52 protein-coding genes, 1 other RNA gene, 2 pseudogenes and 1 riboswitch (2 of these 56 running past the window's edge) are annotated in these 57,671 nt (G+C 44.7%); of the genes and pseudogenes, 29 read left to right on the top strand and 26 right to left on the bottom strand.

Annotation, left to right across the window (positions count from 1 at the left end; genetic code table 11):
- The 4 genes from L5M51_RS04215 to L5M51_RS04200 form a co-directional block, all read left to right on the top strand.
- On the top strand, window positions 1–277 hold the 3' portion of the coding sequence (locus L5M51_RS04215; RefSeq protein WP_131525199.1) for an ABC transporter permease. Its footprint begins 1,355 nt before the window's first position; only the last 277 of its 1,632 coding nucleotides appear in the window; the start codon falls outside the window, past its left edge; it ends in the stop codon at window positions 275–277.
- Complete coding sequence (locus tag L5M51_RS04210) at window positions 277–1,356, top strand: ABC transporter ATP-binding protein (RefSeq protein WP_173496716.1); 1,080 nt, start codon at window positions 277–279, stop codon at window positions 1,354–1,356. Before L5M51_RS04215 ends, L5M51_RS04210 begins: the two co-directional genes overlap by 1 nt.
- Window positions 1,357–1,501: 145 nt before the next feature.
- A complete protein-coding gene (ggt, locus tag L5M51_RS04205; protein WP_263139684.1) occupies window positions 1,502–3,214 on the top strand; it encodes a gamma-glutamyltransferase in 1,713 nt (570 codons plus the stop codon).
- 248 nt (window positions 3,215–3,462) lie between these two features.
- The gene (locus L5M51_RS04200) at window positions 3,463–4,398 is read left to right on the top strand and encodes a Dyp-type peroxidase (RefSeq protein WP_113939098.1); all 936 of its coding nucleotides are present in this window, start codon (window positions 3,463–3,465) and stop codon (window positions 4,396–4,398) included.
- A 73-nt stretch (window positions 4,399–4,471) separates the two neighbouring features.
- Here L5M51_RS04200 and L5M51_RS04195 read toward each other — a convergent pair whose 3' ends face one another.
- A complete protein-coding gene (locus tag L5M51_RS04195) occupies window positions 4,472–5,374 on the bottom strand; it encodes a LysR family transcriptional regulator (protein WP_263171748.1) in 903 nt (300 codons plus the stop codon).
- Between the two features lie 106 nt (window positions 5,375–5,480).
- Between L5M51_RS04195 and L5M51_RS04190 the strand changes: the two genes are divergently transcribed.
- Window positions 5,481–6,113, top strand: coding sequence for an NAD(P)-dependent oxidoreductase (locus tag L5M51_RS04190; protein ID WP_212599682.1), 633 nt, complete (start codon window positions 5,481–5,483; stop codon window positions 6,111–6,113).
- A gap of 133 nt (window positions 6,114–6,246) precedes the next feature.
- Here L5M51_RS04190 and argR read toward each other — a convergent pair whose 3' ends face one another.
- Window positions 6,247–6,717 carry a transcriptional regulator ArgR gene (gene argR, locus L5M51_RS04185; protein ID WP_006080175.1) on the bottom strand — a complete coding sequence of 157 codons (471 nt, stop codon included), beginning with the start codon at window positions 6,715–6,717 and terminating at the stop codon, window positions 6,247–6,249.
- A 294-nt stretch (window positions 6,718–7,011) separates the two neighbouring features.
- Between argR and mdh the strand changes: the two genes are divergently transcribed.
- Window positions 7,012–7,947 carry a malate dehydrogenase gene (mdh, locus tag L5M51_RS04180; RefSeq protein ID WP_105250210.1) on the top strand — a complete coding sequence of 312 codons (936 nt, stop codon included), beginning with the start codon at window positions 7,012–7,014 and terminating at the stop codon, window positions 7,945–7,947.
- A 102-nt stretch (window positions 7,948–8,049) separates the two neighbouring features.
- On the opposite strand, the gene L5M51_RS04175 is transcribed toward mdh, so the two are convergent.
- Window positions 8,050–8,448, bottom strand: a complete 399-nt coding sequence (locus L5M51_RS04175) for a thiol-disulfide oxidoreductase DCC family protein (protein ID WP_263171744.1) — start codon at window positions 8,446–8,448, stop codon at window positions 8,050–8,052.
- A 266-nt stretch (window positions 8,449–8,714) separates the two neighbouring features.
- On the opposite strand from L5M51_RS04175, the gene folM reads away from it, so the two are divergent.
- Window positions 8,715–9,461, top strand: a complete 747-nt coding sequence (gene folM / locus L5M51_RS04170; protein ID WP_131525206.1) for a dihydromonapterin reductase — start codon at window positions 8,715–8,717, stop codon at window positions 9,459–9,461.
- A 224-nt stretch (window positions 9,462–9,685) separates the two neighbouring features.
- On the opposite strand, the gene L5M51_RS04165 is transcribed toward folM, so the two are convergent.
- The 3 genes from L5M51_RS04165 to L5M51_RS04155 all read right to left on the bottom strand — a co-directional run bounded on the left by L5M51_RS04165 (window position 9,686) and on the right by L5M51_RS04155 (window position 10,994).
- The gene (locus tag L5M51_RS04165) at window positions 9,686–10,384 is read right to left on the bottom strand and encodes a 5-formyltetrahydrofolate cyclo-ligase (protein ID WP_131525207.1); all 699 of its coding nucleotides are present in this window, start codon (window positions 10,382–10,384) and stop codon (window positions 9,686–9,688) included.
- Window positions 10,385–10,393: 9 nt separating this feature from the next.
- Window positions 10,394–10,574, bottom strand: a non-coding RNA gene (gene ssrS / locus L5M51_RS04160) — 6S RNA.
- Window positions 10,575–10,691: 117 nt separating this feature from the next.
- The gene (locus L5M51_RS04155; RefSeq protein WP_105250206.1) at window positions 10,692–10,994 is read right to left on the bottom strand and encodes a cell division protein ZapA; all 303 of its coding nucleotides are present in this window, start codon (window positions 10,992–10,994) and stop codon (window positions 10,692–10,694) included.
- Window positions 10,995–11,229: 235 nt separating this feature from the next.
- On the opposite strand from L5M51_RS04155, the gene L5M51_RS04150 reads away from it, so the two are divergent.
- From L5M51_RS04150 to gcvP, 6 genes are all read left to right on the top strand, one after another.
- The gene (locus L5M51_RS04150) at window positions 11,230–11,805 is read left to right on the top strand and encodes a UPF0149 family protein (RefSeq protein WP_105252998.1); all 576 of its coding nucleotides are present in this window, start codon (window positions 11,230–11,232) and stop codon (window positions 11,803–11,805) included.
- Window positions 11,806–11,984: 179 nt separating this feature from the next.
- Window positions 11,985–13,226, top strand: a complete 1,242-nt coding sequence (ubiH, locus tag L5M51_RS04145; protein WP_263171741.1) for a 2-octaprenyl-6-methoxyphenyl hydroxylase — start codon at window positions 11,985–11,987, stop codon at window positions 13,224–13,226.
- A gap of 42 nt (window positions 13,227–13,268) precedes the next feature.
- Window positions 13,269–14,492: an FAD-dependent monooxygenase gene (locus L5M51_RS04140; RefSeq protein WP_263171739.1), complete on the top strand. Its 1,224-nt coding sequence runs from the start codon at window positions 13,269–13,271 to the stop codon at window positions 14,490–14,492.
- Between the two features lie 253 nt (window positions 14,493–14,745).
- The gene (gcvT, locus tag L5M51_RS04135) at window positions 14,746–15,840 is read left to right on the top strand and encodes a glycine cleavage system aminomethyltransferase GcvT (RefSeq protein WP_173247415.1); all 1,095 of its coding nucleotides are present in this window, start codon (window positions 14,746–14,748) and stop codon (window positions 15,838–15,840) included.
- Between the two features lie 26 nt (window positions 15,841–15,866).
- Complete coding sequence (gene gcvH, locus L5M51_RS04130; protein WP_011845766.1) at window positions 15,867–16,256, top strand: glycine cleavage system protein GcvH; 390 nt, start codon at window positions 15,867–15,869, stop codon at window positions 16,254–16,256.
- Window positions 16,257–16,378: 122 nt separating this feature from the next.
- Complete coding sequence (gene gcvP / locus L5M51_RS04125) at window positions 16,379–19,267, top strand: aminomethyl-transferring glycine dehydrogenase (protein ID WP_263171737.1); 2,889 nt, start codon at window positions 16,379–16,381, stop codon at window positions 19,265–19,267.
- Window positions 19,268–19,659: 392 nt separating this feature from the next.
- Here the strand turns inward: gcvP and L5M51_RS04120 are convergent, their stop codons facing one another.
- From L5M51_RS04120 to L5M51_RS04100, 5 genes are all read right to left on the bottom strand, one after another.
- A complete protein-coding gene (locus tag L5M51_RS04120; protein WP_173496727.1) occupies window positions 19,660–20,817 on the bottom strand; it encodes a hypothetical protein in 1,158 nt (385 codons plus the stop codon).
- Window positions 20,814–21,266: a hypothetical protein gene (locus L5M51_RS04115; protein WP_173496728.1), complete on the bottom strand. Its 453-nt coding sequence runs from the start codon at window positions 21,264–21,266 to the stop codon at window positions 20,814–20,816. The genes L5M51_RS04120 and L5M51_RS04115 overlap by 4 nt, the downstream gene beginning before the upstream one ends.
- A 1-nt stretch (window position 21,267) precedes the next feature.
- Window positions 21,268–23,880, bottom strand: a complete 2,613-nt coding sequence (locus tag L5M51_RS04110; protein WP_263171735.1) for a hypothetical protein — start codon at window positions 23,878–23,880, stop codon at window positions 21,268–21,270.
- A gap of 140 nt (window positions 23,881–24,020) precedes the next feature.
- A complete protein-coding gene (locus tag L5M51_RS04105; RefSeq protein ID WP_263171733.1) occupies window positions 24,021–24,182 on the bottom strand; it encodes a hypothetical protein in 162 nt (53 codons plus the stop codon).
- 129 nt (window positions 24,183–24,311) lie between these two features.
- The gene (locus tag L5M51_RS04100) at window positions 24,312–25,226 is read right to left on the bottom strand and encodes a nuclease-related domain-containing protein (protein WP_263171730.1); all 915 of its coding nucleotides are present in this window, start codon (window positions 25,224–25,226) and stop codon (window positions 24,312–24,314) included.
- Between the two features lie 649 nt (window positions 25,227–25,875).
- Here L5M51_RS04100 and L5M51_RS04095 point away from each other — a divergent pair.
- Complete coding sequence (locus L5M51_RS04095; protein WP_263171727.1) at window positions 25,876–27,195, top strand: SGNH/GDSL hydrolase family protein; 1,320 nt, start codon at window positions 25,876–25,878, stop codon at window positions 27,193–27,195.
- A gap of 485 nt (window positions 27,196–27,680) precedes the next feature.
- Here L5M51_RS04095 and L5M51_RS04090 read toward each other — a convergent pair whose 3' ends face one another.
- Together L5M51_RS04090 and L5M51_RS04085 are read right to left on the bottom strand one after the other, a co-directional pair.
- Window positions 27,681–28,241, bottom strand: coding sequence for a DUF2726 domain-containing protein (locus L5M51_RS04090; RefSeq protein ID WP_263171723.1), 561 nt, complete (start codon window positions 28,239–28,241; stop codon window positions 27,681–27,683).
- A 161-nt stretch (window positions 28,242–28,402) separates the two neighbouring features.
- A pseudogene (locus tag L5M51_RS04085) lies at window positions 28,403–28,483 on the bottom strand (DUF3297 family protein); the annotation flags it as partial.
- An 86-nt stretch (window positions 28,484–28,569) separates the two neighbouring features.
- Here L5M51_RS04085 and L5M51_RS04080 point away from each other — a divergent pair.
- Window positions 28,570–29,385 (top strand): substrate-binding periplasmic protein, encoded by an 816-nt coding sequence (locus tag L5M51_RS04080; protein WP_263171720.1) that lies wholly within the window; start codon window positions 28,570–28,572, stop codon window positions 29,383–29,385.
- A 154-nt stretch (window positions 29,386–29,539) separates the two neighbouring features.
- Here L5M51_RS04080 and L5M51_RS04075 read toward each other — a convergent pair whose 3' ends face one another.
- From L5M51_RS04075 to L5M51_RS04065, 3 genes are all read right to left on the bottom strand, one after another.
- Window positions 29,540–30,070: an SMI1/KNR4 family protein gene (locus L5M51_RS04075; protein ID WP_263161447.1), complete on the bottom strand. Its 531-nt coding sequence runs from the start codon at window positions 30,068–30,070 to the stop codon at window positions 29,540–29,542.
- A gap of 385 nt (window positions 30,071–30,455) precedes the next feature.
- Window positions 30,456–30,701, bottom strand: coding sequence for a DUF3297 family protein (locus L5M51_RS04070; RefSeq protein WP_006080205.1), 246 nt, complete (start codon window positions 30,699–30,701; stop codon window positions 30,456–30,458).
- 137 nt (window positions 30,702–30,838) lie between these two features.
- On the bottom strand, window positions 30,839–31,462 hold the full coding sequence (locus tag L5M51_RS04065) for a short chain dehydrogenase (RefSeq protein WP_212599698.1): 624 nt from the start codon (window positions 31,460–31,462) through the stop codon (window positions 30,839–30,841).
- A gap of 99 nt (window positions 31,463–31,561) precedes the next feature.
- Here L5M51_RS04065 and L5M51_RS04060 point away from each other — a divergent pair, with 99 nt between their 5' ends.
- From L5M51_RS04060 to tnpA, 3 genes and pseudogenes are all read left to right on the top strand, one after another.
- A complete protein-coding gene (locus L5M51_RS04060) occupies window positions 31,562–32,449 on the top strand; it encodes a LysR family transcriptional regulator (RefSeq protein ID WP_263171718.1) in 888 nt (295 codons plus the stop codon).
- A 166-nt stretch (window positions 32,450–32,615) separates the two neighbouring features.
- On the top strand, window positions 32,616–33,032 hold the full coding sequence (locus tag L5M51_RS04055) for a ribosome recycling factor family protein (protein ID WP_263171717.1): 417 nt from the start codon (window positions 32,616–32,618) through the stop codon (window positions 33,030–33,032).
- 152 nt (window positions 33,033–33,184) lie between these two features.
- Window positions 33,185–33,614 (top strand): annotated as a pseudogene (gene tnpA / locus L5M51_RS04050) (IS200/IS605 family transposase).
- 60 nt (window positions 33,615–33,674) lie between these two features.
- Here the strand turns inward: tnpA and L5M51_RS04045 are convergent.
- Window positions 33,675–33,854 (bottom strand): DUF6435 family protein, encoded by a 180-nt coding sequence (locus tag L5M51_RS04045; RefSeq protein WP_028759324.1) that lies wholly within the window; start codon window positions 33,852–33,854, stop codon window positions 33,675–33,677.
- A 206-nt stretch (window positions 33,855–34,060) separates the two neighbouring features.
- The gene (locus tag L5M51_RS04040; protein WP_263171714.1) at window positions 34,061–35,725 is read right to left on the bottom strand and encodes a methyl-accepting chemotaxis protein; all 1,665 of its coding nucleotides are present in this window, start codon (window positions 35,723–35,725) and stop codon (window positions 34,061–34,063) included.
- Window positions 35,726–36,010: 285 nt separating this feature from the next.
- Here L5M51_RS04040 and L5M51_RS04035 point away from each other — a divergent pair, with 285 nt between their 5' ends.
- Together L5M51_RS04035 and L5M51_RS04030 are read left to right on the top strand one after the other, a co-directional pair.
- Window positions 36,011–36,241: a hypothetical protein gene (locus L5M51_RS04035; RefSeq protein WP_263171898.1), complete on the top strand. Its 231-nt coding sequence runs from the start codon at window positions 36,011–36,013 to the stop codon at window positions 36,239–36,241.
- Between the two features lie 258 nt (window positions 36,242–36,499).
- A complete protein-coding gene (locus tag L5M51_RS04030; protein ID WP_219250409.1) occupies window positions 36,500–38,689 on the top strand; it encodes an OsmC domain/YcaO domain-containing protein in 2,190 nt (729 codons plus the stop codon).
- A gap of 160 nt (window positions 38,690–38,849) precedes the next feature.
- On the opposite strand, the gene L5M51_RS04025 is transcribed toward L5M51_RS04030, so the two are convergent.
- Window positions 38,850–39,758, bottom strand: coding sequence for a GGDEF domain-containing protein (locus tag L5M51_RS04025; RefSeq protein WP_219250408.1), 909 nt, complete (start codon window positions 39,756–39,758; stop codon window positions 38,850–38,852).
- A 398-nt stretch (window positions 39,759–40,156) separates the two neighbouring features.
- On the opposite strand from L5M51_RS04025, the gene L5M51_RS04020 reads away from it, so the two are divergent.
- Together L5M51_RS04020 and lgt are read left to right on the top strand one after the other, a co-directional pair.
- The gene (locus L5M51_RS04020; RefSeq protein WP_113939074.1) at window positions 40,157–40,627 is read left to right on the top strand and encodes a cupin domain-containing protein; all 471 of its coding nucleotides are present in this window, start codon (window positions 40,157–40,159) and stop codon (window positions 40,625–40,627) included.
- Between the two features lie 216 nt (window positions 40,628–40,843).
- Complete coding sequence (lgt, locus tag L5M51_RS04015; protein WP_131523760.1) at window positions 40,844–41,623, top strand: prolipoprotein diacylglyceryl transferase; 780 nt, start codon at window positions 40,844–40,846, stop codon at window positions 41,621–41,623.
- 83 nt (window positions 41,624–41,706) lie between these two features.
- Here the strand turns inward: lgt and L5M51_RS04010 are convergent, their stop codons facing one another.
- The gene (locus tag L5M51_RS04010) at window positions 41,707–42,624 is read right to left on the bottom strand and encodes an alpha/beta hydrolase (protein WP_219250407.1); all 918 of its coding nucleotides are present in this window, start codon (window positions 42,622–42,624) and stop codon (window positions 41,707–41,709) included.
- 412 nt (window positions 42,625–43,036) lie between these two features.
- On the opposite strand from L5M51_RS04010, the gene L5M51_RS04005 reads away from it, so the two are divergent.
- On the top strand, window positions 43,037–44,398 hold the full coding sequence (locus L5M51_RS04005) for an MATE family efflux transporter (RefSeq protein ID WP_263171710.1): 1,362 nt from the start codon (window positions 43,037–43,039) through the stop codon (window positions 44,396–44,398).
- Window positions 44,399–44,425: 27 nt separating this feature from the next.
- Here L5M51_RS04005 and L5M51_RS04000 read toward each other — a convergent pair whose 3' ends face one another.
- Together L5M51_RS04000 and L5M51_RS03995 are read right to left on the bottom strand one after the other, a co-directional pair.
- Window positions 44,426–45,031, bottom strand: coding sequence for a DUF4274 domain-containing protein (locus L5M51_RS04000; RefSeq protein ID WP_131523757.1), 606 nt, complete (start codon window positions 45,029–45,031; stop codon window positions 44,426–44,428).
- 99 nt (window positions 45,032–45,130) lie between these two features.
- Complete coding sequence (locus tag L5M51_RS03995) at window positions 45,131–45,556, bottom strand: HPP family protein (RefSeq protein ID WP_263171707.1); 426 nt, start codon at window positions 45,554–45,556, stop codon at window positions 45,131–45,133.
- Between the two features lie 256 nt (window positions 45,557–45,812).
- Between L5M51_RS03995 and L5M51_RS03990 the strand changes: the two genes are divergently transcribed.
- Both L5M51_RS03990 and L5M51_RS03985 read left to right on the top strand, forming a co-directional pair.
- On the top strand, window positions 45,813–47,579 hold the full coding sequence (locus tag L5M51_RS03990) for an alkaline phosphatase D family protein (protein WP_263171705.1): 1,767 nt from the start codon (window positions 45,813–45,815) through the stop codon (window positions 47,577–47,579).
- A 284-nt stretch (window positions 47,580–47,863) separates the two neighbouring features.
- Window positions 47,864–48,430: a phosphoribosyltransferase gene (locus L5M51_RS03985; RefSeq protein WP_028759331.1), complete on the top strand. Its 567-nt coding sequence runs from the start codon at window positions 47,864–47,866 to the stop codon at window positions 48,428–48,430.
- An 86-nt stretch (window positions 48,431–48,516) separates the two neighbouring features.
- Here L5M51_RS03985 and L5M51_RS03980 read toward each other — a convergent pair whose 3' ends face one another.
- Window positions 48,517–49,794 (bottom strand): glycerophosphodiester phosphodiesterase family protein, encoded by a 1,278-nt coding sequence (locus L5M51_RS03980; RefSeq protein ID WP_263171703.1) that lies wholly within the window; start codon window positions 49,792–49,794, stop codon window positions 48,517–48,519.
- Window positions 49,795–50,164: 370 nt separating this feature from the next.
- On the opposite strand from L5M51_RS03980, the gene L5M51_RS03975 reads away from it, so the two are divergent.
- Together L5M51_RS03975 and L5M51_RS03970 are read left to right on the top strand one after the other, a co-directional pair.
- Window positions 50,165–50,467 (top strand): DUF3622 domain-containing protein, encoded by a 303-nt coding sequence (locus L5M51_RS03975; RefSeq protein WP_105250177.1) that lies wholly within the window; start codon window positions 50,165–50,167, stop codon window positions 50,465–50,467.
- 380 nt (window positions 50,468–50,847) lie between these two features.
- A complete protein-coding gene (locus L5M51_RS03970; protein ID WP_263171701.1) occupies window positions 50,848–52,032 on the top strand; it encodes a DUF3103 domain-containing protein in 1,185 nt (394 codons plus the stop codon).
- A gap of 98 nt (window positions 52,033–52,130) precedes the next feature.
- Here L5M51_RS03970 and azu read toward each other — a convergent pair whose 3' ends face one another.
- From azu to rihA, 3 genes are all read right to left on the bottom strand, one after another.
- Window positions 52,131–52,607: an azurin gene (gene azu / locus L5M51_RS03965; RefSeq protein WP_028759449.1), complete on the bottom strand. Its 477-nt coding sequence runs from the start codon at window positions 52,605–52,607 to the stop codon at window positions 52,131–52,133.
- Window positions 52,608–52,900: 293 nt separating this feature from the next.
- Window positions 52,901–53,812, bottom strand: a complete 912-nt coding sequence (gene rbsK / locus L5M51_RS03960; protein ID WP_263161474.1) for a ribokinase — start codon at window positions 53,810–53,812, stop codon at window positions 52,901–52,903.
- A gap of 19 nt (window positions 53,813–53,831) precedes the next feature.
- Complete coding sequence (gene rihA, locus L5M51_RS03955; protein WP_212599711.1) at window positions 53,832–54,788, bottom strand: pyrimidine-specific ribonucleoside hydrolase RihA; 957 nt, start codon at window positions 54,786–54,788, stop codon at window positions 53,832–53,834.
- A gap of 234 nt (window positions 54,789–55,022) precedes the next feature.
- On the opposite strand from rihA, the gene L5M51_RS03950 reads away from it, so the two are divergent.
- The gene (locus L5M51_RS03950) at window positions 55,023–56,465 is read left to right on the top strand and encodes a hypothetical protein (protein ID WP_263171699.1); all 1,443 of its coding nucleotides are present in this window, start codon (window positions 55,023–55,025) and stop codon (window positions 56,463–56,465) included.
- Between the two features lie 134 nt (window positions 56,466–56,599).
- Window positions 56,600–56,834: riboswitch (cobalamin riboswitch) on the top strand.
- A gap of 108 nt (window positions 56,835–56,942) precedes the next feature.
- Window positions 56,943–57,671, top strand: the 5' end (the start) of a protein-coding gene (locus tag L5M51_RS03945; RefSeq protein WP_263171697.1) for a TonB-dependent receptor. The gene runs 1,233 nt beyond the window's last position; 729 of the gene's 1,962 nt are visible here — the first part of the coding sequence; the start codon lies at window positions 56,943–56,945; the stop codon falls past the right edge of the window.

Genomic DNA, 57,671 nt, shown 5'->3' with positions numbered 1-57,671 from the left:
GGGGCAAACTCCTAGGCAACTTTTGCGGCGGGTGCATTTGCCTTTACTTGCTAAGGGATTATTTGCGGGCGCTTTATTGGTATTTATCGAAAGCATGAAGGAACTGCCCGCTGCGTTATTGCTGCGGCCTATCGGCTTTGAGAATCTTGCAACTTATGTATTCCAGTTTGCGTCCGATGAAAAACTCGAGCACGGCGCATTAGCTGCTATTGTGATTGTACTGGTGGGTTTAGTGCCGCTTATTTATTTAAACCGTTCATTGGAGCATCACAGCTGATGACAAGTACGCTCAAGCTTAAGCAAATTCATAGCGATTATCAGGGCCAGCAAGTACTTAAAGGTTTGAGTTTAACGCTCGCCCAAGGGGAAATCCTGGCGTTGTTAGGCCCAAGCGGTTGTGGCAAGACGACCTTATTACGTGCGGTTGCTGGATTACAGGCCATAAGCCAAGGTGAAATCCAGATTAATGGCCGCATAGTGAGTGGCAACAGCCAGTTTGTACCTAGCGAGCAGCGCGGCATCGGCATGATTTTTCAAGACTATGCGCTTTTCCCTCATTTGACTGTGGCGGAAAATATCCTCTTTGGGGTGGCTAGATTGTCGGGCGCAGAACGTCAGGCACGTTTGGATGAAATGCTAGCCTTGGTCAAACTTGAAGGGTTGGCACAGCGTTATCCCCATGAATTATCTGGCGGTCAGCAGCAGCGAGTTTCGATTGCGCGGGCACTTGCCTATGAGCCGCAGTTATTGCTGCTCGATGAGCCTTTTTCCAATATTGATGCCCAAGTGCGCTACGAGATGATGGCGGAAATTCGCAGCATCTTAAAACAGCGTAATGTCAGCGCGGTGTTTGTTACTCATAGCAAGGATGAAGCCTTTGTATTTGCAGATACTTTAGCCATCTTTAATCAAGGCATCATAGTGCAGCATGGTAGTGCCGAAGCTTTATATGCTGCCCCAAACAGCCGCTATGTGGCGGACTTTTTAGGTAGCGGTAATTACTTACCTGCAGCAGTGTTTGATGGGCACAGTGTTGTCACTCCCATAGGTCATTTAACCAGCCTCACGCCATTAAATTTGCCGAGCGAGTTCAGCGGAACAGTATTCTTGCGACCACAGCAATTGACGCTCAGCGCCGATGAACAGGGCGTAGGTACTATCACTGAGCGACGTTTCTTAGGCGCCTTTTGTCATTATTGGGTCAAAATTGAGGCCGCTTCCCATGCTTATTATGTGGAGGTGCGTAGCCAAATGATGCAGCTAAGTATCGGTCAAAAGGTTGGGGTAACGACTGAGCCGCATTCGCTTGTGCTGTTTGAATCTTCAGCATATTCAAACTGTGGGGACCCAATCTAAGCGATGAGTATTTATTCAATGCTGATATAGCATAGCCAACTAAAGTACGACATTTTTGCTTACGTTAAACTTGGGTCTATGCGGTATTGGTTGGTGATATTTTCGACCATCCTTGCTACTTTTATCCTCCGGTTTTGGAGGAATTATGATAAAAACAATAAATTCAATTTGCACCCTCGTTATTGTAGCAACGGCAATATCGTCTTCAGGAGTGATGGCCATGGATAGGATCACAGGTAAAGCCTTCGCAACGCGATCAGAAGTGTATGCAACCCAAGGGATGGCGGCGACCAGTCAGCCTTTAGCCACGCAAGTCGCTATTGATATACTCAAACAGGGCGGCAGTGCGGTCGATGCAGCGATTGCCGCTAACGCCATGTTAGGGTTAGTCGAGCCAACGGGCTCGGGTGTCGGTGGGGACTTATTTGCTATCGTCTGGAGCGCAAAAGATAAACGCCTCTATGGTCTTAATGCATCGGGGCGCAGTCCCAAATCCTTAAGTTTAGAAAAGCTTAAATCCCTCGGATTAGACTATTTACCGCCGCTTGGACCTTTGCCTGTTTCTGTACCAGGCACTGTTGACGGTTGGTACGAGCTGCATAATAAGTTTGGTAAATTAGCTATGGCCGATAACCTTGCGCCTGCAATTCATTACGCCCGTGATGGTTTCCCTGTGTCAGAGTTGATTGCCTATTACCTTGATGCTAGTGGTAAAAAACTGGCTAAATTTCCCGGTTTTAAAGAAACCTATATGCCTAATGGTAAGATGCCTGCCGTAGGGGAAATCTTTAAAAATCCCGCGCTTGCTAACACCTATGAGAAAATTGCCAAGGGCGGCCGCGATGCTTTCTATAAAGGTGATATTGCCAAAAGTATTGATAAGTACATGAAATCCCAAGGTGGTTATTTAAGTTATGATGACTTAGCGAGCCATACTAGCGACTGGATAGATCCCGTTTCGGTGAACTACCGTGGTTACGATGTGTGGGAACTGCCACCTAATGGTCAAGGCATTGCGGCGCTACAAATCTTAAAAACGATGGAGCCCTTTAATGTGGCTGCCATGGGCTTTAATAGTCCTGAATATGTCCATTTATTTGTCGAAGCAAAGAAACTCGCCTTTGCTGACAGAGCTAAGTTTTATGCCGACATGGCCTTTAATAAAGTGCCCGTTACCGAGCTTATCTCACAGAAATATAACTATGATCGCGCTAAGTTGATTGACCCTACAAAAGCCGCCAAGAGTGTCGATGCGGGTAATCCAGCGTTGCAACATGGCGATACTGTGTACCTGACTACCGCCGACAAAGATGGCAACATGGTGTCACTCATTCAGAGTAATTACCGTGGTATGGGGTCAGGGATGACACCGCCGGATCTCGGCTTTGTGCTGCAAGACCGTGGGCAAATGTTTGATTTAACGGAAGGGCGTTTTAATACCTACGCACCGGGTAAGCGTCCATTCCATACCATTATTCCGGCTTTTGTGACCAAAGACGGTAAACCTTGGCTGAGCTTTGGGGTGATGGGCGGCGCGACTCAACCACAAATGCACGCGCAGATTGTAATGAATCTGATTGATTTTAAAATGAACTTGCAAGAAGCGGGCGATGCCCCCAGAATTTTGCATATGGGGTCAACCGAGCCCACAGGCGAAGTGATGAAGGATGGCGGCTACGTCAGTCTGGAATCAGGTTTTCCGGTAGAAACCCGTCGTGAGTTGATTAAGAAAGGCCATGTGCTGCGTGATGGACTTGGGGAGTTTGGTGGCTATCAAGCCATTGGATTTAATGCCGAAACCGGCGTATATCGTGCGGCCTCTGAGAGTCGCAAGGATGGTCACGCCGCAGGCTATTAACACTAAGATAAATGCTAAGGTAAGCTCAATACTGAGTGAACCTGACGTCATTGATTCGATTTAACTGATTGGCGAGACTTTAATGGTCTCGTCAATTTTTATGTTTAAGGGTCTGGGGTGGGATAATGCTCCGCTATTGGCATTATCATAAACAGATCAGAGCAAACTGTGCGTTAGTTAATGTCATTTTTAGGTAAAGTTGCGGATAATATTGCCGAAAATGAATTTAGAAAAAGGGTGATAACCAAATGGATATTCAAAATATGCCGCGTGAACAGTTGGGTGTGTGTGCAGAGGGGAACTTACACAGTGTCTATTTGATGTTTAATGCCAATGACAATGTCGAGTCGCAATTACGTCCCTGTCTTGCCAACGTTGCGCAGTATATTTATGAGCTGACAGATCAATATTCCGACAGTGCATTCAATGGTTTTGTTGGTATTGGTGCTAATTATTGGGATAGCCTCTATCCTACTGCTCGCCCTGAACTGCTTAAACCTTTCCCTGCGATGCAAGTGGGCAGTCGTGAAGCACCTGCAATTGAATATGATTTATTCGTGCATATTCGCAGTGATCGTTACGATATTCTGCATTTAGTGGCTAATGAAATCAGCCAAATGTTTGAAGATTTAGTGGAGTTAGTTGAAGAAGAGCGTGGCTTTAGATTTATGGATAGCCGTGATTTGACTGGTTTTGTCGATGGTACCGAAAACCCTAAGGGGCGTCACCGCCAGGAAGTGGCACTTGTGGGTGATGAGGATCCTGAGTTTAAGGGTGGCAGCTATATTCATGTGCAAAAGTATGCCCATAACTTGAGTAAGTGGCATAGATTACCAGTTAAAAAACAAGAGGATATTATCGGCCGTACTAAGCAAGATAATATCGAGTATGAATCTGAAGATAAGCCACTGACCAGCCATATCAAACGCGTTAATCTTAAAGATGCCGATGGTAAGTCAATGGAGATCCTGCGTCAGAGTATGCCCTATGGTTCGCTGAAGGAGCAGGGATTAATGTTTATCTCTAACTGCCGCACGCCAGAACATTTTGAAAAGATGCTGCATAGCATGATGTTTGGTGATGGCGAAGGCAATCATGATCACTTGATGCATTTTACTAAGGCGATGACAGGTTCATCTTTCTTTGCCCCCGCACTGGATTTTATGCTGCAGTTCGACGAATAAGCTTTCTATAATCAAGCCGAATTAGTATCAATCGAGACGCACTTAAGCTAACGCCTAAGTGCGTTTTTTTATGCTAATGCGCGGGAACCCATTTTTTGATATCGAGCTGCCATTGCAGGGCGGTGAAATCGATAAAAGCGCGCACTAGATTTTGCTGATAACTGCGGGACAAATATACCGCCCACAGGGTTTGGCCTGGTGTCGTAAATTCGGGTAGGACTTCTTTGAGTTGACCACTGGCAAGGTATTGGTTAGCCAAGTCACAGGGTAACCGCACTATGCCATGTCCACGTAGCGCCGCACTGACCAACACTCCCATATCGTTAGCCCTAAGATTCCCTGTAACTTTGACGTGCTCGGCTTGAAGTTCTTTTAGAAAAGGCCAGTTTTGTTGCGCTGAGTGTATGAGGCAGTTGTGGGCCAGCAGATCAATGGGTTCGAGGAGTGGCGTTGCGCTATCAAGATAGCTCGGCGCCGCGCAAAGTACTGCATCTATGGTCATCAAACGCCGAGCTATGAGATTCTCATCGGGTTGCTCGGTATAACGTAGCGCCACGTCGACTCTCTCATCTACCAATTGCGCAAAACTGTCCGACATCACCAGTTGAATGTTGACCTTAGGATGAATTTTAATAAAGCGATCGACGACATCAAACAGACTGTGCTGCCCAAGGCCAATAGGTGTAGCGATACGAATACTGCCTACCAGTTCACTGTTATGGCTGTGGGTACGGCTCTCCATGGCCGCAACTTCACTTAAGATCCGCTGGCAAAATTGTAGCGCTTCCTCACCCTGCAAAGTCAAGCTGGCGCTGCGCGTGGTGCGGTGTAATAAGCGTAAACTCAACCACTGCTCCACTTCTTGAATATGACGGGAAACCTGCAGGCGGCTGAGGTCTAAATGTTCGGCAGCTTTGGTAAAGCTGCCGCAGTTTGCGACTTCGACGAAACTGCGTATAGCGGCAATTTTATCCACATTAGTATCCTATATTGAAACAATCATGCTCAATTATTGATGTTTATTAGGTGAAAAACTGCAAGTAAACTGGATCCAATGTAAATCATCTGAGTGAGACAATGAAATGAAAATCGCAATTTTAGGTGCAACGGGTTGGATCGGTGGTGCAATTTTAAAAGAAGCACAGAGTCGTGGACATCAAGTGACAGCGTTAGTGCGTGATCCAAGTAAGTTATCCGTGGCTGACGTGGCAGTACGTGCCGTGGATTTAGAGCAGCCATTGGTTGCCGATACCTTTGCTGGCGTAGATGTCGTGATTGCCGCCGTTGGTGGCCGTGCCCAACAAAATCATGGTCTAGTGGCGAGTACGGTTCAGCATTTACTGGATGTGCTGCCTAACGCTAACGTGTCACGTTTATTGTGGGTCGGTGGTGCTGGGAGTTTAGAAGTGGCGCCGGGTGTGACGCTGGTCTCTAGTCCAGATTTCCCTGCAGCATATAAAGATGAGGCGTTAGCTCAGGGTGAAGCCTTGAAGGTATTCCGTGCGGCGCAAACGGCAATCAATTGGACCTTTGTGAGCCCAGCGGCTGAGATTTATCCCGGTGAGAGTGAAGGCCCGTACCGTCTTGGTGGCGACAGCTTCTTTACCGATGCTAATGGTCAAAGCCGTATCTCTGTAACTGATTACGCAAAAGCCATGGTAGATGAAGCCGAAAAGGGCGCTCACCCAAACCAGCGCATCAGTGTGGCTTACTGATATCGTTATAGTTGAGTTAGATATTGTGCTGGAATGTGTAACGTAATCGGGACAATGGCCAAATACCCAGCGCTATATTGCACTTCAAAATGTACAGATAAAATAGAACAGGTCAGCTCACTGACCTGTTTTTTTATTCTGCGTAATTGAATAAAGATTTGATGGTTTCTAAGGTATCGGCGATATCTTGGATGCTCGATGGGCAAATAAAGATAGTGTCATCACCGGCAATCGTACCCAAAATGCCTTCTGGTTTACCAATAGAATCCAATAAACGGGCAATCAGCTGCGCGGCACCTGGGCTAGTTCGCACGACGATCATAGCTTGATTGTGATCGACGTCGAGTACCAAATTCTTCAGTGGGCTACCCGCGGTGGGTACGCCTAATTCGGCTGGTAAGCAATACACCATCTCTTGCTTAGCGTTGCGAGTCCGCACTGCGCCGAACTTGCTGAGCATGCGTGACACTTTTGATTGGTTAATATTACCAAAGCCTTCAGCTTGCAAGGCGGTGACGATTTCACTCTGAGAGCCAAAGCGCTCTTCTTTTAAAATCGACTTAAAAATTCTAACAAGGTCATCCTGATTCTTGGTCGTTTGCATAATATTATTATTCGTTATTCAAAAAAACAGGCCCATTTTGAATATTTTTAGAAAAATTGTCAACAAATAACCAGATTGGTTGAATAAAAATTCACTAAGTCCCAGTGGTTAAGTGTTTGCTGGGGGCGTAAAAATCCCAATTTGAGTAATTGTTCTACATTGCTTCTACGTTATTCCGGAATTCTTTTGTCCCACGACTAAGGGATAATTGAAATTGTTGTGACATTCCAGTAATGTGACGCCAACGCAAATTAGATCCATGTCACACATATCCGAGAAATAACGGAGATAACTATGAAAGTTGCTGTACTTGGTGCTGCTGGTGGTATCGGCCAGGCTCTTGCCCTACTGTTAAAAACTCAATTGCCTGCGGGTTCACAATTGTCTCTATATGATATCGCACCGGTAACTCCGGGTGTTGCGGTTGACTTGAGCCACATTCCAACTGCTGTTGAAATCAAAGGTTTTGCTGGTGAAGATCCAACGCCTGCCCTAGTGGGTGCTGACGTTGTTCTAATTTCTGCTGGTGTTGCACGTAAGCCTGGTATGGATCGTTCAGATCTGTTCAATATCAATGCGGGTATCGTTCGCAACCTGATCGAAAAAGTAGCGGCAACTTGCCCTACTGCTTTGGTTGGCATTATCACTAACCCAGTCAACACGACTGTGGCTATCGCTGCAGAAGTGATGAAAAAAGCGGGTGTTTATGATAAGAACCGTCTGTTCGGTATCACGACTCTAGACGTGATCCGTTCTGAAACTTTCATCGCCGAATTAAAAGGCCTGAACGTTGCTGACGTTAAAGTGAATGTGATCGGCGGCCACAGCGGCGTGACCATTCTGCCATTACTGTCTCAAGTTGAAGGCGCGACTTTCACTGACGAAGAAGTGGCAAGTTTGACTACTCGCATCCAAAACGCGGGTACCGAAGTGGTTGAAGCTAAAGCCGGTGGCGGTAGCGCGACTCTGTCTATGGGTCAAGCGGCTTGCCGTTTCGGTCTGTCTCTGGTTCGTGGTCTGCAAGGCGAAGCTAACATCGTTGAATGCGCCTATGTTGATGGCGGCAGCGAGCACGCTGAGTTCTTCGCACAACCTGTGCTGTTAGGCAAAAACGGTATTGAAAAAGTACTGCCTTACGGTGAAGTGAGTGCATTCGAAGCTAACGCTCGTGATTCTATGTTAGATACGTTGAAAGGCGATATCAAGCTAGGCGTTGATTTCGTTAAATAATATTTCGGATAATCTTTTTAGATTATGACGAATTAAAAACGGAGCCATGAGCTCCGTTTTTTTATGCCTGGGTTTTACATTTTACCAAGCGAATTCAGTCGATCAGCGGCGCTTAGTGGGAATTTGGCAGTTATCATCGCAGCGGGCTTTGCCCGTCAGTAAATAGGAGATGCGATATCTGTTTTTTGCGAATCTGAGATAGCACCAATCGGCCACAGTTTTAATCACGGGCAGGCGTAATAGTTGGATCCAAGCGCGCGTCCCTGTCAGTGCCCACGCTTTGCAAGTGACATCTAACCCGAGTAACACTTCGCCCGTTGCGGTTTCGCCATGGAGAATCGTATTGGCGTAGTCTTTATTGATATGGCTGAAGCGCTCACTAAAGTCTGGCGGATTTAAATCTTCAAGTGCAATTAAGTTCTTCGGATCGCGCGCTTTCAGTTGGCGCATTTCGGCGCTACATAATGGACAATTCCCATCGTAAAAAATCCGCAGTTCCATCGGTATTACCTCTGATGACTTGATCACAATACTTGGTCTAAGCTCTTGGCTTGAGTACTTAAGCTTGGTTTTCTTCTACCCTATACGCAGAAGAAAGGGTTTTAGATCTAAGCGATTGTAGAACGGATCAGCATCTCATTTGGCTTTTTGTTAGGTTAAATTCAAATGAGTGCAGTAACATCTTGGTTATTCATCAGTTTAACTTAATTGCTGATTTTTAAGCGAACAAGGTAAAACCTGACCAATAACGACTCAAAAGGATAGGTATGACATCTCCCATCATAATCACAGGCGTGGGTAAACGCATAGGTTACGCCTTAGCTAAACATTTTCTCGCCCAAGGTCAGCGTGTGATTGGTACTTATCGCAGCCATTACGCTAGCATCGATGAGCTTAACGCTTTAGGTGCGACTCTGTATCCCTGTGATTTTTATGACGATGCCCAAGTGCAATCCTTAATTGCTGAGTTAGCTAAATTGCCGCAAATTCGCGCCATTATTCACAATGCCTCAGATTGGCTGCCTGATCCTGTGCTTACAAAGAATGAGTCTTTAAAGAGTGCCACTTTTACAATGAGTGAAGTGCTGCAGCGGATGATGCAAGTGCATGTGAGCGTACCCTATCAGTTGAACTTGGCCTTAGAGGCACAGCTACGTGCGGCTGCTGGCGATGAAATCGGCGGCAGTGATGTGATTCATATTACTGACTATGTGGCAGAGAAGGGCAGTCAGAAGCATATCGCCTATGCCGCCAGTAAAGCCGCGCTGCATAATATGACGCTATCCTTTGCCGCCAAATTTGCGCCTGAGGTCAAAGTGAATTCGATTGCGCCAGCGATGATCCTATTTAATGCAGGAGATGATGTTGCCTATCAGCAAAAAACATTAGCCAAAGCGCTGTTGCCGAAAGAAGCGGGGAATGAGGAAATTATCGACTTAGTGGAATATCTGCTGAATAGCCGCTACGTCACTGGTCGTTGCCATAATGTCGATGGTGGCCGGCATTTAAGGTAGAGAAGGCTCTAGAACGCCACTGCATGGCTCTAGATTCTAGAAGGAGCTAACGACTGCATGATCTATTTTGTTTCATACCAAATATGACATTTTTACCCTCCATAGTGGTCAGATGTAGGAGGTAGAACTCTTTAATAAAAAGAGTGCAGGAGCAGTTATAGAGCGACGCTCTGCTTTTTCTAGCAGCGAAGCGCCCTAGCTTCTAGTTTCTCGATCTTTCTTTTTCAAAACGTCAGTACCCGACTTGGGGTGATGATAAATGGCAAAGGCACATCCCAATACTCGCAGGGTAAACTCGTCACTTGCTGACAGTCGTGAGCGTAACCCATAGGCAAAGGTTTACCTTTAAGCTGCCAGTTTGCCAGCGTCCTATCGTAATAGCCGCCGCCCATGCCCATACGATTTCCCATTAAATCAAAAGCCACTAATGGTGTGATAACCACATCTAACTCTGTCACTGGGATAATGGCGCGCACATCTAATTTAGGTTCTAAGATGCCGAATTGATTGGGTTGCATGGGGGTGTTTGCGGTGTAATGCAGGAATAATAATTGTCCGGCATTGAAGGGATGTAACCTAGGCAGATAGGTGTTTATGCCCATTTGCCACAGCGCAGCGATCAGCGGTGGCGTGGCGAGTTCGCCATCATGGGTGAGATATAATGCCACATGTTGCGCTTTGTTGGTCTGCAATGCATCGAGCATTCGCTGGCAGGCGTTTAAGCTTGCTTGGGTTTGCTCTATTTCGGAGAGGGATTTACGGGCGGTACGAATGGCTTTGCGTAACAGATTGCGGCTTTCTTTTGTATGGAGTGCGATATTTGCCGCATAGCTTGCGACATCTACGGCATCAGCGACTTCTACGGCAAGGTGCGCCGTGTCGCTTTGGGGATTCAAATGAGAAAGTTTGGAGGATGTAGACATAGAATTAAGATGCTCCCCAGAATGCCGCTACCGGTGTAGCCCTTGAACCGTAGGTTCAAGGCGGGTAAATGATTACCTCCTAAGGCTTCTCGGTACAAGCCGAGCATGCACAATGTCAGTAAAGCATTCACCCTGAGATAAAAATTATCGGCACAGGGACATTACCAGTTGGCATGCATCCCAGGGAGCAAAACGGTATTGAATCGCTAAAGCATTGGTTTATGTTGATAATCCAGTTTAGCCATTCACTGTGCGTCAGTTTGTTTAACTCAATGAGTGTTAAATCACTAAGGTGCACAGTTTAAATCTATTTAGTTGAACGCTCAACTAAGGCACTTTCGAGGGTCGACTGCAGCAAGCTGATCCTGTCGTCCATCTGTTGCATGTAGTGTTTATTTTTTTGCTTTTCTTGGAACAACTCGTGTCCAATATTCAGCGCCGCCATAATCGCAATTTCTTCACGGCTTAGGCTATTGGTTCGGGTTTTTAACGCACTGAGTTGTTGTTCAACTCCTAACGCTACCGTACGTAAGGCATCCTCTTGACCTTTCGGGCAAGCGATAGAGTAGGTGCGCCCAAGTAGGGTAATTTCAACAGCACTGTTACTCATGTCGCGGGTGATCCTTTCGTTAGCCTCTTAGGGCGGACTATATAGGGCTGATCTTAAAAGTGCAAGGTAAGCCGCAAATGGATTGGTCTTTGACGGTTTTGTTTGCTGTTTGTGTGAGCAGTTGGATAGTTTTTTATCAGGGCGTGGCCGATTTCGCCATTATTGGGATTCAGTATTGGTTCAAGTCTTTATCTCTGCTAGCATTGCTGCTGGAAAAATCTTATTGGGATCTGATATGGCAACCCCTCCTTCGTTACGTATCGACAGCTTAAAACTCGCCTTAGATGCGGCTGAAATCGGCCAGCATCCGGTAGAAGTTCACGGTGCTTTAGTCGGTTTAATCTGCGGTGGTGTAGAGCAAACTGGCGACACTTGGATCAAGCCTTTATTCGACCTGATGAACGATGGTCAACCTTTGCCAGCGCAGTTGCACCAATTAGTGTGTGATTTGTTTAACGATTCAGTGACGCGTTTAGTGGATTTTGAATTTGGTTTCATGCCGCTGTTGCCTGAAGAAGAAGAGCCGCTCAGCCAACGTGTTGAAGCCTTGTCCCTGTGGACCCAGAGTTTTTTGACTGGCATGGCGATTATTCAGCCGAAACTGAATCAAGCCTCGGCAGAAGTACGTGAAGTGATCAAAGACTTGGCGGAAATTGCCCAAGTGGAATTTGATGTTGCCGACGATGAAGAGTCCGAAGCCGCTTACACTGAATTACTCGAGTTTGTCCGTATTGCAGCCATCATGTGTTACTCGGAATTTGGTCCTGAGCTTCCCCATGGCGAGGCTGACGATACTGCGGTGGTGCATTAATTTACCGCAGTTGTTTAATGTTCAATAAGTTAACACAGTAGTGGCTTCATTAGATGTCAAAGGTGGGCAAACCTGCCTTTGAGTCCATAGCACTGGTATTTTTGAGTGCATAGCATTGATGTTTACATCTTTTATGTTTACATGCCTTAGTGTTATGCCAAAGCTTGAATGAGATCCCCATGACGGCCACAAATCACATGGATACTTCAGTTCAACACGTCGACATCGCGATTGTAGGCGGTGCGATGGCGGGGGCGACCCTAGCGTTAGCTCTCGCGCGTCTTTCTTTATCCGCAGCTCGGCCACTTTCTATCGCCTTAATCGAAGCGCACCTTCCCGATAAGCAACACCCCGGGTTCGATGCCCGCTCTATTGCTATCGCCCACGGTTCTATTTTCGAATTATCCCGTTTAGGTTTATGGCAAAAGCTCGCCCATTTGGGCACGGCGATTGAAAATATCCATGTGTCGGATCGCGGCCACTTTGGCATGACAGAACTCAATGCGGCGCAGTTTCATTTAGATGCCCTAGGCCAAGTGGTTGAGCTTGAACGGGTTGGCCAAGTGCTGTTTAACGAGTTGAATAAGAGTAGTGTCAAACTCTATTGCCCCGCCAAGCTTGCCCAAGTAGAACCCGCCGTTGAAGGTCACACCTTAGTGCTCGATACGGGCGAGCGAATTCAAGCCAAACTTGTGGTCGCCGCCGATGGTTTGCAATCCAAAGTGCGCAGCAGTTTTAATTTGCCTGTGACCCAAGTGGCCTTTGAGCAAACGGCCATTATTGCCAATATTCAAACTGCCGATTTGCCAACCAATAGGCCTCACAAACATTGGGCCTATGAGCGCTTTACCCAAACAGGTCCCTTAGCGTTGTTGCCTATGGCCGATATTCAAGGTCAACCTCGCTTTTCTCTCGTGTGGGCGCTCGATGATGCGCGGGCTAAACAGATGCAAGACGCGCCTAAGGCTGAGTTTTTAGCGGCGCTGCAACAGGCCTTTGGTTATCGTGCAGGCACGTTTATCGATGTCAGCGCGCGCCATGCGTATCCGCTTAATTTGTCCTATATGCCAAGGCCAATTCATCACAGATGCGTGTTTATCGGCAATGCGGCGCAGACACTGCATCCGATTGCGGGGCAAGGGTTTAACTTAGGACTGCGTGATGTGGTGAGTTTGCTCGAGGTGATCCAAACGGCGCTCGCACAGGGTGACGATATCGGCTCCGCCGCTGTGACCCATGCTTACCTTAATGCCCGCGAGCACGACAGAAACAGCACTATCCGAAATATCGAATTTTTAGTCCGTGGCTTTTCAAACCAATATTGGCCTATGGCGCTGGGGCGTAACTTAGGATTACGGCTTTTGTCTTGGTTTCCGCCACTGAAAACCCCCGTCGCTCAAAAGGCAATGGGCTGGAAATAACTCAGCAATTTACTGGTATCGCAACGCGAAAAGGATGTACCCATGTTAAGTTCACAAGCCTATGACATCGCCATTGTGGGTGGCGGCATGGTGGGACTCGCCACCGCGATTGGATTGGCGCAGGCCGATCTGAATGTCGTCGTTATCGATGCGGGCCACACTGAGGCCGTGAGCGGCGAGCCGCGTTTACGGGTGAGCGCCATCAATAAGGCGAGCCAGCGCTTGTTAGAAAACTTAGGGGCATGGAGTTATTTAGACACTTCCCGCGCCACGCCTTATCAAAAAATGGCGGTGTGGGATAAAGACGGTTTCGGTAAAATTGCCTTTGATGCCAACAGCATCAGCGAAACCAGTCTCGGCGCGATTATCGAAAACGATGCCATTGGCTTTGCCCTTGCCAAACGCGCCAGTGAGTTTGACAATATCACCCATATTCAAAACCAACGCATAGAGCGCATTGCTTTTGGTGAGCGCGAAGCTTGGTTGACCCTTGCCAATGGCGCCGATTCTGAAATAGAAAGTGTCAGTGCTGCACTTGTGATAGCCGCCGATGGCGCCAACTCTTGGGTGCGCGAGCAGTGTAAGATCCCGCTGACCTTTTGGGATTACGGCCACCACGCAATCGTCGCAACTATTCGTACCGAAATGCCACACCTTGCCACCGCCCGCCAAGTGTTTTTGCAGGACGGCCCGCTAGCATTTTTACCCCTGTATGAAGACAATCTCTGCTCTATCGTCTGGTCGGTGCCGCCTGAGCGCGCCACTGAATTATTGGCAATGGATAAAGTGCAATTCGAGCGCAACTTAACCGCGGCTTTCGACGGACGTTTAGGGATTTGCAAGCTGGAAAGCGAGCGCCAAGCCTTCCCATTACGGATGCGTTACGCCCGCCATTTTGCCCGTCACCGTTTAGTATTAGCAGGCGATGCTGCCCATACTATTCATCCGCTGGCTGGCCAAGGGGTGAACCTCGGCTTTTTAGATGCGGCCAGCATTATCGAAGTGATCAGCGAATTACAGCAAGCGGGTAAAGATATCGGCGATTATGCGCAGCTGCGTGCACTGGAACGTTGGCGCAAAGCCGATGCAATGGAGATGATCGCGGCGATGGAGGGCTTTAAACGCCTATTCGAAGGTTCAAACCCAGTCAAAAAGGCGATTCGCGATCTGGGATTAAATCTGGTTGATAATGTCGCTGGGCTGAAAACAGTGTTCATACAACAGGCCATGGGCAATAAGTCGGCACTGCCTAAGTTGTGCCGTTAGCCTAGGTTGCGCTAATGTGAACTTAATCGCTCAAAATATCAGCGCATTGGTACTATAGTGCGCAAATCTGGCCTTTGCATGTAAAAAAATTACATGTTGAAGATGAGAAAATCTAATGGCAATGGCTTCGGATTAGAAAAATCTCCTGTATACAAATTTGTGACGCAAGGTATAATTTCGCCGCATTTTAGACCCTAGTATCTACACCCTACACTAGGCAGAGACCTGAAAAAGGCCGCAAAAAGGGATAACAATGGCTAACAAAACTATTCTGTTTAACAAGCACTTAGAATCAAACGCTAAGATGGTCGACTTCCACGGTTGGGATATGCCCCTCAACTATGGTTCACAAATCGAAGAACACAACGCTGTGCGTCAAGACGCGGGTATGTTCGACGTATCCCACATGACTGTGGTTGATGTGATAGGTAGCGACGCTGGTGCATTTCTACGTAAGTTGCTGGCGAACGATGTGGCTAGACTTAAAGTGCCAGGTAAAGCCTTATACAGCGGCATGTTAGATGACAATGCTGGTATCATCGACGACCTCATCACTTATTACCTCACTGACACTAACTACCGCGTGGTAGTGAACTCAGCGACCCGCGAAAAAGATCTCGCTTGGATCGCCAAGCAATCCCAAGGTTTTGATGTCACTGTGACTGAGCGTCCTGAGCTGGCGATGATCGCCGTTCAAGGTCCAAACGCAAAAGCGAAAGCCGCTGCCGTGTTCAGTGCCGAGCAAAACGCCGCCATCGAAGGCATGAAACCTTTCTTCGGTAAGCAAGCTGGCTCACTGTTTATTGCGACTACGGGTTACACAGGCGAAGCGGGCTACGAAATTATCGTCCCAGAAGATGAAGCCCAAGCCTTGTGGCAAGCATTGTTAGATCAAGGGGTTAAACCTTGTGGTCTCGGTGCCCGTGACACGCTGCGTCTCGAAGCTGGTATGAATCTTTACGGCTTAGACATGGACGAGACCATCAACCCATTGGCCGCCAACATGGGCTGGACTATTGCATGGGAACCAAGCGACCGTGACTTCATCGGCCGTAAAGCCCTCGAAACACTTCGCGATGCCGGAACTAGCAAACTTGTTGGTCTAGTGATGGAAGAAAAGGGCGTGTTACGCCATGATATGCCAGTATTTTTCACCGACTCAGCCGGTGTAGAGCAACAAGGCGTGATCACCAGCGGGACTTTCTCGCCAACATTGGGCTATTCTATTGCGATGGCACGTGTTCCTAGCTCGATTGGGGATACTGCGGAAGTCGAAATGCGTAAAAAACGTGTGGCTGTTAGAGTAGTGGCGCCAAACTTTGTGCGCAACGGTAAACAAGCATTTTAAAAAAAACGGAACAAGGAACAAGAACAATGAGCAATATTCCGACAGAACTGAAATACGCCTCTTCACACGAATGGATCCGCAAGGAAGAAGACGGTAGCTACACAGTAGGTATCACTGAGCACGCCCAAGAGCTGTTAGGTGACATGGTTTTCGTTGAACTCCCAGAAGTTGGCGACACTGTGACTGCGGGTGAAGACTGTGCTGTAGCTGAATCAGTAAAAGCGGCGTCTGACATTTATGCCCCCATTTCTGGCGAAGTGATTGCCGTGAACGAAGCGCTGGAAGATTCGCCAGAACTCGTTAACAGCAGTGCTTACGGCGAAGGCTGGTTCTTCCGCGTAATGCCTTCTGACGAATCAGAAGTCGACGCTCTGCTGGATGCTGAAGGCTACCAAGCTGTCATCGACGAAGAATAATCGTCGACGCTAACGAAGCCCTAAGGGGCTTCGTTTGTTTTAGCGCAAGATTGACATAACAACAGTCCGTTAATCAGTACCCTACAGTTCTGAATTTCGGCAAATCTGGAACAAGGTTTATCATGACCAAGCAAACCCTCACTCAGTTAGAACAGCACGATTTATTCCTACGTCGTCATATCGGCCCAGATAGCAGCCAACAGCAAGCCATGCTGAACTATGTTGGTGCTGAGTCTCTGGACGATCTGACCGCGCAAATCGTGCCTGAGTCGATCCGTTTAAGCCAAGATCTGAGCATTGGTGATTCCTGCGGCGAAGCCGAAGGCATTGCTTACATTCGTGGTTTAGCGAAACAAAACCAAGTATTTAAGAGCTATATCGGTATGGGTTACTACGGCACTCAAGTGCCAAACGTGATCCTGCGTAACGTATTTGAAAACCCAGGTTGGTACACGGCTTATACGCCATATCAGCCAGAAATCGCCCAAGGCCGTTTAGAAGCCATTCTAAACTTCCAACAAGTGTCGATGGACTTAACGGGTTTAGATTTGGCTTCTGCTTCTTTGTTAGATGAAGCAACTGCTGCTGCCGAAGCGATGGCGCTGGCAAAGCGCGTTTCTAAAGCGAAAAAAGCCAATATCTTCTTCGTTGCCGATGATGTGTTCCCGCAAACCTTAGACGTAGTGAAAACCCGCGCTGAGTGTTTTGGTTTTGAAGTGGTGGTTGGCCCTGCATCTGAGGCCGTTAACCATGAGCTGTTTGGTGCTTTGTTCCAATATACTAACCGTTTCGGTCAAATCACTGACTTCAGCGAATTATTCGCAACTCTGCGTGCGAAGAATGTGGTTGTGACTGTGGCCGCCGACATTATGTCCTTGGTATTACTGAAATCACCGGGCGCTATGGGCGCCGATGTAGTATTCGGTAGTGCACAGCGTTTTGGCGTACCAATGGGCTTTGGTGGCCCACACGCGGCCTTCTTCGTTGCCCGTGACGAGCACAAACGTTCTATGCCTGGCCGTATCATTGGTGTGTCAAAAGACGCCCGTGGTAACCGCGCACTGCGTATGGCAATGCAAACTCGTGAGCAACATATCCGCCGCGAAAAAGCCAACTCAAACATTTGTACTGCACAAATTCTGCTAGCGAATATGGCGTCTTTCTACGCCGTATTCCACGGCCCAGATGGCCTGAAAACTATCGCATCACGCATTCACCGTTTCGCCGACATTTTAGCGGCAGGCTTAAAAGCGAAGGGCGTTAACTTAGTCAACAACACTTGGTTTGATACTGTTAGCATCAAAGGCTTAGATGTTGCTGCCGTCAATGCACGCGCACTGGCTGCTGAAATGAATCTACGTTTCGATGCCGATGGTATTGTGGGCGTGAGCTTAGACGAAGCCACATTACGCACAGATATCGAAGCCCTGTTCGATGTGATCTTAGGTGCCGGCCATGGTTTAGATGTTGCTGCGTTAGACGCGCAAATCGTGAGCCAAGGTAGCCAATCGATTCCGGCGGCACTCGTGCGCCAAGATGCGATTTTAAGCCACCCAACCTTCAATCGCTATCAAAGCGAAACCGAGATGATGCGTTATATCAAACGTCTTGAAAGCAAAGACTTAGCACTTAACTACTCGATGATTTCACTGGGCTCTTGCACCATGAAGTTAAACGCAGCGGTTGAAATGCTCCCAGTGAGCTGGCCAGAATTTGCCAACATGCACCCATTCAGCCCACTGGATCAAGCCAAAGGCTTTACTCAGTTGATTGAAGAGTTGTCGACTTGGTTAGTGAACATTACAGGCTATGACGCTGTGTGTATCCAACCTAACTCTGGCGCTCAAGGTGAATACGCTGGCTTGTTGGCCATCAAGAAATACCATGAGTCACGTGGCGATGCGCACAGAAACATCTGTTTGATCCCGCAATCTGCCCACGGTACTAACCCAGCATCGGCACAATTAGCCGGTATGCAAGTGGTGGTGACGGCGTGTGATAAGCAAGGTAACGTCGATTTAGAAGATCTGAAGACTAAAGCTGCCGAAGTGGCTGAAAACCTGTCTTGCATCATGATCACTTACCCATCGACCCACGGTGTGTATGAAGAATCTATCCGCGAAATCTGCAACATAGTGCATCAGCACGGCGGTCAAGTGTACTTAGACGGCGCTAACATGAACGCTCAGGTCGGCTTAACGTCTCCTGGCTTTATCGGTGCCGACGTATCACACCTTAACCTGCACAAAACCTTCGCGATTCCACACGGCGGTGGTGGTCCAGGTATGGGCCCAATCGGCGTGAAATCACACTTAGCCCCATTTGTTGCGGGTCACGTTGTGGTGAAACCGGGCCGCGTGAGCGACAACAATGGCGCCGTATCAGCCGCACCTTACGGTAGCGCGGGCATTCTGCCGATCAGCTGGATGTACATTAAGCTGCTTGGTTCAAAGGGCCTGAAAAAGTCGACCCAAACTGCGCTGTTAAACGCTAACTATGTGATGAAGAAGCTGTCTGAACACTACCCAGTATTGTTCCGTGGCCGTAACGATCGCGTCGCGCACGAATGTATTATCGACCTACGCCCACTGAAAGAAGCCTCAGGCGTGACCGAAATGGATATCGCTAAGCGTTTGAATGACTACGGTTTCCACGCACCAACCATGAGCTTCCCTGTTGCGGGAACCCTGATGATTGAGCCGACGGAATCTGAGTCTAAGGTGGAACTCGATCGTTTCATCGATGCTATGGTGTCAATCCGCGCTGAAATCGCCAAAGTGGAATCGGGCGAATGGCCAGCGGACAACAACCCGCTGCACAACGCACCGCACACTATGGCCGATATCATGGACCCAGAGTTTGATACGCGTCCATACAGCCGCGAAGTGGCCGTGTTCCCAAGTGCAGCAGTACGCACTAACAAGTTCTGGCCAACCGTGAATCGTATTGATGATGTTTACGGCGACCGGAACTTAATGTGTAGTTGTGCCCCATTATCAGACTACGAATAATTAATAATGACTACTTGGCCTAGATAATTCGGCGTCAGCCAACACTTTTCGCTACTCATTGACACCAGTCAACTCCGTGGCGAAAAGCATCGGCTTCCTTGCCTTATCGTCGGCAGTAACGCCATTATCATTCTTCGGCTTCAGCGAATTTGAAGCATAAAAAAGCGACCGAAAGGTCGCTTTTTTTGTTGCCTGCCGCAGGATTCTGCATGCTCTTGTCGCTCTTGTATGAGCTACACCTGTGACTCGCCGTGCTTATGCTTAAATAAAATAGCCCCTGTAGGCTCTACTAAAACATCATATTTTAGAAGGTCACTGGTGCAACAATGCTGGATTTGGTGCAACTGTTCAGATGGGCGTTATGCCTGTTCTGACATTAATATCTTGTGCAGTTAACTATGAAATTTAGATATGTACTCACATATAAGTCTCGCAGATAAAATAGAACCTATATCATGATAGTCATCATCTTTATCTTTGTTACCTAAATCAATAACCGTTTTGGCAGCTAAAAAGCTAGGCTTGCAAGTTGCTTGTAGGGCTGCTTCATGTAGTGCTTGAATTTCCATTTCCAAACCTAGCATTTTTCTATATTGGTCTTTGATCTCTAGCATCATTGCTTCATCAGCAATTACAGTCGATCCTGAAGCAATAGCACCAGGTAAAATTTGAGACTTTTCTAAAAGTTTATTTCCAATAAAACCATATTTAATTTTTTTGACGATTTCTTGATTTTCTATGAATTGTTCAATACGTGTTATAACTTCATCGGGCTGCCATGATTGATGAGGTTGCTGTATAAATTTACCATCTTGATATTTACCTTCTTGATAATTCCACGCAACAGTACATACGATAACGTCTAACATGTTTACAGAGCCACTTTTTCCAGCACAAATGCCGCTCATACCAACAAATTCGGGCTTAAACATTTCTATTGCTCGAGTTGCGGTAATCGCCATGCTTACTAAACCCATATTACTTGGCTTAATACACAATCCCTTTTTATTATTGATTGTGATTTCTTGACAATTTAGACCATGTATTTCTAAGTGTTTTCCAAGTTTTGCATGTGTTTGATGGAAAGCGTTACGCTCTTTTGTTAATGCACAAAATATTAAAAAATCAAACTTAATAATTTGAGCAATTCGTTCTAATTTCTCTTTAAGCGCACTTTCCCATGGTCTACGCTCATCTGAATAACTTACGAAAGTTATCCCATTTTCATTGAATAATGTTTTATCCTCAGAGTTTGGGAGTGCTGTTAAAACAATAGCTTCGGTAAGTTTGTTTTTACTTTTGTTTTTTGCATAAATTATGTCGTTTGAAAAATTATAATCTTCGCCATTAGTTGTATCTGCTGGCATGTAAATGTCAAATATTATTAAGTCGAATTTTGTATTGTAAATTGGGTTGTAAGCATCTCTCATGCCTTCTACATGAACAATATTTAACTCATCAATAATATCTTGTTGCTCATGCCAACTTTTTATACATTCTTCGAGATTATCGAACTTGTCTTTGTTGTCTTCAATAATTAAAATATTCATTCTTGTAATAGAAACCTTTTAGTAGATATTTTCCATTGATTATCTTCACTATCAAATGAGTCGACAGTTAGTTTGGTGAAATTAAACTTCTTTTGAATTAACTCTGCCACTTCTGATATGTGAAAATAATCATTGTTTATTAGGATTTGCGGGTACTGAGTCAAAATTATAATAGGTATGTTAACCTTTTCTAGATATGAAAGTTCTCGGATAACTTCCATCCCGCCTGATGGTAGTGCTAATGATGTTCCTTCGCCTAGTTTTGCTACGTGACTAGGTAAAGACATATCTAAAATTATTTTTTCTGGAGTGTTTTCATTCAAGTATTTAATGGTGTCAGCTACTGCTAGCTTTACAATTATATCCTTATCAAGTATTCCATTATCCGTTATAAATTTTTTAATTTCAGAATACTTAAAATTATCATCCTCTACTATTAATATAGTCATGTTAGTAGTCCAACTCTATAGAGAACATTGCAGTGATTTTTGGAGGGCAGCTATTATCATCAAAGCTGTAATCTAAATTATGTATTAATTTTTCAAACTCCATACTTTTTAGTTTTATGATTCCACTGTTACCTTCAATAATGTTGGCATCGCTAATGTTATTGCTTGTTAACTTATCTTTTATTCTCTTCTTGGCTATGCAGTGTGCTTCATTGCTTACAGATTCAGAAGTTATTTTTATCGCAAGAGATTTTATCTCATCCTTGCTCTTTGGTTGAATTACTTCATAATTTAAAACTATTAATCTATTACAATTACCATGCTCTGCAATGTTATTTATTATAACTGTTAAAGAGTCGTATATAACAAAATAATGGCCTCCTGTTAGCATTTGAGTTGTATTTTCATCTTGTATTGTTGGAGAGAATTTTGGTTTTTGACTCTTAATTTCATTAACTACAACTTTCAATAATAATGATATGTCAGCGCTTTGAGTTGCATATGAAGGTTTGTTAAACCAAGAACAAACCATTGAGAATTTCTCTTCTGTGAGAGCATTAATTTCATTGGAAAACTTCTGAGATAACCGTCTGTTGATTAAGCGATTCTGGTCTTTAATGTTAAAAACTGATACACTAGATTTTACTTTTAAGATATGTTGTCTAGCTTTTGCTAAATCTCCATCAATTAAACGCCAACAATAGTCAGTAATTAATGCAGGAGCTAAGGCTACATTATCAATTTTCATATAAGACTTATACAGGGCATTGACTAATGAATTAGCTATTATAAATTTTTCCTCATTATCAATTAAGGGTGATAAAAGACCTTTTTTCTTTTTGTCACTTTTAATGTGGAAAAATTCGCCAATTAACTCATCAAAGCTTGCTATATATATATCCAACCATTTCTCCCATTCTTCAACAAAATATTGGTCAGAAAAAAGAGGCTTAAACTCTTGCTCCAAGGCCAAAGCCTTTACTTCTTCAACACCAGTACCTTTCGCTGTTCCATGTCGTATTCTTCTACCAAGGTAAGAATTAATACCATATATTTTATTATTAACGAATTCATTGTAAGAGTCAGAAATAGCTATTCCAATAGAGTTCTCTGGGTTTAGGTTTGATGTTAGGTTGGACCATTCTAAATTTATTTTTCGATTTTCTAATATATCTAAGTTGTCAAACTGAAGTGCTAGTTGGTTATTTATGTTGTCAGTTATCCATTGTATTACGCGTGCTGGTTCCGCATATATCCTTGAATCATCTATATGCTGTCTGTGTTTATTGATTTGAATATCAATTCTTGTATTTTTTGCTCTGTCATGATATTTTTTCTCTCCTGTAATATCACCATACCAGTCAAATAAATCAGCTCTAATATATAGGGCTTGATTTGGTCGTACATCAATATTAAATAATCTACTGATAAATATTTCATCGAATGACATCAAAAAATAATCTGTTATTGAGGGAGATATCTCGTAGAATGATTTTAATGTTTCTAAAATATCTCCGTCAAATTTACTTGCGCATAGGTTTTGAAACACTTTACGTAATTCAAAGTCAGCATCATCGTCGCCACCTAGTGATGATGCAGTTAATAAACATAGAGCAATTAACTTTACCTCTAAATTTTCCGTCCTGTTTTTAATAGTCTCAATATATTCTGGTAAGCAAAGTGACGCAATGTCACGAGTTCTTGACATTAATTTTATAAAAATAATTTCATCATCTTTGTTATTTATCAAGCAGCCATCAACTTTATTAATTAGATAGTCGAATGCTGAAGAGTTCTCAAATATTGAACAGCTTTTTTTATCAAATTTATTCAAGTTTATAGAGTGTGATTTAGTATCTTCATATCTTAAATCAGAGATGCAGTTTAAACTACCAAAATACTCTTTAATTACCTCTGATTCATATGCGGTTTTAATTCTTAATGTTGTATCTGGTAGATTAAAATAAGGGGCGTGGACTGTTTTGTATTTTAAGCAATCATCCTGCTCAATTAATAGATAAGCTTCTCTGTAAAAGCTAATCTCAAAATCAGAGTCGGGTGAGTTTTGATAGTATGATAGGTTGATTTTTATTAATGCTATTTCATTTAGTATTGCTTGGATTTCTATCGGGAATGAATATTCTTCAGTATGAAACTTCATTCTTTTTGTAAGGCTAAGATATAATAGTGAGTCTAGTAGTGAGTATGATAAGTGTGCATTTAAGTTTTTAATAAAATCCTCTTCATTGCTTGGCGAGTGACTAATAAAACTTAAAAGAATTCTTTTGCTGTAATCTTGTATATTTGCATTTGATATTTTTGAGCATATAGTAAAGTAATCAGCTCTGTCACTGATTATTTGTTTTACACCATCATTAATATTTGTTAAATTGCTAATCTGAATTTTATTTAGAATTTCATCGATTAGCGTTGCATAATGGCTATGTTCGTGAATATATTCCAGTCTGTTCTTTAAAAAAATTAAAAGTCTGTATAAAACTAATGAAACCCCCTTGTTGTCTATCAGTTTTATACAATTGTTTATTGCTTCTTTGAAGTTCTTATTATTAATGTTTGAGTATATTTCTTTGACTATAATTAGACATTTTTTCAAGTTTTCACTGCTGTGGTTTATTATTTGAATTATTTCATTTTGGTTGTATTCGCATATGTCAATTAACTTCTTAGGTACTTGGCTGTTAAAATGTCTTGTTAGTGAGTTGTTATTGTATATCGGACTTGTTCTTAATATCGTTAAGGCTTGTTTTGTTTTGTGTTGTGTTTGGTTGTTGTTTTTTCTATTTTAATTAATGCTTTTTCAATATCGTAGTAGTTGCTTAGCGCTCCAGGTAGTCCTCTAAGTATATTTCTGGCTAGAGGGTGTGAAACTTGAAGTAGATCATTTATTGTTTTCATTTATAAACCTTAATTTTTTTATTTTTATGGAATCCATATCTGGGAATATTTTATAGTTATTGATTTTTGAATTTTTGAATTTTTGAATTTTTGAATTTTTGAATTTTTGAATTTTTGAATTTTTGAATTTTACTTCCCGACCTCGCGCTTACTCAAACACCTTTGTGCGACTTGATAAATAATTTGTTCTACTTGTTGCTGGGTAAGGGCTTGGGTTCTGAGTGTTGGGATAGTGCCGACTAATTGTTTGTGGTTGACGATCGGGAACGGTGGTTTTGATTGACTCGTGACATACCAGCCGGGGAATACTAGGACTGGGGTTGAGGATACTGGTGTTCCTGTGGCTTTGGTTAACCATTGGCTGACCCATTGGGCTTGGCGCTGCGCTTGTTCGATTGGTTTGGTTTCTGTCCACGAGGGGAAGTTTAAGCGCCCGTCTTTGTAAAATACTTGATAACCTTTTTTACCAGAGCTTGGGCCATTTCCATTGGTTTGGAGTAGGTCTTTGTTCCGTTTATGGCGGCCTTTGGTTTCAATCGCGAATACGCCATTTTTGCCGATAACAAGATGGTCGATATTAAAGCCGTCGGCTTGCACATCGTGAAACACTTGATAACCGAGTGCTTGTAAGCCTATGAGTTCATTTGCTGTGGCAATTTCAGCGGTATGACCGAGGCGTAATTTGATGAGCTTGGAAAAGAGTTTCCAGGTTTTAATGCCGAAGTAAATTACTCCTATTAAACCTGTTAAGGCGAACAACCAAGGGAATTTTCCGGCTGTGATATGCGCTTGGATGCTGCTGGCAGCAAATGGAAGGCAAACAATCAATAGTCCAATCATCATGCAGCCGATTAAATCTAATTGCAGATCATGGATTTGCTGTTGTAATCCATAGGCGGGGATACGGGCCAGTTGCTCACGATCAACGGGCAGCTTGACGGTTGCATCGCGATGTTTGAGCAACACATACATCACACCCACTGTGACAAGTAGGCCAGATAGAAGTATCCCGTAGGATAAAAGAATGCTGCTGAAATCGGTCATTTACGTCCCTGAAGTAATGCGAGTCAATAGTTAACCCGATGACATAACCCGCTAATCAAATGTACTTATTATTTTGGAAAGTGGTGGCAGACTTGTCTGCTTAGAGTTTGGGCGCACATTGCTGATTTGCTTCTTCTTCCCTAAATGGCGTGCTCGATGATTGAGTTCGAGTTTGCCCTGCATTTTCCTGAGTGGTCACACTTTTTACTTTGTGGTCACACTTTAACCCGCTCTATACGGTTTAATCAATGCGCTTTATCACAAAAACGTATTTTAAATAACAACTTGTATACAAGTTACTCTGGGGAAAAGATCTGATAGGCATCATTTGTCGCGTCGCGTTTTTAGATTCTGATATTTTTCCTTACTAAACTTGCCGATCTACACAAGTGTTAAACAAGATTAAGCACTTCATGTAAATAACTGCCCCTAGTAAGGATATTTTATATTGCCTCATCGGACCAGTTTCAAGTGTCAACATACTAATTATAATATTTTTTTGAGTTTTTTATCATTATTCTCCCATACTTAATATTTATTCTGATATTGGCTGTGACAAAACTTATTAGTCTGTTGAATTACTAGGTTTCTCAATTTTAATTTTATGGCCAATTTATGTGTGTTGATTTTATTTTTGTTAAGGAAATGTATGAATAAGGCTTTATTATTTTTTTCATTAACCCTACCTTTTTCAGCTGCTTGGGCTGCTAATGAAACGTTTAGGGATGATATGGAGAGCCAAGCTAGCATATTGGAAACGCTTAGATCTGCGGATATCGATGAGATAGATGATATAGATGAGACAGATGGTCCAGATAACCATTTGGAAGCTGGTCACAGTCATACTTATATTCGTTGTTGGTATCGATTAGATCAAACGCATAATAATCCTGCAACTGAACATAGGTGGGCAAAGCAAAAGGACAGTGATGAATATTATTCTATTCAAGGCGCTTGGAGACATAAGCTTTCGGGTAAAAATATGTTTTATACAGAGACGTCACAAGATGAAATCATGCAACGGTGTGTCGATACATTAGGGGTTTCAAGCAACGAAGTCGCAGACATTACCTTCTTTGCTGCTAATGAAAAATTGTCATTTAATCAGACTATCTGGACGCAAGATAAGGCGGATCAAGGGAATAAAATTAACAAAATTATCGCATTTGGTGATAGTTTGTCTGATACGGGAAATCTATTTAATGGTTCTGAGTGGCGATTTCCAAATCCTAACTCTTGGTTTTTAGGGCATTTTTCTAATGGATTTGTATGGCCGGAATATTTAGCTAAATCGCAGAATATTCCTCTGTATAATTGGTCTGTTGGCGGGGCCGCAGGTATTGATGAATATAAGATTATTCCCGGTTTAGGTCATCAAATACAATCCTATTTTCATTATTTAAAAAAGGCTGAAAATTACCAGCCTGCAAATACGTTATTTACACTTGAAATTGGCCTTAATGATTTTATGAATTATAGTCGTGAGGTTAAAGATGTGAGTCAGAACTTAAGTGATGGGTTAAAACGTTTAGTTGATGAAGGCGGGGCTCAGCATATTATTTTATTCACATTGCCTGATGCTACGCGCGCACCACAGTTCAAGTATTCTACTCAAGATAATATTGTAAAAATAAAATCAAAAATTGAAGAGTTCAATGGCTTTATTAAACAGCAAGCTCTGTTGTATCAAGCAAAAGGTATAGATCTAGTGTTGTTTGATGCTCATTCTATCTTTGATGAAATTATTCAAAATCCTAAAGAGTATGGTTTTGTTAATGTTACAGATGCTTGTTTAGATATCAATAGATATAGTAGTAAAGATTATTTGTTGTCACACAGCTTAACAAAAGATTGTGCCTACTATGGCTCTGATAAGTATCTGTTTTGGGGGATCACTCATCCAACGACTGCTGTGCATAAAGTTTTTGCGGATAAGATTATTGAAACAGGTTTTTTTAATCGTCATTAACAGGCGAATAGTCGCGAGTAAGATATTTTGGTTAAATATATCTCTAAATAATCAATAATATGGAGGTAAGCCAGTCAAAGCTGCTTTACCTCCATGAGTCAATTGTAATTTAAGCCAGTAAAGCCACATCTTTTTGCATTTTTTAGCACCGCTTTTAAATTGCCCGAATAATGCTGATACTTTGAACTGTGGTGAAATCATGTTACTTGACGTGTTGCTCGCCGAGTAGAATGAGCTGCTAAGTAGTATTAGCTAGCTTATGCTTTGTTTTATTGAAGGAATTGCTCACAAGGCCAATCGTTAAGACAAGTATTAAAGATGCGTTTGGGGAAGGCCGCTTTAAATCTCAAGCGCTGTTAGACGAGTAAGCGCTGCCCGCTTACATGATGTACATGAATTCAAAAAGCAGCATAAGGGTAAAAAATCGAGTCAAGCTTAACATCCTCAAACTCAGGATGTGTAGTGTTCATGGATTTAGTTTATGTTTAGTCCGCGGTCAGTATGAGTGGCGACTCTTCAGCTGCGTGAGTTTTTGCTGGTAAGGCTGCATGTATAGTGCTGCGAATAAGCTCTAGCTGATAGCTGCGTTTGGCATTGAAGCGGATTAATGGCAGTTTGGCGCTTTCGCAGGCTTGCTCGATGAGGAGGTCGCGTTGCTGATTACGTGTTTGCTTATGGCTTTTATCGTCGAGTTCGATGGCGGCGATAACTTCAAGTGTATTTTTGTCGCAGAGTAAGTAATCGAAGTGCTTGGCTGAAATTCTATTAAAGGCAATTTGCCAGTGTTTGCGGTTCATGCCTTTTTCTGGGGTGATAACGTCGGCGATACGCACTTTGCCCAAAACTCGGAATTGTTCGCCTACAGCTTGATCTAATATCCCGAGAAAGGAGCGTTCAGCACTGGAAAATAGGGCGTCTTGTTTACGGTAGCGATAGTTATTATCTGAAGATGGGATAAGCAGATTAGTGAAAATGCGTAAGAGTAGCGGCACGAAAATGATAATCGCCAAACCCAGCCCGATAAGTATTAATTGATTCGAATTCATCATTACATCCTTGTTTAGTATTGTCATTGTAACTTGCTAAGTACATATCTGTTAGCTGCTAGTACTTTTATGCCAAAAATAATGAGTCTTTGAGTGTAGTGGTCACATATTGTTAGCCACTACATCAACAGTCGTACCGATATTATCAGTACTCATACGTCTTAACTATAAAACGCTTCAACTGTGCCTTTTACTGTGAGTAAAAGAGGTTGGCCGCGACGGTCTAAGGATTCATTATGGATGGCCATTTATTTTAATGTTTTATGCACTTTAGTTTTCGATTTTTTGAGTTATGCTAAATGCAACATTTAAATTTGCGGGCATCTCTATGTATTTTAAAAGTATCCTTGTTTCGTTGCCTTCTGTTTACGCAATTTTGTGTGTGCTTGGTTGTGGTTTTTTCGCGGGCATCATTGTCGCCGCTGAGGTGCAATCGGCTACTTTTTCTAACGTGTTGCGTGCCGATTTTCGGCATCGTCCTCCTGAGATGGTGCTTGATGAGCGAACTAATACTATGACGAGTCCATTAAAGGATATTCTTGAGGAAGCGGCGGCTAAGGTCGGTTATCGCGTCGAATGGAGCGCGCGTCCTTTTGCACGCAGCATTCATGAGTTGCGGGTAGGCACGGTCGACATTGTACCGCGCACGATACGAGACGAAGAGCGAGAGGCATTTGTACGGTTTCTTGGTCCTATCGGCACTCAGACTCGCGATATTTTGTTTCTCGTAAAAGCCGGCGAGGAGGCAAAGATTAAGTCTTATGAGGATTTGTATCAGCTTACTGTAGGGGTTAAACGGGGCACAGTTTATTTTGAGCGTTTTAATACGGATCCCGCGCTACGTAAAATTGAGTCTACCGATGATGAAAACATGGCTCGCATGTTTATCATGGGGCGTTTTGACACTATGGTAGTGCTCGATCGTGCCGCCATTGAGAATGCCTTCAAGCAGCTCGGTTACGATCGTTTTAGCTATGCCGATTACCGTCAGTCGAATCGGATCGAACATTATTTTGGTATGTCCCGTAACTCTACCCATGCTGCTATTTTCGATGAACTTAATCGGGCGCTGCTTGATATGGCTGCATCGGGCCGTGTAAAACAGATTTACCAGGCCTATGGTTTAGCCGCAGAAGTTGAATAGGCAAACAAAAACGGCCAATATTAATTGGCCGTTTTTATGATCTAGCTCTTTGCAAGCTTAACGATAAAAGGCTTCAACTGTGCCTTTTACTGTGAGTAGCAGTGGTTGGCCGTGGCGGTCCATGATTTATTGCGGATGACCATTTATTTTTTGTTTAAATTTTTTCAAAGGTAACATTTTTAGGAGGGAAACTATTAGGTAATGATCCTGATCTTATTTTTCTTAACAATAAACCAGTCAATAGAGAGGTTATATTTTCATCAAAATATTCTACATCTGGCGATCTAGATGCGATTATTGCAGTGCCCCATGTCTCACTGTCTTTCAGATCGGAAACAACCCAAAATATGCAATCACCATTATCCGTTACGCCTATTGGTAAAAGGCCATTAATGTCTGGATAGAGGTTATATTTAAAATACTCTGGGTCTTCATTATTAAGGTAATTGAAATCCTCAATGATTGATTTCTTCTGCTCAAAAAAATCAAGGTCACAATTCGTAGTAAATGGATTGAATATCGCTATAAAATCGGCAATTCTTCCTGTGCCATAACGATTAATAAACGCAATGTAATCACTGGGAAAACTAAGACCTTCATCTATAGAAGGCCAAACGTTACCAATCCCAGATTCATTAGGGATGTTAGGGGGAACTAAAATGCTATTTAATACCGATAGGGTCATGATCTACATTCCACGAGGATTAAGAAGAGTAATGTTTTCAAAGAAACCACCACTACCTTGAGCATTCACTGTTATACCTGCCGGTATTCTGGAAGGACCTTTATATATTGGAGTTACCGAGACATCAACTATTTCTCCTCTCTCTAACGCTTTCTCTCGTGAATCCCCAAATAAACTTAATGATATTCAAATAAGTAGGCATGCATAATGCTATTTGATTTAATCCATTTCGCCAAAAACCGACTAGATAGCTGTTCCGAATAGTCGTTCACTGCACTGGTGCCGTTTCAGCAAGTAGTATTGAATTAGTATCATTTGCTGCTGAGCAAACAAAAACGGCCAATTAGATTGGCCGTTGTTATGATCCTGCTCTTTGCGCTAAAGCTTAACGATAAAAGGCTTCAACTGTGCCTTTTACTGTGAGCAAAAGAGGTTGGCCGCGACGGTCTAAGGATTTGCTTGGCACTTTTACCCAACCTTCACTGATGCAATATTCTTCGACATCAAAACGCTCTTTGCCGTTGAGCTTAATACCGATATCGTGCTCGAAAATTTCTGCCACATGGTGTGGGCTGCGTGGGTTAACGGAAAGGCGATCCGGTAAAGCAGGTAATGATGTTGTGTCGGTCATGGTCGTGATCTGTCGTTGTCTATAGTGAAAAAGCGTGCGCTATTGTAGGCAATCCCAGCGCAACGCTCAAGACTTTAACTGTGACTGATTACGCGCCTTGCGTTACAAGGTTCGGTTGTCCTGTTAGGACACTGCTGTTAGGACACTGTGCCGCAGCTGGAAAAGGCTTTCAGCACTCGGCCGTTTTCTCTGCCCATGACTGAGCGCAAATAAACCTTGGCTAATATGTCGGCATTGATTGCACTAAAACCGGGAAAATAGTCCTGATAGCTCGCTAATGACTCGCTTAATACCGTTGGGCTGACAATGTTTATCCGCTGCTGCGCAGGTAATTCACCCGCGACGGCGGTAACAAAATGCTCAAGTGCGCCATTGATTGTGGCGGCACTGATGCCATCTTTTACTGGGACATCGGCAATAATGCCACTGGTCAGTGTAAAACTGCCCCCAGCGTTGAGGTATTGGCTACCTATTTGCACTAACTGTATTTGCCCCAATAACTTACTTTGGAGCCCTGTATACCAGTCTGCTTGAGTCATAGCGTTAAAGGGTTTAAACACGACATCACCCATGGCCGAAATCATTGCATCGACTTTACCGATTTTTTCTAGCCCTTGATGGAGTGAATGTTCATCCCGAATGTCTATCAGGACATCCCCCGTTGTTCGCCCTACCTGAATAACTTCATGCTGAGTTGAATGAAATAAGCGGACTATGGCTTGTCCGATTGTGCCTGATGCACCCACTACGACTATTTTCATGACATGCTCCTAAATTGAATACGAATTGAGGATAGTCTGGTTAATTAAATAGAAAAAGCGCATATAATCACTACATTGTTTCGTTAATAGGCTTAATTGATGAATCTCACTCATCTGCAGTCATTTATGCTGGTTGCCAAAATGCACAGTTTTAGCGCTGCGTCTGAACAACTCGGCGCATCTAAAGGCTTAGTGTCGCGCCATGTTAAATCCCTTGAAGATGAAATGGGTTGTCAATTACTCCACCGAACCACGCGGCGAGTATCAATGACCGAAGCAGGGCAAGCGTTATATGGTAAAGCCTGCGAAATCGAGAGGCTGGCCAATGAAGCTGGACGTTTAGTGCAGGATTTAACGCAGGACTCCTGTGGCACTTTAAAATTCACAGCTCCAACGGAACTGGGCAAAAAATTGCTGAGTCCTATGCTGCTTCAGTTTATTGCTGCGTATCCTCAAGTGAAACTCGAACTGTGTTTTGAGCAGAATGTTCAAGATGTTGAGTTCGGTAAGTTTGATCTCGCCTTAAGAACAAGCATTGCGCACAGCGATAATCTGATCGCCAGATATCTTGGCAGAATTCGTCATGTCTTAGTGGTTTCGCCCGCGCATCCCGCAGCCGCAGAAGTTCGTCACCCTGATGATTTACGCCATTATCGTCTATTGTCTTCGGGCGAAACACAGTGGGTGTTTGAACCGCACGCGGGGGACAGTCTCACGCTCACTTTTGAGTCTGCACTGTGCAGTTCAAACTATGCCACTACGCATCTGCTTACTTTGAGTGGTACAGGTATCGCTAGCCTGCCTTATTATTTGGTAGAGGAGGATATCGCTCAACACAAACTCACTTTGCTCGTTCCCCAATGGCTATGCTATCCACATGAGTTGTATATGGTTTATGCCAAGCAGAGCCATTACCCAAAGAAGCTGCGCGATTTACAACATAAGCTACAAACTTGGTGCGAAACTCACTCAAAATATGTGGGTTAATGAGTAAAAGCATAATCGCATCAAATCTTATCCGGCGGAGGGCGGAGCTTTTAGAATAAAGTGAGGCAGAGTACACTGCCGCGCATTGAATTTTTGTATTTGAATGTAAAGTCGAGCAGGCTTTTACCCATGCAGGCATAAAAAGAGCGGCGATGAACCAAGCGTTATGAACGACGACATTAGTATCTCGCTGCCCTCGCTGATTCATCGAATTGGGCGGGAGGCGGTTAAACAAGCTCAAGCGATTGCAGCCCAATATGATTGCGAGCTTAAGCGTGTGCGGCGTTCAAGGAATTGGTGCATTGTTGGCGCGGCGATCAAGATCCAATCCTGCAGTGCGCATTTACAAAGTGAGCCATTGCTGGCGCAGCAGTTAACAGCTAAAGATGGCCAGTTTGGTTATCTTATCAAAAAGTTGGAGTCAGCCTTGCTGCAACATGCGGACAAACTTGAACCATTAGACGCTAAGCTGATTCGGCTTATCACAGACAACCCTGCGATTACCTTAGGTGAGTTGATGCAATTGACCCAATGCACAGTCACAGAGGCCAGATTGGCACGTTTTCAAGCTGACTCTTGGTAGTTTGTCTGCTGAGTGTTTTTGCTTTAAAGGTTTATTGTCATCCTAAAACCACCGCCTCTGGCGGTGGTGATTGTTCCTTGAGGCTATAGCCTGAATTACGCCCATGCTAAAAGAGACTTCTTATTCACCACAAGTAAGAGGAAACGAAAAGCATGGGCGATTATAGAAGTTCATCACATGTTTATTGGCGTTGCAAATATCATATTGTTTGGACTCCGAAGTACCGTTTTAAAATGAAACCTTGGTGAGGAGTTATACAGGTCAATTTATATCCTTTGCAATATGAAGAGTTGTGAGGTTTTAGAATTAAACGTTCAGATAGACCACGTTCACTTGGTAGTCATAATCCCGCCGAAGCTGTCAGTATAAACGTTGATGGGAGTATTAAAAGGAAGAAGTGCGATAAGGCTATTCAATAAATTCCCTCATGTACGTAAAAAGCTATGGGGCAATAGCTTTTGGGCCAGAGGTTATTTTGTAGATACAGTAGGTGTTAATGAAGAAATTATTAGACGATATGTACGCCACCAAGATAAACAAGATCAGGAACATGAGGCTCAATTGTCGTTGCAGATGATGTAGGTTCTTGGAATAGCCCCTTCCAGGGGCAAGTCAAAGCCGCCTTCTAAGAAGGCGGATTCTTTACTTATGGCTTGTTGTTTCTAACACTTTTATTTGATTTTCGATTTGCTCGGCTTCAGCGGTCAGCATTGAGTAGGATCTAATATCGCCTTTTCTCTGGGCATGCATAGCTTGTTCAAGCTTGGCGTTATATTGCTGAGTTAATTTTTTTAAGGGATTTTTCTTAAATATTGAGAACATGGCCATTTCTATTGGATTGGGTATTTGGACTTATATACGTAGGCAATGGGATTTAAGTTTTACTTTTTGAAATTAAAAAATCCCACAATCTCACAATCCTCAATTCCACAGCCATCGGCCTCAGTAAGGCTGAGGCCTTATCTTACATTTGCAGCAAACTAATGGGTTGCTATGTCTTATTTAGCTTACAACCCATTGAAAATATTTTAAATCTTAAACTGACCAACGAGCTTACCTAGGTTAATACCTTCCTGTGACACGGTTTGGCTGACTCTGGCAGCATCTTCGCTGGAATGGAGTAACTCATTCACTATCTCTTGGATGGCGAACACATTACGGTTGATTTCTTCGGTTACAGAGCTTTGTTCCGTGGCCGCCGTCGCAATTTGGGTGCTCATGTCGTTAATTGCCGTGACCGCCGATGTCACTGAACCAAGGCTTTCAGAAATTGCACGGGAAGAGTCTACCGAGCGCACGCAGCTTTGCTGACTTTCTTCCATCGTTTTTACTGCCAGTGCGACAAGCTTGTGCAGTTCAGTTAGCATCTCATTGATTTCCAAAGTGCTTGATTGCGTTCTGCTCGCTAAGTTACGCACTTCATCGGCCACCACGGCAAAGCCTCGGCCCTGTTCTCCGGCGCGGGCCGCTTCGATGGCTGCATTTAATGCCAATAGGTTAGTTTGCTCAGCAATACCGCCAATCACTGACAGCACGTTGTTGATTTTTTTAGACTGTTCGCTCAAGGATTGAATGCTGCCCGCCGCATTGTTGATTTGCGCCATGAGTGCAGAAATTTCTTCTAAAGAAGCATCGACGCAGCGCTGGGCATTGGCTACATCGCCAGTGGCAGCGTGAGTCGCTTCAGCCACTTGCGTGGTATTTTGCGCTACTTCGCTGGCGGTGGCTGACATTTCAGTAATAGCGGTAACCACTTGATCGGTTTCATTGTTATGGCTGATGAGTTGGCTCGACATGACTTTGGTTTGATCGTGAATCGCGTTGGCGGCGGTTTTAACTTTAGCCGTCGCGTTTGCCACATCACCTATGATGGTTTGGAGTTTATCGACAAACAGGTTAAAGGATTGGCCTAGTTGTGCAATTTCATCTTCACCTTTCACAGTGAGGCGTTTAGTTAAATCGCCTTCGCCTTTGGCGATATCGTTTAAGTTGTCCGCCATATTTTTAATTGGCGCGACCATACGTTGGGCGGTGATCAGAATAACAACGGTAGTAATCGCGGCGAGTAACAGCGCAATTAACAGAATGGCATAGGATTTTTCGATCATCTGCTCAGTGACCGTCGCACGATAATCCTCAACGACAGTGTCAATATCATCGATATAGACTCCCGTGCCTAGCATCCAGTCTGTGCCAGGGATCATCATGGAGTAACCGATTTTTTCAATTTGCTCATTGGTATTGGGTTTTTGAAAGTAGAACGAGAAGTTACCGTCCCCTTTTTTAGCGGCATCGAGTAAACCGACAATGATTTTAGTGCCGCGGGGATCTGTCATATCAATTTTATTTTGCCCTTCGAGGTTGGGCATGACGGCATGGAACAGGTTTTTACCCTGGGAGTCGTAAATAAAGAAGTAACCAGAACTGCCAAAACGGATATCACGGAGCGCTTGGTTTACATTGCCATTTTCTTTTAAAGACAACTGATACTGCACTATTCCTGCGGCAATTTCGGTGGCTTCTTTTATTTGTGTTTTACGTTCACCGATGAGCTTAGTTCTAAAGGTCGTCACTTCATCTGCAAGGGCGTCTTTTTCGACATAATAAGAAACTGTCATGAGTACGAACAAAGTAAAAATTAAAGGGAATAACGACAACAGCAGTAATTTATTACGTAGGCTGAAATTAGGCATGCTTGACGACTCCATGATGAACATCTCTTTTATTGCAAGGCAGTATAACTAATTTCCCGCATTCTTAAGTGTTTAAGTTAACAAAAATGTAATGGAAATCGATAAAATGCGCGCTGTTGATTTATTCCAAAATTGTTAACTATGCTGTGAATCTAGGCCTTTCTTTTGATCTTTATCAACACTATATGGGCCCAATGAGTTCACTATATTAGCTAAAATTGATGCAAAATTAGCTAGAGCTGGTGCAGCCTGGTGTAGATAGTGGCGAACAGTAAGGGCAGGGTTGTGACGAATGAAAAGTTGATCCTAACGCTGAAAATCTGCATTACTGTAGGCATTTGTCTTATTGCGTTGGGCATCTACTTACATAACTTTAATGAAACCGTTGAGGCGATGGGCGTGCAAGGGATTATTCTCAGTGCCATGTGTGTTGCCTTTGGCATGGCCTTGTCATTACCGACTAAGATGTATTTAACCTTCCTGTTGGTTAAGCGCGAAACTGAAAAACATCCATAATGTGTTTTTGCACAGAGTGTTACTCTGCGACTCATTGGTTTCCTCGCCTTCTTGATACTCAATCTAAGTACTCGCTTAACCCTGCTATTCAACCCACCAAGCTCAGCCGCAAATGGCCTGATTATGGTTTTTAACATAATTAACCCAAGACTAATGGGCCAAAAACACCGATAATTCCCCCTTAATGACTCATTACCAATGACGCGACTTGGTCGATGGGCTGCTACAGACTCGCATATTTAGTGGAAATCATATTCAATGGAAATCAAAGTTAATTTTCTCGACAATCTTAGACTTGAAGCCAAGTTTGATGATTTTACCGTGACCGCCGATCAGCCAATCCGCTACAAAGGTGATGGTTCTGCCCCTAGTCCGTTTGACTATTTCTTAGCGTCGTCAGCCCTGTGTGCGGCCTATTTCGTGAAGGTATATTGCAAAGCCCGTGATATTCCAACGGATAACATTAGACTGTCGCAGAATAATATTGTTGATCCAGAAGATCGCTACAATCAGATTTTCCAAATTCAAGTTGAGTTACCCGAAGATATTTCGGAGAAAGATCGCGAAGGTATTTTGCGCTCGATTGACCGTTGTACGGTTAAAAAAGTGGTGCAAACTGGCCCAGAATTTAAAATTGAAACCGTTGAGAACCTAGATTCAGACGCCAATGCCATGTTAATGGGTCAGCCTAATGGCGCATCGAGCACCTTTATTCTGGGTAAAGATCTGCCGCTGGAGCAGACTATTGCCAATATGACGGGCATGCTCGCCGATCTTGGAATGAAAATTGAGATCTCATCATGGCGCAATATCGTGCCGAACGTGTGGTCACTGCACATTCGTGATGCGGCTTCGCCAATGTGTTTCACCAATGGTAAAGGCGCGACCAAAGAAAGCGCGCTGTGCTCGGCACTCGGCGAGTTTATTGAGCGTCTGAATAACAACTTTTTTTATAATGATCAATTCTTCGGGACTGAAATCGCCAATAGCGAATTTGTGCATTATCCCAATGAAAAGTGGTTTGCGTTAGAGGAAGATGATGCGCTGCCAGCGGGTATTCTCGATGACTATTGTCTAGAGATTTATAACCCAGACGACGAGCTGTGCGGCTCGCACTTGATTGATACTAACTCAGGGAATATTAAGCGCGGTATCTGTGCGATTCCTTACACCCGTAAATCTGACGGTGAAACGGTTTACTTCCCGTCGAACCTGATTGAAAACCTGTTCTTAAGCAATGGTATGAGTGCGGGTAATAACCTGCAAGAAGCCCATGTGCAGTGCTTGTCAGAGATTTTTGAGCGTGCTGTAAAACGCCAAATCATTGAGCAAGAAATTGTCCTGCCCGATGTGCCTATGTCTGTACTAGAAAAGTACCCAAGCATCCTCGCGGGCATTAACGGCTTAGAAGAGCAAGGTTTCCCAGTTGTGGTTAAAGATGCCTCACTCGGCGGCCAGTTCCCAGTGATGTGCGTCACCCTGATGAACCCGAAAACCGGCGGAGTATTCGCCTCCTTTGGCGCGCACCCAAGCTTTGAAGTGGCGTTAGAGCGCAGCCTAACTGAATTGCTGCAAGGCCGTAGCTTTGAAGGCTTAAACGATGTGCCAAAACCGACCTTTAACAGCATGGCGGTCAGCGAGCCAGAAAACTTTGTTGAGCACTTTATTGATTCAACAGGAGTGATTTCATGGCGCTTCTTTAGCAGTAAATTTGATTATGAATTCTGCGAATGGGATTTTTCTGGCACCAGCGAAGAAGAAGCCGACGGCCTGTTTGGGATCTTAGAAGCGTTAGGTAAAGAGGTGTATATCGCCGAGTTTACCGATTTAGGCGCATCGGCGTGTCGTATTTTAGTTCCTGATTATTCTGAGATTTATCCAGTTGATGACTTGATTTGGGATAACACCAACAAGGCGCTGGCGTACCGTGAAGATATCTTAAATCTGCATTCGTTAAGCACTAAGCAATTGGCTAATTTGGTCAACCGTTTAGAAGAAAGCCAACTCGATAACTACACGGATATTCGCACCTTAATCGGCATTGTATTTGATGAAAATACTGTGTGGGGAAAACTGACGATTATTGAGCTTAAGATCCTGATTTATTTGGCACTCGGTGCACACGAAGACGCGATTGAGCTGGTCGGTGAGTTCCTACAGTTTAACGACAATACCGTTAAACGTGGCCTGTTCTACCAAGCCATGAATGCTGTGCTGGAAGTGACCTTAGATGAAGAGTTAGAACTTGATGATTTTATCCATAACTTCAACCGTATGTTCGGTAAAGAAGTGATGGATAATGTCGTTGGCTCGGTCACAGGTAAAGTGCGTTTTTATGGTTTAACTAAAACCAGCATGCAGCTCGAAGGTATTGAGCCGCATTTAAGATTGATTGAAAGCTATAAGAAGCTGCATCAAGCCCGTAAAGCTGCGAAAGACCTGAATTAATTCTGTTATTTGGCATTAGCTTAATGTGTTTAAAAGCGAACCTTTTGGTTCGCTTTTTTGTTTGTTGCTCTTTTGATTCGCGCTTCTTATGAGCACTTGTGGCTATCACTTATTAAGGACGCTTGTTATTGCTATGTGTGGTTTGAAATGTTCAGTCCACTCAGGCTGTATTTGATATAACTCGATTTTTGCCGTTACGTTTAGCTTGATACAAGGCGGCATCAGCCCGCTTAAGCGTTTCTTCATAGGACTTATCCAATGGTTCGATAGAAGCGACTCCAATGCTTACGGTAGCAAACAAGCCATTGACCGCATATTTTTGCAGTTCAGTGTAAAAGCAATCGCAGAGGTATTCTGCAAATTCAACCGCTTGCGAATGCTCTACCCCAGGTAGGGCAATCACAAATTCATCGCCACCAAAACGATACGCGCTATCGGTTTTTCTAAATTGAGTTCGGCAGGTTTCGGCAACTGCGATGATGATTTGATCGCCTGCATAGTGACCCAACTGATCATTGATGGACTTTAAGTGGTCTAAATCGAGGATCAAGATTGAGGTGGGAATACGGTGGCGCTGAAATATATCGAATTGGAAGGTTAAATCACGTTCTAAGCGGCGACGGTTATAAAGCCCTGTCAGTTGATCGGTATCGCTTAGTTGACGAAGTTGCAGTTCAAGCTCATGCCGCTTGGAAATATTACTGGCGACCCAAAGCACCACTGGCTCATCATCAACCAGAAAGTCTAGTGCTTGAATGCGTCCCTCAAACCAAATGGGTTGTTCGGGGCCTATATCGGGTAAGCCTTTGACATCTTTATTGCTCAATTCATATTCTTTGATCAGTAATTTTCGGCTGGTTAATGCACTTTCGATAACCTGTAAAAAGTAATTGAGTTTATCAGCCTTTAACACATCGTTAAGATACAAGCCGATTAGGCCGCTACCATCGTGGTAATAACGGTCATCTTTACCACCGAAGACGGCAATGTATTTACCACTTTTTGACAGAACAAAAGTAGGATCAGGAAGTGCATCAAGGACTAAAGCCATTTCTTCTATTTTGATCATCGATTAAAATCCCTGTGGAAAATCACCCAACCTTAAGTCCGCTTGTCCAAGTTATCATAGATAAACTACTCTTTGGCGCTTTAGCCGCGAATGCATCCTGCGAACTCATTACAATTTAGCCGCTTTTGTGGGTAACAACAAACCATAACAATATGCCGTACAATTTATTTGTCGTCGCGATTTTACCAAGGCATCAGAGCGTTTGATGGCGCAGAGTTGTATCCCTGTTGAGGCTTAAAACCTAAGCCTTGCTATCGTATCGAGTCAGTCGTGATGTCTTGAACTTTAGCGTTTGTGCTTATGTTCAAAAAGCTTCATTGCGGTGTTTAGTAGACAGATGATTTTCGAGTAGAATCTAGGGCCTTAATTGTGGTTTTAATTTTACACTGGGATTTATAATGCATACTGCAGATGATTTTATTGAACATTTAGCGCTAGAGCAGCATGTTGAAGGCGGTTATTACCGCTCATCCTATCGTTCAGAAACGGTATTTGATCAGACTCGGGCATTATGGAGCAGTATCTATTTTTTGCTGCGTACGGGAGAGGTTTCCCATTTCCATCGTCTGACAGCTGATGAAATGTGGTATTTCCATGCGGGGCAATCGCTGACGATTTACATGATTGATCCTGATGGGGTGCTAACGACGGCGCAATTAGGGCTTAATTTAGCTGCGGGCGAGCGGCCACAGTTTTTAGTCCCTAAGGGCTGTATCTTTGGTTCAGCCATGAATCAAGATGGTTTTTCATTAGTGGGCTGTATGGTATCGCCCGGTTTTACCTTTGATGATTTTGAGCTGTTTAGCCAACAAACTTTGTTAGCCCAATATCCACAGCATAGTGACATCATCCAACGTCTGAGCCGTTAGGGAAGCGTCAAAGTCAGTTAAATTTAGCTAGTTGATTTGTTAAATGGTAACTTGGTTGACATTGCCTCATTCGGCTAAACCAAGGTTGCTCTGAGTCATTAAATTTGACTCAATAGTAAGATATCCCCGCGACAAGGCTTGTCTATTGGCGTTTAACCACGTAAAACATGCTTTTTGGCGTACCTCTATGTACCAAGTGTTATGGAGTAATTGAATTTGGAACACTTAGTGTGGGAGCTCGATCCTGTATTAATCTCGTTTATGGGACTAAAAATACATTGGTATGGAGTCCTGTTTGCTGTTGCTATTACTGCTGGTTTTCAGGTGATGAAGCGGATTTATATCAAGGAAAATCTTGATCTTGAGTCCCTTGATAATTTACTGATTTATTGTGTGGTTGGCATTATTGTGGGTGCGCGTTTGGCCCATTGTATGTTCTACGATCCGACTTATTACTTTGCTCATCCGCTTAAGATCCTGGCGATTTGGGAAGGCGGACTCGCCAGCCACGGTGGTGGTTTAGGCGCGATTTTGGCCTTGTATTATTACCAACGTAAAGTGAAGCTACCCTTCCTGTTTTTGTTGGACAGACTCGCGATCGCCACCGCCATTTTTGGCTTTTTTGTGCGTATGGCAAACTTCGCCAACTCAGAAATTTTAGGCGATCCTACGACTCAACCTTGGGGCATTATATTTGCCCGTGTCGACATGTTGCCAAGACATCCAGCACAGCTCTATGAGGCTTTCGCTTATTTAGCTATCTTTATTGGTCTGTATGCTTTGTATCAATACACGCAGATTAAACAAAGACATGGGGCTATTTTCGGCCTGTTTCTGGTGTCGGTGTTTAGTGCGCGAATTGCGATTGAGTCGATTAAAGTTAGCCAAGCGGCTTACTCTGAAACTTTCTTAAGTGCGGGACAACTTCTGAGCTTACCGTTTTTAGCCGTAGGTATAGTTTTGTTGTTCTTGGCGTATCGAAAGAAAACCGTTTAAATCTGAATATCAAACGATTAAAAAAGGCTTTCTATCTAGATAGAAAGCCTTTTTTATGAATGAATTAATCATCAAGTATGACGTTAGGCTGTCTTCACTATATTGGTCACCTGCACCATGGCATCCCGAGCGGAACGGCTCACGCCTGAGAGTTGGAAGAAACCATGGATGACGCCAAGATAACGACGGCAGTGGGCATTTACGCCAGCCTCTAATAGATTCCTAAATAGCTGTTCACCTTCATCGACGAGTGGATCGAATTCGGCGGTGATGATATGGGTTTCGGGTAAGCCTGCTAAGTCATCACGGCGTAGTGGACTGGCTTCGGCATCGGTTCTGGGGTGCCAATCTAAATACAGATCGAAACCTGTTAGCAAGGTGTCGCGGGTGATGATGTATTTCTCGCCATTGTCGCTATAGCTTTGGCTCTTCGCGGTGGCATCGAGCATAGGATAGATAAGCACTTGTTTGTGTGGCAACCATTGCCCTTTGGCTTTTAAACGCAGGCAAGTGACTAGGGCTAAATGGCCGCCGGCGCTGTCGCCCATTAGGGTGATCTTAGTGTTATCACCGCCCCATTGGTGGCAATGTTGATAGATGACTTCTGCTGCATGGCAGGCATCGTCGTGGGCAGCGGGATAAACATGTTCTGGGGCGAGGCGATAGCGAACGGCGATCACCAGTGCGCCAGAATCATTGGCGAGTTTTCGCAGTTGTTGATTATGGGTTTCAACGCCGCCACTGACAAAACAGCCACCATGGTAGTAAATGACGATAGGTAAATTGTCTGCCGCCGAGGGTTTAAACAGAGTTAATTCTGCGCCATCGATGGAAATTGCGCGCACCTCGAACACCTCTTCAGGCTCACCTGCGAGTACAGTGCTGGCAATATAACCTTGTCTACGTTGCTCAATACTTTGCTCTCGCACTGATGGGCAACCCGCCGCGATAAACTCGCTAACCAATTGCTTAATTCCCTCTTCTAAATAGAGTTGGCTCATTTAATACTCCCTCAATTTTTAGTGCGCTCGGCTGTTCTGCAATGGGCTGAGTTTATCGGCAGCTTAATTGAATTGGTAGCCTAGATTCACACTCAGCCATGAGCTCTATCATGATTGCGGAAATTAACTTTGGTATTAACTTAGTAATGAATACGGTTGCAGTCGGCATCTTTTTCACTATTACAGATTGAGTTGTAGGGTGTCTTGTAAGAAAATTACCAACTTAATTGACTGTCAGGCTTAATGCGCTTAAATGTCCGCCTGATTGTGCGTTAGATAGCACTTTGATGTCTATTTGTGAAAGTGGGTTTCAGTCTCTTGGCTAAAATATAAGTTGCCAAGATGCTGTTTGAGCGACACATTGAGCCAGCGATCACACTCGTTATTCGTTCTCTATTTGCAGGAATCTTTCGTGGCAAAAGCACCCAAAACATTGCAACAGCGCATGGGCATAGTTGCCCTGACGTGGCCGATTTTTATCGAGACCTTGTTGCAATCTCTGCTTGGGATCAGCGATATCTTTATGCTGAGCCATTATTCCGATAATGCGGTTGCCGCGGTGGGACTCACGACTCAGCTGATGTTCTTCATGATGGTCATGTCCATGATGGTGAGTACGGGCGCGAGTATTTTGATTAGTCAAAGCAATGGGGCAGGCCAACCACAGCAGGCTGTAGATATCGGGGTGGCGAGTGTCGTATTGAGTTTGGTATTAGCCTTAGTCATGGGCGCATCTATGTTCTTTGGTGCTAAGGGCATTATCGGCTTATTTGCGCTTGAGCACGATGTGGCTGGTTTTGGATATGACTATTTAGTGATTTGCGGCAGCTTGAGCATAGGGCTAGTGATGAACATTGCCTTCGCTGCTATTTTGCGTAGTTACGGTTTTACCCGCTCGGCCATGTTAGTCACCTCGAGCACGGGCTTAATGAACGTGATCGGTAATTATATTGCCCTGTATTCACCCTTTGGTTTACCTGTTTATGGAGTAACAGGGGTGGCGATATCGACAGTGACCAGCCAGATCATCGGTGCGTGTATCATGCTGATGGTGATCCGGCATAAGCAAATTCCGCTGCCACTGCACCGACTTAAGCTTTTACCGCGCAGCACTTATTGGAGTGTGATGCGTATTGGCCTGCTCAATGCTGGCGAGATGCTGTCTTACAATGTGGCTCAGATGACCATCATCTACTTTATCAGCCAGATGGGCACTTTATCGCTCACGGCCTACACCTATGGCTTGAACATTAGCCGTTTTATCTATTGTTTTGCAGTCGCACTCGGGCAGGCGACGCAAATTCAGACCGGATACTATGTAGGTAAACAATGGTTCGATGAAATCACTACTCGGGTGCAACGTTACTGTTTGGTGGGCTTTGTCGCTTCACTGACCATAGTATTAGTCTTCTACTGGCAGCGATTCGTTATTGTCGGCTGGTTGAGTGAAAATGAAGAAGTCATCCAACTGACGGCGTTATTACTGGCAGGTTCCATCGCGCTTGAAACAGGGCGAGTGTTTAATCTGGTGATTATCTCGGCGCTCAAGGGCGCGGGTGATGTGGCGTTCCCTGTGCGTATAGGTCTTTTTAGCATGTGGGGTATTGGGGTATTTTTTGCTTGGTTCTTTGGCTTGCATTTAGGTTATGGCGTGCTTGCTGCTTGGCTTGCCGTTGCGGCAGATGAGTGGGTGCGTGGATTGATTATGGTGCACCGTTGGCGCTCGGGTCGCTGGCAGCGTTTTACGCGTATTCCGCCAGTAACCCTAGCTTAAACCGCGCTGATAACAAAAGGTCAGCACTTATTGGTTGCCCCATTTGCCCGATTTCAGTAGTTCATTTTTAAATTGTAGATACCTTGGGTGCCCTTCATCGGTTTCGATTTCCATAGTGCTATAAGGGGCAAAAATAGCCCCTGGAATTTGGCATCCTCTAGTAAGAACGTCCTCTAATGAGGGCATAAAACATTCTTTAATCGGGTCAAAATGGATTTTATAACTGGCATAGCCGCGCGTAATAAATCTATCGGTTATGGTTTTGAATAGCAGTCCAAAAGGTGTGTCGAGCGTCTCCGGCGTGGAGTAATAAAAGCCTTGTCCGTACCAGTAGAGTAATAAGGCGGTACCTGCATCGCAGAGTGGATGTTCGATAATCGCCCTGACCATGTTTGGGTCATGATCGTCCCAATTCAAGTTCCCCGCGACAAAATGCAATTCCTCCATACTTTGTAAGTCACTGATACAGGTGATTTGTGTCGCCGCTTTGCCAAAGTAGGTACTGTCTTGATGTAAAAAGTCGTAATCGGGATCGGCGAGTAATTTGGCGAGTTGTTGTTGATTGGCAAAACAGCCAAATTCTGCGCATTCATAGGCGCGAATAAATTGTTCCTGGGAGAGTAATTTAGCCAAGGGAATCCTTTCTTTTTATAGAAAATACAGTTTATAAAAAATACAACGCTAGCCTTTACGTAGTAAAAGGCTGACATAGAAGAAAAGGAGCGTAAAACGTTACGCTTGCTGTTGCAGCAGAGTACGGCACAGCTTAATAAAGTCCGATGAAGTGACGATACCGAGCACTTTTTTATCGGCATCGACGACGGGCAAGCAGCCGAGTTTGTTTTCAATAAAATATTCCACCACCACAGTTAAGGGCTCGTCGGCGGTGAGATGCTGATACTCTTTATCCATCACTGTCGTGATTGGCGTGTATCGCTCTTTACGTTCGAGCGCGCCTTGGCCGTATTTGTTTAGCATAGACATCACGCTGGCGATCATTTTTTTATGGGTGAGTACGCCAACGAGGGTGCCATCAATTTCAGAAATCACGGGTAAGTGGCGTACGCCACGGGTTTGCATCAGATGGTGGGCATCTTTCAAACTGGCGCCATCGCTGATGCAGATGACTTGATCACTCATAATATCGCTGACTTTCATTGTATAAATTCCTTTTCTTGCCATTCTCTGGCGTGCATTTCACACGCTGCGTTAGCCTGCACCGATGTTAGCAGCTTCTCTGTAAGCTACGCCAGTCCTGCACAAATAAAGTACGCTATCCAGTATAAGTGTTTGAATTGATAGATATCATAAAAGGCTGACAAAGATGTCACAAATATGTAACAGTGATATCTCACAATCGTGGTCTTATTAGACCTCATACCAGTGAAGCCTTATCTAACAAGGAATAATAATAATGAATCGTACCGTAACTCGTCGTGATTTTTTGGCTATGTCGGCCAAAGGTGTTGGTGTTGCTGTGATCTCTTACGGCTTGATGGGCTGTAGTGATAGTAATGATGATAATTCTGTACCCGCGCAATTTTTACATGGAATTGCCAGTGGCGATCCGGCAGTCGATGCCGTGATCCTCTGGACCCGTGTCACGCCTGAGTCTGAGGGCGATGTAAAAGTGAGTTGGCAAGTGGCAAGCGATGCGGCCTTTAGTCAATTAGTGACCACAGGTGAGACTGTCACTAATGCGAGCCGTGACTACACGGTTAAGATTGATGCCCGTGGTTTACGTGCCGGACAAACCTACTTTTATCGCTTTATGACGGGTGATAAAACCTCAGTTGTGGGTAAAACCCGCACTCTGCCTGAGGGTGACGTTAGCTCAGTCAAATTAGCCGTGATGTCCTGTGCTAACTTTCCTGCCGGTTATTTTAACGTCTATGAGTTAGCGGCGGCGCAGGATGATTTAGATGCTGTGGTGCATTTAGGCGATTACATCTATGAATATGCCCGCGGTGGTTATGCCAGTGAGCATGCTGCCGAATTGGGGCGTGAAGTGTTACCCGCCAATGAGTTGCTGACGTTGAGTGATTACCGCACTCGCCATGGTCAGTACCATACCGATGCGAGTCTGCAAAAGTTACACGCGAAAGTGCCTTTTATTACAGTGTGGGATGATCATGAAGTGGCCAATGATACTTGGCGTGATAGTGCCGAGAATCACAACGAAGGCGAAGGGGATTTTGCAGTTCGTAAAGAAGCGGCACTACAAGCTTATTTCGAGTGGTTGCCGATTCGCCCATGGCGTGAAGGGAACCATGAAGAGATTTACCGCAGCTTCAGTTACGGCAATCTCGTCGATCTGCATATGCTGGATACTCGCGTATTAGCCCGTGATAAGCAGCTCGATTATGCCGATTATATGGATCCGACAACGGGTTCGTTTGCGGGTGAGCGTTTCCTTGCCGATGTCACTTCGACCACTCGCACTATGCTGGGGTTGACGCAATTATTATGGTTGCAGGGCACATTGCTACAGTCGACAGGCAAGTGGCAAGTACTGGGGCAGCAGGTATTAATGGGTAAGATGTCATTGCCGGCGGCGATTGCCACTCAGCAGATGAGCATTCCCCAATTTGCCATGTTAGGTGCGTTAGCTAAGTTAGCGGCCCGTGCGGCGGCAAATGATCCCACACTGACTGCCCAAGAGCTGCAATATCTTCAAGCTAATCAAGCCCTATTAACCCCAGAAGTTATTGCACTGCTGCAATTACCTGCAATCCCGTACAACTTAGATGCTTGGGATGGTTATGCCTATGAGCGTGAAGTGATTTTAGGTACGGCTAAATCGAAAAATCTCAATCTAGTTGTGATCGCGGGTGACACCCATAATGCATGGGCAAACGAGCTTAAAGACGTGAATGGCGATACCGTTGGGGTGGAGTTCGCGACCAGCTCAGTGTCTTCACCAGGTCTTGAGTATTATTTGAATCTGCCAGCGGAGCAGATCCCCGCGACCGAGGCGGCGATCGTCGAGTTAGTGCCAGATCTTAAGTACGCTAACTTAAGAGATCGAGGCTTTATGACACTCACCTTTACCGCTGATGAGGTGCGCAGCGACTGGCATTATGTGGATACCATTTTGTCGAAGGATTTCCAAGTTGCAACGGCCCGTGGTTATAGTGCTAAGACAAAAGTAGGCGAGCATGTGATTACGCCTATCGTTTAATGCGGTATTGTTCGCTTGTTTATCGGCCACCTTAGGGTGGCCTTTTTGTTGCTTTTGGCTTTAAAAGGCAAAATAAATGTCTGTTGTCACGCAAGTTCTTACTATTACTGCAGCACATCGCATTTTTTTGGTATAAAATTCGCTCCCAAAATTCGGCGGCTGCCTACACTTGCTAAGGCAAAGCTGTTCTAGTGTTTTGGGAACCTTTACCCGCCGAACAGACCTTACAGGGGTCATAAGCTTTAACGACCTAAGAATAAAATCAATGTGATGGGGACTGTGTCATGTCAGAAAAGTATTTTGTTACCGCGCAGCAATTGCTGGAAGATTCATTTTTATTAGCTTCGCAAGTGTATGAGAGTGGCTTTCGTCCGCAATTTATCGTGGGTATTTGGCGTGGCGGTGCTCCAATCGGGATCGCGGTACAGGAGTTTTTCGATTTTAAACAAGTTGAAACTGATCACATTGCCGTGCGTACCTCTTCTTATTATGGGATTGGCACCGACAAACAAAGCAAAGAAATCAAAGTTCATGGCCTGCATTACATCGTTGAAAATGCGAACGCGAGTGACGGTTTGTTGATTGTGGATGACGTGTTTGACTCTGGCCGTAGTATTCATGCATTAAAAGAAAAACTCAGCCAACTGATGCGCCTAAATATGCCAACCGATATCCGTATCGCTTGCCCTTATTACAAGCCAAAAAATACCGCAGTGCCTTTAAAACCCGACTATTACATTCATGCCTCTGAAGACTGGTTAGTTTTCCCGCACGAAGTTACAGGTTTAACGCCTGAAGAAATTGCCGAAGGTAAGGGCGATTTAAAGAATATCCAGCACCTGTTTAAATAGCTCGCGGCGAGATATAGATTATTTTCGCAATAAAAAAATGCGTTAACGATTAATCGTTAACGCATTTTTTTTTCTATATCGATGACTTATAAATCCATACAGTTAGCATAGTAAGTCACTGTGGCGGGCCAGTCGGAGAACACTCCAATCACGCCGACATCTTTCGCCAGTACATCAAGTAATTCAAAGGTATCGCCTTCGTTATCTATCGCTTCGGTAATGCTTTGATAGTAAAAGCCGCCGCCATTTTTTAATAAACCAGATCGCTCCAGCGACCAAGTGATGATCTTAAGCCCTGCGCCTTTGGCGGCCTTAGCGTATTCCGAAGGAATGATCTTTTTGTCCGCATCTAAGGCGACTAATACCCAGAGTGGCGGCGCAATAATTTCGACGCCTTGGGTCTTTAAATCCGCCATTGATGGTGACCAAGTGGCTGAGTTCTGCGGATCAAAGGCGCTGTTATAATCGTATCTGTCATCGAGAAACACAGCTTGCTTCGCAAATTCAGGTGCGTTGGCGACCCAATATTTGATGTCATCTAAAATAAATGACTGGGGGAATACTTGCGAAACATCGACGCCCGCCGCCGTGTATTCATCCAACATTTTTTGCGCGTAATCCTGCTGAGTAAAACCATCGAAGGGCATAGATACGCTGGCGGCTTTTAGCTCAGGCGTCATCTTCACACCGGCTTTTTTAAACATTTCAATACTTTCTGCGTGGGTCATCAAGGTGCCATTGCCAGCATAAAGATCGGTGCGCCAGCTTGGGGTACCATTGATGAATTCGGCCGCAGTGGTCGCTTTCGGATTGTTGCCTTCCATCTTACCCTTGAGAGTTTTAAATTCGGCGAGGGTGATATCGCTAGTGCAACAGGTTGCCGATGCGCTGACGCCATTGGCGGCATCAGCAGGAGTGAATGGGCTCGAACATTTATTGGCAAGTTCGGGTATGGCTAAAATGTTGGTCGTGCTGGCAAGATCGCACTGTGAGTGGCGGCACACTAAGGCTTTATCGGCGGTGAAGGTGACATCACACTCGACTATGCCTGCGCCCGAATCGATAGCCGCTTGGTAGGATTCCTTTGTATGCTCAGGGAATTTCATTGGTGCGCCACGGTGACCGATAGAAAATTCGCTGCGATAAAAACTGTCAGTGGTGCATTGTTCTAAGCGGGTTTTAAGTGTGCTGTCTTGCATTTGACGTACGAGGAATAAGGGTCTTTCTCCCACTTGAGCAGGAACGGATTTGCTGGTGGGTGGCGTGACTGCGGCGTTATCATCGTCATTATTGCAACCGGCTAATAAAGCGCTCGTGGCAATTAACAGGCCGAGTGAGAGCGACGAAATAGGGCGTAGTTTCATCAGATTTACCTATGAGTAATGATGTAAATTATTAATATTAATCAGAAACTCTAAAGTGTTAATGTGACTGAAAAAGCCTATTTGTATGACATAAACAAGAATATATACCGTTTGCACGACGATTATCTAAGGCACGCTAGCTTGCGATAAACTGCCTTCGACAGAGGACGGTCGGGATATATGCACAGTGTTGCTTTAGATGTGAGCATTGACTCCACTGGGCGAGTCGATGAAACTGGCATGAATATTTTCATCTGGGCGATCTTTCTGGGCCGAAATCAAGTACACTGCGCTCCTTTTGTTTTATGATGAGCGTTTGGTTCGCTTGATAAGACAAACGTGACAAGCATCATTTAGGAAATAGAGCAGAATGAGCAAGGGCAAAAAATACGATTTTCGCGTGACACAGGGCGACAACGGTTGGAAAACTGAAATCACTCGTCGCATGACATCAACTAAAACAGTTGTGTCTAAGAGCCATGATGGCTTTGCGACTGAAGCCGAAGCGCAAGCTTGGGGCTTAACTGAATTACAAGTGTTTTTAGGCACGTTAACTGAGCGCAATAAACGTCGTTCAGAGAAACAAGCTAAAGCAAAATTAGCCGCTGCATTAGCGGCTGAAGCGGCAACTGATGCCGAAGATCTTGACGAAGATGATTTCGACGAAGAGTAACACTCATTCGTTTAACCTTGTCTTATCAAGCCAGTGTGACTGTTAGGGCGCGCATAACGCGTTCTGAAACGTCACTCTGGCGATGAACAGCAAAAGGCAGATCTTAAGATCTGCCTTTTGTGATTTTGTCGCTCGCGAAACTGTGCATATCAATTCATTTCATCCTATTTCCTCGTTTATCTTCATACACTCTGTTCGGCTGGACTGATCTACTGATGCTGTCATTAGCTTGTTTTTATCGCATTTAGCCGGGATTACGTACCCTATACCATTAATAATTAACGATAACTATTATCATTTGATTTACTTAGATGCTGCTCTGTGCTCATATGTAAGGAATTCGAACGCACGTTTAACTTTATCAAGGTAAGGGAACTCCTATGAAACTACTTCAATCTAGTTTATTGCTGTGTTTGTCGGCTTCGGCAACCCTGAGTTATGGCCAAGCCTTAGATGGAGAGGCGTTACGCTTACTACAAGCGTCGCTAAAGGATTCGACTTTGGATGCACAAGCGCAGTTAACCAATACTAAGCGGGCATTGGCGTTAGATTTAAGCCATCAATATGCGCAGCTTGCGCCTATCTTACAGACTGAAATAAACCAGTATCAGTTGGCAGTAAATGCCGATGACATTCTGTCTCAGCATAGGCTCAATGATAATGTGATCACCAAAGCCGATGCGTCGATTCGCCGAGTGAAGGGCTTAAGTGCCAAAGCAGATTCTCTGGTGCAAGTGCGTCTGGCGGATGAAACCATGTTAACCCCATGGCAGCAAGGTGAGTCTCCTCTATTTGCCTATGAGCCCGATGGTGACGAGCGTCAGTGGGATTATATTGAAGCCTTTGATATTCATGGACAAGTGCATCAATTAGACGTGTATAACCTGCCGCAGCAACCAGTGTTTGTGGTCGGTATCGATAGCAAAAAAGCCTTTGTGGCTGGCTTAGAGGTGATGCGGGCGACATTTGCCGAGGCGCAGTCAGCGAGAAAAGAGGGCGCGCTACTGAGCCGTGCACAAACACAGGCGGTGGCAGATAAGCCGATTTCAACCACAGTGATCAAACAAATATCCTTGAAGGATGACCATGAGCCGTGGATTTCTGGTCGTGCCGAAATTTACGGCATAGTGACAGGGGTTGATCCAAGCCGTGAAGAGCCTGTGCTCGATATCGTCGAAATGCCCTATTTAGATTATGCGGATACGACTTATTATCCGAATCAAATCATCATCCATTGGGAGCGTTATCGTTGGGCGGCTGCGGACATGATCTTAATGGAGCATGACGATGGTACTAACTATAAAGTGTTGGCCACTAAGCTGTTGGAAGCGGCGGAGCAGATCTTAAAGTCGATCCCCGATCCAGAAGCTCAGGGTTATGCGCTGATCCCGCAAATCACCAATGGTATTTTAAGTGTGATGCCGGATGCTTGGTTCACCAATGACGATGACTTTGTCGACGTGTATTACACTTTACAGGAAGGGGTTGAATATCCTAACTTGAACGGCGCTAACGGTAATGCGATGACGAGTTTTGCTCCATTAGTCATCCAACCAAGACCATGATGGATTAGTGCGGCTAAATGCAATGGCTGAAATGTAAAAGCGGATCCTAAGATCCGCTTTTTTTATTGACTAACTTAAGGTGAGGCTAGGCCATTCCTTTAAGCTTTTAACTTGAAACTGCCTTGCATAATCGCCCAGTGACCTGGGAAGCTGCAGAAGAATTGGTAGGCTTCGGTAGCGCTCATACCGGCAGTGCTAAAGGTGATAGACGTTGATTCGCCACCGCCCACTAAATCTGTGTGTGCGATAACGCGCGTATCACCCGCTTTGACATAGGCTGCATCAGGACCTGCACTCATACCTTCGGTCGCTACGGCTGACATATCGGCTGCCTTAGTTAATACCCAGTTATGGCCCATCGCTGCTTTTGGCAAAGTGCCTGAGTGGGTTAAGGTTAAGGTCACTTCTTTACAGCTTGCAGGTACAGACAGCTCTTTAGTGTCAAATTGCATTGCATCAGTGGCGGCAATTTTCAGTTCACATTCGTTGGCACTCGCTTGGCTAGCGAATAATAATCCTAGGCCGATTAGGCTAGTGCTGGTCACGTTACGTAAAGCTGTGCTTTTTGCTTTCATCTGGTACTTCCTTATTTGAACAAGGGTAGCCGAGCCGTTTTGACTCGGACATGCACCTGCCAGCATAAGCAATCTTCATTAAATGGGAATGAAATCAGCGTGTAAATTATGTATATGCAACTTTAGGTTGAAAGCTTGCATCGTTATTGGCGGCAAAATTGTTAGCGGTAAACATAGGTGAGTACTTATTTGGAGTGAACTAAGTACTCAGGAACTATTATTTATGTGTTTGATTTATAAATTATAATTTTTTGTTCTAACGCAGGGCGTCTACTTCAGAACGTCTTACGTTTTTAGTACGAAAGCTCCTGTCGATAGGGAATCGCACGTTGTGCGCCTGGGCGAGTGACAGTAATGGCACTGGCTGCATTGGCAAATCCCACGGCTGCAGCAATCGACATGCCCTCGCTTAAGCCCACAACTAAGGCGCCATTGAAGGTATCCCCTGCGGCGACTGTGTCTATGGCCTGCACTTCAAACGCAGGTATTAGCCCATTAAAACCTGGGCTGCTGATAAATGCGCCACGGCTACCTAAGGTAATGACCACAATCTTTACTCCCTGCTGGTGGAGAAGTTGCGCTGCCATGTGTGCATCATCAATATGGTTGATCTCAACTCCCGTTAAGGCTTCTGCTTCGGTTTCATTGGGGGTAATAATATCTACCCACTTGAGTACATCTTGGCCAAGTGCCGTCGCTGGAGCAGGATTTAGTACAGTCGTCACGCCAAGATTCTTGGCTATTTGCAGCGCCTTTGCCACTGTGGCAGCGGGCGTTTCCAATTGTGCTAACAAGTACTCCGCATTAGCAAACAGAGCGTAATGAGCTTCTAAGTCATCGGGTGAAAGGCTGGCGTTGGCACCTGCGGCAACGCCAATCGTATTCTCACCGTTATCACCGATAAAAATCATGGCAGTGCCTGTGCTCAGTCCGGCTATTTGGCGGATCCCTTCCGCACTGATGCCATCTTTCATCCAGCTTTGACGCATATCATCGCCGATACTGTCTTGGCCGAGGTGGCAGATAAAATCAGTGCGTGAACCTGATTTGGCTAAGCGCGCGCAGGCGACGGCTTGATTGGCCCCTTTGCCGCCCTGTTCGAGGCGGTAATCTCGGCTCATTAAGGTTTGCCCTGCAGCGGGCAGGTACTCAAATTTCATCACATGGTCGGCATTTGCACTGCCGATAACGAGTATCTGGCTCATAGAAGACTCACTGTCATTTTTATCTGCGATTGAGATAAGTTGCATCATAGACGCGTAAACTGTCTACCAGTAAATCGACAAAGCCTTGCCTATCGATCCCAAACAGCACAGTCGCATTGGCGGCTTTACCTGTTAACTGATAGCGATCGACCACTGTCATGCCTAAGGTCAACTCACTTTGGGTTTCAATACTTACCCAGCAATCTTGCGCCTCAAATAGCTCAGGTTTAAGCAACCAAGCGATAGTGCAGGGGTCGTGCAATGGCGCACCAATAAAGCCCCATTTAGGATCTCTGTGGTAAATCATAAAGAAATCCAATAATTCGGCGACGCACTGAGCAATTGGATTTTGAATCGCGCGAATGCGTTCTATGTCTTCATCCATGATTTGTGCCTGATGAGTCACATCGAGCCCACACATAGTGATGGGAATACCGGATTTAAAGACAATATCGGCGGCTTCGGGGTCGACAAAAATATTAAACTCGGCGGCTGGGGTCCAATTACCGACACCGGCTGCACCGCCCATTAGCACTATGCGTTCGATCTTGGCGTGTAATTCGCTATGACTCGCCAGTAAAAGGGCGATGTTAGTCAGCGGCCCTGTGGGAATTAAGGTTACTGGCTGATGACTTTGGCGAATTTGCTGCGCCATTAATTCAACTGCGGTAATGGCTTGAGGACTAAAACTTGGATTAGGCAATGCAGGGCCGTCGAGTCCGGTTTCACCATGGACATTGTCGGCAATGATTAATTCGCGGGCTAATGGCTTGGCGGCGCCGCCAGCGACAGGAATATCACTGCGATTTAATAAGGTTAAGATCCGCAGGGCATTATTGAGCGTTTTATCCGGCGTTTGGTTGCCGGCACTAGTGGTGACGGCCAGTGGAACCAGCTCTGGATGGGCGAGAGCTAAAATGAGCGCAATGGCGTCGTCATGGCCGGGATCGCAATCCAGAATAATAGGGCGAGTCATACTGTTACTCCTTTAAACAGCGGTGATGGGGGCTTAGAATAGCATGCCATCAGTTAGGCGCTAGCCTGTGTAGGGGACTTGCAGAGTAAACTGTGAGCATTTTCGTCTTTTTATCAACAAGCTGCTAGAATTCTGCCCATTTTTGACATTAGGCGATGTTAGGTCAATCCATTCTCGCTCTGTCCGCTGCACAACATTGAATGACATCTCCAAGCAAATATAAGGAAATAAGTAATGCTCACTCATCGAATCACTTGGCCTAAGGTTTTACTCGTGGGCATGGTTGCCATGCAGATCTCTGGCTGTAGCGATCCTCAACCTATGGCCGTTGTGGAAAGTAATAACGAGTCATTGCTACAGTTTGATAACGGTAAACTCATCCAATTTAAGGAAAATCCGAGTCCACAGTATCGCCATATTCTTTGTGATTTACCCGCAGTCGAGACTGTGGTCACCAACAGTTCGGCCTTTGCGGCGTTAACAAAATCCGGTGAGGTGATCACTTGGGGTGACAGTTATGCTGGCGGTGATAGCCGCGAGGTGACGGAGCAGCTTAAGCGAGTTAAGCAAATCGTCCCAGTTAAGGACGGGTTTGCCGCGCTACGTCAAGATGGCACTGTGGTGTACTGGGGCAATGCGGGGAAATATAGCCTCGACAAAGCCCTGCAAAACCGCATGACCAATATTACCAAGTTGTTCGCTAATCAAGAGGCCATTGCGGCCCTTGATGCTAATGGCAAGGTGCATACTTGGGGTTATGGCCCCTACGGCGGCAATAGCTTACATGTACAGGATCAATTAGTTGATGTTGTCGATATCTTTGCCAGAGGTCGCAGTTTTGTCGCCCTCAAAAAAGAGGGCAGTGCTGTGATTTGGGGGCAGGTTGAAGAGTCGACCAATATGAAAAAGTTACTCCCGCAGCTTACGGATGTAGCGAAGATCGAATATTTTCAACACACCTATGCCGCCTTGAAAAAGGACGGCACTGTGGTGAGTTGGGGTTGGCGCAGTGATGCTTACTCGATCCGCAGTGCTTTAAAGGATGTGGCGAGTATGACGGCAAACAATTGTGCCTTTGCGATTTTAAGCCCTACGGGGGATGCGCATTTTTGGGGCGATGGGATTAACTGTGGTGTCGATTGGATTAAAAAAACCGATATCACAGGGGTAAAAGAGATTATCAGCATCGGCTCAGGCTTTTTATTACTGCGGGATAAGGCCGTGCCGCAAATTGTGGCCGACGATACTGATTACGCTCATATGTTTGGGTTTCACTATGCCCAAGACATTCTTGATAAATATTGGCAGGAAGGCAGCGTCATTACTCGAGGGCCTGCCTCCTTTGTGTTTACGCGTCCCGATGGCAAAGTGGTGCCTGTTGGTTATCGCGCCAACCGTGATAATGTGGAAAAGTTAATGGCACGTATTCCGCGACTCACTTGGTTAGATGGCGCAGATGACGGTTATGTTGGCATCAGCGAAAAGGGGGAGCTGGTCTCTTGGTCGATGAATTTGCCCATGTTCGACAAGTCGCCAGTGCAACCTGCTGACTCGTTAGTGATTAAACCGCTGGATTTTACCCCCGTTGCCCAATGTGAAACCCCTGAGCAGCGTCAGGCGATTTTGAGCAAAGATAGACCAAAACCTGCGGCAAAAAACTGGGATGGCGTTTTCTAGCTCATGTGAGTTTTCTCGCTAATCTGAGATTAATGGACTTTCATCCGTATAGACGTCTATAATGCGCGCGCTCAGGTCTGATATGCCCTGAGCCTTGTTGGGCGTTAACAGGTTGTACGCCCTTTGAACCTAATTTTGAGTCAACCTTCTGTGGTGCTTGCGATGATAGCGTCGTGAGATAATCGGGAAGCCAGTGAAATTCTGGCACTGCCCCCGCAACGGTAAAAGGTGAGAGACGACCGCGTTTGATTGGTGTGTTCAAGAGTGAACCCGAAAGTCAGAATGTGAAAGGTCAGTCTCGCGTTAATCTAACTTTAATGGATTAACATAGCCTAAGTCCGGAGACCGGCCCTAAAGGTGTTTTTGAGATTTCGGTGGGCAGATCTCAAAATGCGATAATCACCGTCAGTATTTACGACTGAATTAACGGTATCGTGGCGTCAATGCCCCGTTTTCCTTGCAGGAGTTAAAGGTAAAATGGGAACAAATCCAACAAAAATCGCGCTGCTGATCGGCAGCCTTTGCAGTTTTTCAATTATCGCGCCCGTTATGGCGGTTGACGATACCAGCACAGCTAAAGTTGACGAGCATCTTGTCGTGATCGGCCGTTCTGATAAGACCCCGTTAAATATTGCCGCCAATGTGAATGTGATTGATGCTGCGGCTATTGAAATGAGTGGCGCGACTAATTTGACCGACGTCTTACGCGGTCAAAGCGGTATTCAAATTTCGGATAACAATATTGGAACTAGCTTTGCGATGCGCGGTTTTAGCGCCAGCACTGCCGTTAATAACACGCTGATTTTACTTGATGGTCGTCGTCTCAATAATATCGATATCGCCGCACCTAGCCTTAATGCCATTCCGCTTAATCAAGTGGATCGTATTGAAATTTTATCGGGTAGTGCAGGTGTACTTTATGGCGATCAAGCCGTGGGCGGGGTGATTAATATTGTCACTAAGTCCCCTGAAAATACTGGCGGCAGCGTGCAGTTATCTGGCGGTAGCTTTGATACCTATGAAGGTCGTGGTGATGTGTCTGGCGCGATCAACAAAGATTGGCGTTACTTTTTCACCGGTAGTTACAACCAAGGTGACAACTATCGCCAGCATAATGCCAACGAAACCGGCTCTATTCTTGGCCGCATTCAATATAAAACAGCCACAGACTCCTTCTTTGTTGAAACCAGCTACTACGATAACGAT

Origin of the sequence: Shewanella sp. SM73, assembly GCF_025653795.1 — a bacterium.
Lineage (GTDB): Bacteria > Pseudomonadota > Gammaproteobacteria > Enterobacterales > Shewanellaceae > Shewanella > Shewanella oncorhynchi.
The sequence above is the reverse complement of the archived record's forward strand: the minus strand, read 5'-3'. Positions and strand labels throughout refer to the sequence as shown.

What these genes read in the sequence shown, in the direction of transcription:
- L5M51_RS04210 (WP_173496716.1), top strand. Translation starts at nt 277, where the DNA reads ATGACAAGTACGCTCAAGCTTAAGCAAATTCATAGCGATTATCAGGGC.
- ggt (WP_263139684.1), top strand. Translation starts at nt 1,502, where the DNA reads ATGATAAAAACAATAAATTCAATTTGCACCCTCGTTATTGTAGCAACG.
- L5M51_RS04200 (WP_113939098.1), top strand. Translation starts at nt 3,463, where the DNA reads ATGGATATTCAAAATATGCCGCGTGAACAGTTGGGTGTGTGTGCAGAG.
- L5M51_RS04190 (WP_212599682.1), top strand. Translation starts at nt 5,481, where the DNA reads ATGAAAATCGCAATTTTAGGTGCAACGGGTTGGATCGGTGGTGCAATT.
- argR (WP_006080175.1), bottom strand. Translation starts at nt 6,717, where the DNA reads ATGCAAACGACCAAGAATCAGGATGACCTTGTTAGAATTTTTAAGTCG.
- mdh (WP_105250210.1), top strand. Translation starts at nt 7,012, where the DNA reads ATGAAAGTTGCTGTACTTGGTGCTGCTGGTGGTATCGGCCAGGCTCTT.
- L5M51_RS04175 (WP_263171744.1), bottom strand. Translation starts at nt 8,448, where the DNA reads ATGGAACTGCGGATTTTTTACGATGGGAATTGTCCATTATGTAGCGCC.
- folM (WP_131525206.1), top strand. Translation starts at nt 8,715, where the DNA reads ATGACATCTCCCATCATAATCACAGGCGTGGGTAAACGCATAGGTTAC.
- L5M51_RS04165 (WP_131525207.1), bottom strand. Translation starts at nt 10,384, where the DNA reads ATGTCTACATCCTCCAAACTTTCTCATTTGAATCCCCAAAGCGACACG.
- L5M51_RS04155 (WP_105250206.1), bottom strand. Translation starts at nt 10,994, where the DNA reads ATGAGTAACAGTGCTGTTGAAATTACCCTACTTGGGCGCACCTACTCT.
- L5M51_RS04150 (WP_105252998.1), top strand. Translation starts at nt 11,230, where the DNA reads ATGGCAACCCCTCCTTCGTTACGTATCGACAGCTTAAAACTCGCCTTA.
- ubiH (WP_263171741.1), top strand. Translation starts at nt 11,985, where the DNA reads ATGACGGCCACAAATCACATGGATACTTCAGTTCAACACGTCGACATC.
- L5M51_RS04140 (WP_263171739.1), top strand. Translation starts at nt 13,269, where the DNA reads ATGTTAAGTTCACAAGCCTATGACATCGCCATTGTGGGTGGCGGCATG.
- gcvT (WP_173247415.1), top strand. Translation starts at nt 14,746, where the DNA reads ATGGCTAACAAAACTATTCTGTTTAACAAGCACTTAGAATCAAACGCT.
- gcvH (WP_011845766.1), top strand. Translation starts at nt 15,867, where the DNA reads ATGAGCAATATTCCGACAGAACTGAAATACGCCTCTTCACACGAATGG.
- gcvP (WP_263171737.1), top strand. Translation starts at nt 16,379, where the DNA reads ATGACCAAGCAAACCCTCACTCAGTTAGAACAGCACGATTTATTCCTA.
- L5M51_RS04120 (WP_173496727.1), bottom strand. Translation starts at nt 20,817, where the DNA reads ATGAATATTTTAATTATTGAAGACAACAAAGACAAGTTCGATAATCTC.
- L5M51_RS04115 (WP_173496728.1), bottom strand. Translation starts at nt 21,266, where the DNA reads ATGACTATATTAATAGTAGAGGATGATAATTTTAAGTATTCTGAAATT.
- L5M51_RS04105 (WP_263171733.1), bottom strand. Translation starts at nt 24,182, where the DNA reads ATGAAAACAATAAATGATCTACTTCAAGTTTCACACCCTCTAGCCAGA.
- L5M51_RS04100 (WP_263171730.1), bottom strand. Translation starts at nt 25,226, where the DNA reads ATGACCGATTTCAGCAGCATTCTTTTATCCTACGGGATACTTCTATCT.
- L5M51_RS04095 (WP_263171727.1), top strand. Translation starts at nt 25,876, where the DNA reads ATGAATAAGGCTTTATTATTTTTTTCATTAACCCTACCTTTTTCAGCT.
- L5M51_RS04090 (WP_263171723.1), bottom strand. Translation starts at nt 28,241, where the DNA reads ATGAATTCGAATCAATTAATACTTATCGGGCTGGGTTTGGCGATTATC.
- L5M51_RS04080 (WP_263171720.1), top strand. Translation starts at nt 28,570, where the DNA reads ATGTATTTTAAAAGTATCCTTGTTTCGTTGCCTTCTGTTTACGCAATT.
- L5M51_RS04075 (WP_263161447.1), bottom strand. Translation starts at nt 30,070, where the DNA reads ATGACCCTATCGGTATTAAATAGCATTTTAGTTCCCCCTAACATCCCT.
- L5M51_RS04070 (WP_006080205.1), bottom strand. Translation starts at nt 30,701, where the DNA reads ATGACCGACACAACATCATTACCTGCTTTACCGGATCGCCTTTCCGTT.
- L5M51_RS04065 (WP_212599698.1), bottom strand. Translation starts at nt 31,462, where the DNA reads ATGAAAATAGTCGTAGTGGGTGCATCAGGCACAATCGGACAAGCCATA.
- L5M51_RS04060 (WP_263171718.1), top strand. Translation starts at nt 31,562, where the DNA reads ATGAATCTCACTCATCTGCAGTCATTTATGCTGGTTGCCAAAATGCAC.
- L5M51_RS04055 (WP_263171717.1), top strand. Translation starts at nt 32,616, where the DNA reads ATGAACGACGACATTAGTATCTCGCTGCCCTCGCTGATTCATCGAATT.
- L5M51_RS04045 (WP_028759324.1), bottom strand. Translation starts at nt 33,854, where the DNA reads ATGTTCTCAATATTTAAGAAAAATCCCTTAAAAAAATTAACTCAGCAA.
- L5M51_RS04040 (WP_263171714.1), bottom strand. Translation starts at nt 35,725, where the DNA reads ATGCCTAATTTCAGCCTACGTAATAAATTACTGCTGTTGTCGTTATTC.
- L5M51_RS04030 (WP_219250409.1), top strand. Translation starts at nt 36,500, where the DNA reads ATGGAAATCAAAGTTAATTTTCTCGACAATCTTAGACTTGAAGCCAAG.
- L5M51_RS04025 (WP_219250408.1), bottom strand. Translation starts at nt 39,758, where the DNA reads ATGATCAAAATAGAAGAAATGGCTTTAGTCCTTGATGCACTTCCTGAT.
- L5M51_RS04020 (WP_113939074.1), top strand. Translation starts at nt 40,157, where the DNA reads ATGCATACTGCAGATGATTTTATTGAACATTTAGCGCTAGAGCAGCAT.
- L5M51_RS04010 (WP_219250407.1), bottom strand. Translation starts at nt 42,624, where the DNA reads ATGAGCCAACTCTATTTAGAAGAGGGAATTAAGCAATTGGTTAGCGAG.
- L5M51_RS03995 (WP_263171707.1), bottom strand. Translation starts at nt 45,556, where the DNA reads ATGAAAGTCAGCGATATTATGAGTGATCAAGTCATCTGCATCAGCGAT.
- L5M51_RS03990 (WP_263171705.1), top strand. Translation starts at nt 45,813, where the DNA reads ATGAATCGTACCGTAACTCGTCGTGATTTTTTGGCTATGTCGGCCAAA.
- L5M51_RS03985 (WP_028759331.1), top strand. Translation starts at nt 47,864, where the DNA reads ATGTCAGAAAAGTATTTTGTTACCGCGCAGCAATTGCTGGAAGATTCA.
- L5M51_RS03980 (WP_263171703.1), bottom strand. Translation starts at nt 49,794, where the DNA reads ATGAAACTACGCCCTATTTCGTCGCTCTCACTCGGCCTGTTAATTGCC.
- L5M51_RS03975 (WP_105250177.1), top strand. Translation starts at nt 50,165, where the DNA reads ATGAGCAAGGGCAAAAAATACGATTTTCGCGTGACACAGGGCGACAAC.
- L5M51_RS03970 (WP_263171701.1), top strand. Translation starts at nt 50,848, where the DNA reads ATGAAACTACTTCAATCTAGTTTATTGCTGTGTTTGTCGGCTTCGGCA.
- azu (WP_028759449.1), bottom strand. Translation starts at nt 52,607, where the DNA reads ATGAAAGCAAAAAGCACAGCTTTACGTAACGTGACCAGCACTAGCCTA.
- rbsK (WP_263161474.1), bottom strand. Translation starts at nt 53,812, where the DNA reads ATGAGCCAGATACTCGTTATCGGCAGTGCAAATGCCGACCATGTGATG.
- rihA (WP_212599711.1), bottom strand. Translation starts at nt 54,788, where the DNA reads ATGACTCGCCCTATTATTCTGGATTGCGATCCCGGCCATGACGACGCC.
- L5M51_RS03950 (WP_263171699.1), top strand. Translation starts at nt 55,023, where the DNA reads ATGCTCACTCATCGAATCACTTGGCCTAAGGTTTTACTCGTGGGCATG.